Source organism: Microvirga sp., assembly GCF_014699075.1.
Classification (GTDB): Bacteria; Pseudomonadota; Alphaproteobacteria; order Rhizobiales; family Beijerinckiaceae; genus Microvirga.
On record NZ_JACXAB010000009.1, the window covers coordinates 1 to 56,136 of the forward strand.

Consider the following 56,136-nt stretch of genomic DNA (forward strand, 5'->3'; position numbering starts at 1 on the left):
ATGGGATCGAGGCTGAGGAATGCCGCAACTACTTCACCGCCGCAGGATATGGATTCATCTGAACCGCCGTTGCTCTAATTGGTCAGCTTTGGCAGTCCCTCGCAGAATTTCCACAAAGTACGCGTTCCCACCGACGACGAACTGTACGACTTTGTGGACGGGCTGAGGATTCTCCGGAGTTTCAGGGCTTGGGACGAACGTAGAGGCACCCCAGTCAGTATCCTGCTCTATCTCTCTGGGATCTCTGGGAGGACCTAAGAGGAGTGCGCCGATGACTAGGCCAATTCCACCTATTTGTGCACCGGCGACGGTACCACCGGCGATGAATCCTGGGATGCCCGTAGCTTCACCAAGTATGGTGAAAAACGCCAATCCTGCGAACGCTCCAGCAAATTCATCCTCATAATCACCAGGACCTGACTGTGCAGTTCCCCCTGATGTGCTTCCACCAGATGTACCGCTCGGTGGCGAACTGGTTGAAGCAGGCGCGGTGGTAGAACCTGAACCCCAGGAGCCCGAACTGCCTCCTCCAGTGGTACTAGCCGTTCCGTCGCCTCCAACAGTTGTACTTGTACTTGTTTGACTCTGTGTTCCTGGAGAGACGACATAGCCGCCATTGCCTACAGGACACAAAGAAATTGCTTTGCCGTGAGATTCCCACCAGTCAAGCCATGCTGATAACGAGTCCTGCGCCATCGTATTGCCCCTTAAATAAAACGTTTCTTAGTAACACTTTCTTTTGAGGGAAAAACTATCCATGCAGGTAGGAATATTAAGATTAAAACCCTTTAAAATATTGATTTATAGCGATAAGTTTTAATCTACCCATAAGATATGCAACCCCTGGTGCTTTGTCTCAGAAACGGCTCGCTGGCTGGAACTCAGTGCTTCGCTTACGCGACCATTCCCCCAGCTGTCGCGACACGCCCCCGCATCTCTCCCAGATGCTCCAGCAAAACCTTCGCACTCGGCAACCCGGCGACAGTGGCGAGGCGTTTGAGGATGACCGGCGGTACCCTTTCGGCATCGAATGTGCCTTCAATGGTCAGGCGCTGCCATTGGAAGATGTCGTTGAAGAGGCGGTGGGCTTCGGTGAGTGTCCTAGCGTCATCTGCAGGGAGCAGACCGAGCGACTGCGCCTCGGCGAAGGTGGCCTCGGTCGAAAGGCCGGCCAGCGACGGATGCTTGTGCGCATGGGCTAGCACCAGACCCTGCGCGATGAAGTCGAGATCCGTCAGGCCGCCGCGGGCGAGCTTCATGTCCCAAGGATCGCTGTCGCCCTTTTCCTGCGCGATCAGCTCGCGCATGGTGCGCACCTCCTTGAAGACGTGTTTCGGATCGCGCTTGGTGGTGAGGATGTCCTTCACGGCTTGCGAGACTTCAGCGCCGAAAGTCTCGTCACCCGCGAGCACGCGGGCGCGGGTGAGGGCCATGTGCTCCCACAAATCAGCTTCAGTCTTCTGGTAGCTGACGAAGCCCTTGAACTGCGAGGCGACAGGGCCCTTTCCGCCCTGGGGGCGCAGGCGCAGATCCACTTCGTAGAGCAGTCCACGTCGTGTCGGCACCGTGAGCGCCGAGACGAGCCGCTGCGTGAGGCGGGTGTAATAGACGACCGCATCGAGGCTGCGCGGGCCGGTGCTCTCGCGCTGGTTCTCGTCGAAATCGTAGATCACCACGAGGTCGAGATCGGAGCCTGCCGTCAGCTCTCGGCTGCCGAGGCGCCCGAGGCCGAGGATCCCAATCCTTGAGCCCGGCACGCTACCATGCTCAGCCTCGAAGGCGCGGCGCACCTCGTCGAAGGAAGCACGGATGACGGCGCGCGCAATGGCCGCGTAGGCCTCGCCCGTCTGTGTGGGAGAGATGACGCCGGAGAGCAGGCGCGCGCTTGTGACGAAGCGCATCTGCCGCGCGGCATCGCGCGCACGATCGAGAAAATCCTCGAAGTCGCGCGGCGGCCCGATGAGCTGACGCACCTGGGCTTCGATGGTCTCGTCGTCGGTGGTGGGCGTGCCGAAGGCGGGGTCGATGAGCGCATCGAGCACGTGGGGCGATTGGGCCACCGTATCGGCCAAGCGCGGCGCGGTGCCGAGCAGATCGGCGAAGAGGAGCCGCAGGCGGTCGTGGGATTGCAGGATGGTGAGGAGTTCGACGGCAGCCGGCATGCGGCCGAAAGCGCGGTCGAGGGCAGCCAGCGCTCCATCGGGATCGGCCGTGCCGCCGAGCGCCGCAAGCAGCGCCGGCGTGAGTTCGGTCAGCACCTCGCGGGCGCGGGCGCTCTGGATCGCGGGACGGCGGCCGAAATGCCAGCCACGCACGGTCTCAGCCACACGCTCGGGCTCGTGGAAGCCCATGCGCTGGAGGGTAGCCAACGTATCAGGATCGTCGTCCGAACCGGTGAAGACGAGGCTGCCCACATCGGAGGCGAGCTCCGGCCCTTCCTCGAACAGAAGCGCATAATGCCCCTGCACGATCTTCGCTTGCTCCGTGAGGGCTTTCGAGAAGGCTTTCAGGTTGGGATAGCCGCAGAACTTGGCGAAGCGCTTGAGCTGCTCCTCGTCGGACGGCAGACGCTGCGTCTGCTCGTCGGCCACCATCTGCAGCCGGTGCTCGATGGTGCGCAGGAAGCGGTAGGCGTCCGAGAGTTCGTGGCGCGCATGGGCGGTGATCCAGCCCTCGTCATGAAGCGCTTTGAGCATGTCGAGGGTACGGCGCCCGCGCAAACCGGGACGCCGACCGCCGAACACAAGCTGCTGCGTCTGCACGAAGAACTCGATCTCGCGGATACCGCCGCGCCCGAGTTTGATGTCGTGGCCGGCCACCGCGATCTGGTCATGACCACGCACCGCGTGGATCTGCCGCTTCATGGCGTGCACGTCGGCGATGGACGCGAAGTCGAAATACTTGCGCCAGATGAAGGGGCGCAGCTCCTTCAGGAAGTCTTCGCCAAGCGTCAGGTCCCCTGCGATGGGCCGCGCCTTGATGAAAGCCGCGCGCTCCCAGTTCTGCCCCACCGTTTCGTAATAGACATAAGCCGAGGACAGCGACACAGCCGTCGGCGTCGAGCCCGGATCGGGGCGCAGGCGATAATCGACCCGATGCACATAGCCGTCGGCCGTGCGCTCCTGCAGCAGCTTGGCGAGTTGCTGGGCGATGCGGGTGTAGACAGTCGCCGCCTCGGATGGATCGCGCAGAACTTGCGTTTCCGGATCGAAGAAGATCACGAGGTCGATGTCGCTCGAGTAGTTGAGCTCCCCTGCCCCGTGCTTGCCCAGCGCCAGCACGGTGAAGCCGGAGCCCTCGCCCGGGTTGTCCGGATTCACGAGATTGACCCGCCCGAGATCCGCCATCTCGGTGAGCACGAGATTGACGCCACCGGCAACAGACGCGTCGGCAAAATCCGAGAGCGCCTGCGTCACCTCTTCCGTACTCCAGAGGCCACCGATATCGGCCATGGCGACGAGGAGCGCGTGAGCGTTACGGTTCTGCCGAAAGGCCTGCACGGCACCGTCGCGGGTGATCGCGCCGGAGCGCAATTCACGAAAAAGGCCCGACTGATTGTCGATGATGGCGCGATGCGCCTCCTCCGGAGAGGAGAAGGCGAGCCTCGCCATGCGCGCGGGATCGTTGACGGTCAGCTGCCAGAGGAAAGGAGAATGATCAGCGAGCCCAAGCAGGAGTTCGCAGAAAAGTCCTTCGCTCAGATGCTCCAACAGGCCGGCGGCCTCAGGCTCGCCGCGCGCCCGATCGATGAAATCCTTCAACTGCGCCTTGGCGCGCTTCTGATCGGCCACAAGGGGAGCTTGGGACAAACGGCTGAGGAGGGTGTCTTTCACATCCGGCACGGCGCGCTCTTCGGGTTTTCCAAGATGACCCGAGTGTTCATGCCGGGCATCCGGAGGCAACCGAAAAGTGCCCCGGGGCTCTTATCCTTCAGGCTTAAGCGGCCGTCTGGAGGCTTGGCTGCGGCAGTTCCACGGCCTTGAGCGGTAGGGCCAGCACGACCCTCAGGCCCGGCTCATTGTCTTCGAGCCTGAGCGCGCCGCCATGGAGACGCGCCACCGCCGCGGCAAGGCTCAAGCCTAGCCCGAAGCCGGGACGGGACCGGGCCGTTTCCAGGCGAACGAAGCGCTCCAGCACCCGGCCCCGCTCCGCCTCCGGAATGCCCGGACCCCGGTCGGCCACCGCGATCCGCACCTCGCCATCGCGACGATGGGCCGACACGCTGATCGTCTTGCTGGGAGCGTCGGACGAGGCGCCGTATTTGAGTGCATTGTCGAGGAGGTTCGACATGGCCTGCCCGAGAAGCTCGCGGCTGCCGTGAACGGGCAGATCGTCATCGACCGACACCTCAAGGTCCACACCGGCCTCCTCGGCCAAGGCGTCGTAGAGCTCGGCCACGCCGCGCACCGCCTCGGCCGCGTCGAAGTCCGCAAGACCTTCGCGGGCGCTGCCGGCTTCAAGCCGCGCGATCATGAGCAGCGCGTTGAAGATGCGGATGAGGTTGTCGCTCTCGTCGATGGTGGCTTCCAGGGCCGTCTTCAGCTCGTCGGGGGTCCTGGCCGTGCGCAGGGCCTCGTCGGCCTTGTTGCGCAGGCGCGTCAGTGGTGTCTTTAGGTCGTGGGCGATGTTGTCCGAAACCTCCTGCATGCCGCGCATCAGCTCGCCGATCCGATCGAGCATGGCATTGAGGTTCTCCGCAAGCCGGTCGAGTTCGTCGCCGGTTCCCGCCACCTTCAGCCGGCCGCCGAGATCACCCGCCATGATGTGGCGCGTGATGTCCGTCATGTCGTCGACACGCTTGAGCACCCTCCTGGTGATGAACCATCCGCCCAGGCAGCCGAGGACGCCGATGAACAGGAGCGAATAGCCGAAGGCGCGTTGGATGATGTCGCGCAGGCGCCGGCGTTCCTCGATGTCGCGCCCCACGAGAAGCCTGAACCCACCGGGCAGAAGATACACGCGAACGATGGCCACATCGGGCCGCGTCTCCGTTTCGTCGGTGCGGTTGTAGAGCGTTTCGAACTGGCCTGTCCGGCCAAGCACATCGGGAGGCAGAGCGCCCACATTGCCGGCGACGCGTTCGCCCGTCTCGGTTGTGACGAGATAGATCAAGGCGCCCGGTGCCCGCGAGCGGCGCTCGACACTCGTGACGAGGCGGCGCAGCCCTCCGAACCTGTACAGGTTGGACAAGCTGTCGATCTCGCCCTCGATAGTGGAGACGAACTGCTCCGTGAGCAGCCGCTGGGCGTTCCAGGCCACATAGCCGAGGCCCACGAAAGCGAAGATCGTGAAGATGAGCAGATAGGCGAAAGACAGCTTGAAGGCTGTCGTGCGGACGAGCTTGCCGATGGCGCTCATGAAGACGCTCATGACCGCATCCTCACTCGTCCCCCTCCTCGGTACCGACACGGACCATATAGCCCGCACCGCGGATGGTGTGGATGAGCGGCTTGTCGAAACCCTTGTCGATCTTGGCGCGCAGGCGCGACACGTGAACGTCGATCACGTTGGTCTGGGGATCGAAGTGATAGTCCCATACATGTTCCAGCAGCATGGTGCGGGTGACCACCTGGTTGGCATTCTTCATCAGGTATTCGAGCAGCCGGAACTCGCGCGGCTGCAGCACAATCTCCTGGCCTGACCGCGTCACGCGATGGGACAGGCGGTCGAGTTCGAGATCGGCGATGCGGTAGACCGTCGGCTCCGCATGGGGCGCCGAGGCGCGGCGGCGCGAGAGAACCTCGACGCGGGCGAGAAGTTCGGAGAAGGCGTAAGGTTTCGGCAGGTAATCGTCGCCGCCCGCGCGCAGGCCCTTCACCCGGTCGTCCACTTGGCCCAGCGCCGAGAGGATGAGAACGGGCGTCTCCACCTTCTGCTCGCGGAGCGAGCGGATCAGGGAGAGGCCGTCGAGCTTGGGCAGCATGCGGTCGACCACGAGCACCTCGTAATCGCCGGCTTCCGCCATGGCGTAGCCGTCGAGGCCATCCGCGGCATGGTCCGCCACGTGGCCTGCTTCCCGGAACGCCTTGACCAGATAGGAGGCTGCCTCCCGGTCGTCCTCGATAATTAGAATCCGCATCGGCCTGCACGCCACACAAGAAAAAGCCCGTCGGCGGACCGGCCCTGGAGGGGAAAGACCGGTCCGCCGCGGGCAGAAGACACCAGGTGTCGGGGGCAATCAACTCAGAAAGCCTGGTGCCTATGCTTTATCCGAGGGCTATCAGACGCCCTTCGGCTGGCTCGCGACCTCGAGGGTCACGTTCCGCTCCTTGCCGTCACGCCAGAGCGTGAGCGACAGGCTCTTGCCCGGGGCGACATTGGCCACCTTGCGGGAGAGGTCCTTGGCTTCGTTGATCGGCTGCCCGTCGACGGCGACGATCGTATCGCCCGTCTTGACGCCGGCCTTGGCGGCAGGACCATCCTTCATGGCCTCGGCCACGAGGGCGCCCTTGGGCTCCTTCAGGCCAATGGCTTCGGCGATCTCCTTGGTTACCGGCTGCATCTGCACGCCGATGAAGCCGCGGGTCACGGAGCCGTTCTCCTTGAGTGATGCGACCACGGTCTCGACCGTGCTCGCCGGGATGGCAAACGCAATACCCACATTGCCGCCCGACGGCGAGAAGATCGCCGTGTTCACGCCCACCACCTCGCCTGCGAGGTTGAAGGTCGGGCCGCCCGAGTTGCCCCGGTTCACCGAAGCGTCGATCTGGATGAAGTCGTCGTAGGGGCCTGCGCCGATGTCGCGGTGCTGGGCCGACACGATACCGGCCGTCACCGTGCCGCCGAGACCGAACGGGTTGCCGATGGCCACCACCCAGTCGCCGATGCGGGCCTTCTGGCCTGCCAGGCGGACATAGGGGAAGTCGCTGCCCTCGACCTTCAGCAGGGCAAGATCGGTCTTCGGGTCGGTGCCGACCACCTTGGCGTCCAGGGTCTTGCCGTCGTCCATGGTGATCTCGACTTCGGAACCCTTGTCGACCACGTGGTTGTTGGTCACGATGTAGCCGTCAGCGGAGACGAAGAAGCCCGAACCCATGGACTGGCCAAACCGGCGGGGCTGCTCGCGGCGCTGGCCGCGATCGCCACGGTCACCGCGCTCGCCCTCGCGGAACTGGCGGAAGAAGCGCTCCATCGGATGGCCCGGAGGCAGGTCCGGCGCCGAGAAGCGCGGGCCGTCCTCGTCGTCACGGTCGGCCACGTTCTGCACCTTGACCTTCACGGAAACCACGGCGGGCTTCACGCGCTCGATCACGTCGGCAAAGGACGGGACATTCTGAACCGGCTGAGCCATGGAGCGCAGCTCGGCATGGGCGGCATTGGGGGCAACAAGACCGCTCTCGACGGCGCCGCCTGCGATCAACGCAGCCACGGCCGCTGCGCCGAGCCATGTCGCGGTGCGCTTGCGGGCGGGAGTGGAAACCTTGTCCAACATCTCTTGTCTCTCCTGGATGAACCCTTGTCGGTTCGTCATGGGAGCAAGATGGGGTGTAGCGCCTTACGGTACCCTCACCCCAAGATGAAATGTTGGTAAGGTTCGTCGACAGGCGGACCGAGCCGTCTCTTACTTGCTCCTGCGGGACGAGCGCCTGAGCTGCTTGAGGCCGGATTTCCTCGATTTAAAGGTTCTGGGCGAGGCTGTTTTCAATTTTCTTCGGTCGACACGTTCGGCAGTCTTTGCCGCCTCGCTCCAGACCGCGCTGGTAGCGGGTGCCCTCCTTGGCGGGAGCGGGGTGTCCTTGCGAGCGACGAAAGCACGGCTCATGCACTGACTCACATGAGCAGCACGCCGCTCCACAATCCGCCGGAAGCTGTCGACACCGATCTTCCCCTTCGGGGCAATTGCAAGCCTGGCCTCCTGACGGCAGGCCTCGCGCTTGGCGACGAGATTTTCGTCTGCTCGTGTAGCGAAAGGGAGAACGAGAAGGACAAAACTCAATCCAAAGGCCGCTGCTTTCACGACCGTCCCTTTCGCAGGAAATATCAGGAGATTGAGAGCCCGATATCACCAGCTCGGCGGTTTGGCCCAGTGACAAATTTGTATGTTTACTTAAAAAAGCGAAGCCACTTCCAACTGAGGAATAATGCCCCAATTTGAGCGGACTAATATCCCACAAACAAGGAAAATTTCACGCCCCAGCGTGATCTGAACGAGGCCAGGCGTGCTTGATGGCTCAAGCGCTCTGATCGCGCTTGAGCAGATTCTCCAGCGCCGTCCGCTCCTCGTCATCGAGGCTTGCGCTGGCAGGTTGTGGGCGACGCCTCAAGGCAGCATAGGCGCCGATGCCGCCGAGGATCAGGATCAGAGCCGGCGTCAGCCACAGCAGCAGGGTGTGAGAGCCGAAGGTGGGTTTCAGCAGCACGAACTCGCCGTAGCGCTGGACGAGGAAGTTCTCCACCTGATCGTCCGTGTCGCCGGCCACGAGGCGCTCGCGCACGAGGAGGCGCAGGTCCTTGGCGAGTTGCGCGTCGGAATCGTCGATGGACTGGTTCTGGCAGACGAGGCAGCGCAGGCCTGCCGAGATCTCGCGGGCACGCCTTTCCAGGGCCGGATCCTTCAGCACCTCGCCCGGCTGCACGGCAAAGGCGGAGGCGCTGAAGAGAAGGGCCGCGATGAGAGCGAGGACGACGCGCATGGCCTACTCCGCAGGAACCGCATGAGGCGGCATGGTCTTGGCGGGAACCGGAGCGCCGATGCGCAAGCGCCGATCAGTCAAGGATATCCCGCCGCCGATCGCCATCACAAGGGAGCCGATCCAGATCAGCAGGACGAGCGGCTTGTGGTAGAGCCTGACGCCGACGGATCCGTCCGGCTGCGCGTCGCCGATGCTGGCATAAACCTGACCGAGGCCAACGGTCAGGATTCCGGCCTCGGTGGTCGGCATGCCGCGCGTGAGGTAGAGGCGCTTCATGGTCTCGACGGTGCCAACCTCCCGGCCGGAACCGAACACGGTCAGGAGGGCCGCTTCCTCGCGGTAATTGGCCTCGACACGCGGAATGACGCGTTCGAGCCTCACCTCGTAATCGCCGCCCTTCAGGCGCTCGCCAGGCTTCAAGCTGCCGATGGCCTCGACGCCCCAAGCGGTTGCGGCAATGCCGATCACCGTGAGGCCGACGCCCGCATGGGCAATGGACGTGCCCCACGCGGAGCGCGGCAGGCCTCGCGCTTTTCGCCAGGCAACGGCCAGAGGCGTGCCCTTCGACCAGGAGCGGGTGACGATCTCGTTGATCGAGCCGAGCACCAGATAAAGCCCAAGCCCGACACCAAGAGGCGCCGCCACCGGGCCGCCATAGGTGAAGGCGAACATCACGATGGTGGCGAGGAGCGAGATGCCGAAAACCGCATAAAGCCGCTGGGCCGTGCCGAGGAAGTTGCCGCGCTTCCAGGCGAGCGTCTGCCCGAGGGGCAAGAGCAGCAGGAGCGGCACGATCAGCGGCAGGAAGGTGAAGTTGAAGAACGGCGCACCGACAGAGATCTTCTCGCCCGTGAGCACCTCAAGCGCCAGCGGGTAGAGCGTGCCGATGAACACGGTAGCGCAGGCGGTGGCGAGGAACAGGTTGTTGACCACGAGCGCGCCCTCGCGGGAAACCGGCGCGAACAGGCCGCCCTGCTTGAGCATCGGCGCGCGCCAGGCGAAGAGCGCGAGCGAGCCGCCGATGAACAGGATGAGAATGCCGAGAATGAAGGTGCCGCGCTCCGGGTCCACCGCGAAGGAATGGACGGAGGTGAGCACGCCGGAGCGCACCAGGAAGGTGCCGAGCAGAGAGAGCGAGAAGGTCAGGATCGCGAGCAGGATCGTCCACACCTTCAGGGCATCGCGCTTTTCCATCACCACGGTGGAATGCATGAGCGCCGTGCCGGCAAGCCACGGCATGAGCGAGGCGTTCTCCACCGGATCCCAGAACCACCAGCCGCCCCAGCCGAGTTCGTAGTAGGCCCAGTAGGACCCCATGGCGATGCCGAGCGTCAGGAACGCCCAGGCGCCGAGCGTCCAGGGCCGTACGATCCTGGCCCAGACCGCATCGATGCGCCCGTCGATGAGCGCCGCGCAGGCGAAGGCGAAGGAGATCGAGAAGCCCACATAACCGATGTAGAGAAGCGGCGGGTGGATCGCGAGACCGGGATCCTGAAGCAGCGGGTTGAGATCCTGTCCCTCAACCGCTGCCGGGACGACGCGCGTGAAGGGGTTGGACGTGGTGAGAATGAAGAGCAGGAACGCGATGGTGACGGCGGCCTGCACGGCCAGCGTATTCGCCTGCAGCCGCATGGGGACGCTGTTGCGCGACAGTGCCACGACGGCGCCGAACAGGGCGAGGATCAGCACCCAGAGCAGCATGGAGCCCTCATGGTTCCCCCACACGCCCGAGATCTTGTAGATCAGGGGCTTTGCCGAGTGCGAGTTCTGGACGACGTTCAGTACAGAGAAGTCGGAATTCAGGTACGCGAAGGTCAGGGCGAGAAACGAGAACGCGATGCAGGCGAAGACCGCCAGCGCGCTTGTCGGCGCCACGGCCATCAGCACGGGATCGTTGGCGCGCGCACCCCAGAGCGGCACGAGGAACTGGATCAGCGACAGGCCCAGGGCAAGCGCGAGTGCGAAATGTCCGGCCTCGACCAACACGAGGGTTCTCCCTTACTACTGCGTTTTGGGCGCGGCGTTGGCCTCGCCCTGCCAGTGGCCCTGTTTCTTCAGCGCATCGGCCACCTCACGTGGCATATAGTTCTCGTCGTGCTTGGCGAGAACCGAGTCGGCGCGGAAAGCGCTTGGGCTCTCCAGAATGCCCTCGGCCACGATCCCCTGCCCTTCGCGGAACAGGTCGGGCAGCAGCCCCTTGTAGTTCACCTTGATCACGGCCTCGGCATCCATGACCTCGAAGGTGATCTGCTGGTCGGCGCCTCGGTGCACGGAGCCCTCTTTCACCAGACCGCCGAGGCGGATGCGCGTACCGGGCTGCACGCTCTTCGCCTGGATGTCCGCCGGCGAGTTGAAGAACACGATCGTGTCGTTCATGGCATAGAGCACAAGCCCGAGTGCGACCGCGAGGACGCATCCGGCAACTCCGATGAGGGTCAGGCGGCGCTGTTTTCTCGTCATGGCTGAGCGTCGGTGAGTTTCAGTTCCTGGGCCATCGAGTCGATGGTCTTCAAGGCCTCGGCATCCTGCGCCAGGGCCTCCCGGGCGCGCTTGGCCGCATCGGTGGCCTTCTCGCGCTGGCCCAGCACGGCATAGGAGCGCATCAGCCGTGCCCATTCCTCGGCCGTGCCGCCCTGGGTTTCGAGACGGCTCGCCAGTCCCGTCACCATGCCGGCGACGGCCTCGGGGCCGATCTGCGCAGCCGCAGCTGCCTCGGGTTGAGGCGAGCCGAGCGCTGCCAGTTCCTGCTTCACCGGATCGACCCACGGCGCATCGGCCGGCGAGGAAGCGAGCAGGTTCTCGAGGATGGCCTTGGCCTTGTCGGCCTGTCCGTCCTGCACGGCCGCGCGGGCGAGATAGAACTGGGCCTTGGGCGCGCTCGGGTCGAGCTTGACCGCCTGCTCGAAGGCGGCTTGCGCCTCCGCAGAGATCAACCCGTCCTTGGCCAGCACAAGAGCCTCGCCGTAATTGGCGAGGCGAACGGCATCGGGCGCCTGATAGCGGATGGCCGATTCATAAGCCTTCACCGCATCCTCGATGCGGCCCATGCGCAGATAGACCGGAGCGATCACCTCCCAGCCGCGCCCGTCCTGCGGGTTCTTGGCGAGATGCGCCTCGATGTCGGCTACGGCGCCGAGCAGGTTCGTGCCGCCGGCCTGCTGCGGCTGCATCCGCGCGCCCGGCGGCTCGCTCAGCAATTGGGGCGAGCCATAGATTTCGTAAGTGGCGAGCGCCAGAAGCGGGATGATCGACAGGGCCAGCGTCGATGCGGCGCGGCGGCGGCGCAGAGCGGGCTCACCCACGGCAGCAAAAGCGTCTTCGGCCTGCAGACCCGTGGCCCGCAAAAGCCGGCGTCCGGCCTCGGCCTTGGCGGCTTCCGCCTCGCTCGGGAGAAGCACGCCACGGGCCAGATCCCGCTCGATCTCGGCAATCTGCTCGCGGTAGAACTGCGTATCCGGATTGGCCTGGCGCGCGACGGCATAATGGCGCGACAGCGGCCACAACACCGCCATCACGGCTGCCGCCGTCATTGCCAGGAGAATGATCCAGATCACCATAAAGTCCTATTTACTCCGTGTCCTCCTCAAGCACGACGGTGGCACGGTGTCACGCGCAAATCTCCTTAAGGGGAACTCCTGTCCCCTGGGAGTTCCAGGATGGCGCGCAGGCCGCCCATGGGCGACGCATCGAGTTGGAGCGAGCCCCGGTAGAGGGCCGCCAGATCGCTGACGATGGACAGGCCGAGGCCCGAACCCGGCTTCGTCTCGTCTAGCCGCCGGCCGCGCTTGAGCATCTCGGTTCGGGCGGCCTCGGGCAGTCCCGGCCCATCATCGTCGATGAGCAGGCGAAAGCGCGGCCGGTCGTCGTCACGGACGATCTCGGTGGATACCACGACCTTGCGCACAGCCCATTTGGCCGCGTTGTCGATGAGGTTGCCGGCCATCTCCTCCAGATCCTGCTTCTCGCCCCGGAAGCGCAGATCCGGCGGGATTGCGAGTTCCACCTCCAGATCCTTGTCGCGGTAGATCTTCGCGAAGGTGCGCGCCAAGCCGGCGATCACCGGCTCGGCCTCGGTCAGGGTTCCGAGCGTGCCCGCAAGCGCCGCCGCGCGGGCGCGGTCGAGATAGTAATTGACCTGATCGCGCATGAGCGCCGCCTGCTCGCGGATTCTGGCCGCCACATCCTCGGGGGCGTTCTCCGCCTCGTTCATGATGATGCTGAGCGGGGTCTTGAGGGCATGAGCGAGGTTGCCCACCTGGGTGCGGGCCCGCTCCAGGATCTCGCGGTTGGTGTCGAGGAGCAGGTTCAATTCGCTGGCGAGCGGAGAGATGTCGCGCGGGTACTCGCCCGCGATGCGCTCGGCCTCCCCCTGCCGGATGGCGCCGAGCGCGCTGCGCAGATTCGACAGGGGCCGGAGGCCGAAGCGGATCTGCAGCAGGGTGGTGAAGCCAAGGCCCATGCCGAGAAGCGCGAAGGTCACCGTCAGGGCGAAGATGAAGTCGCGCACGGCGATGTCGATCTCGTCGGCGGGCCCGGCGACGCGGATGATGTAACGTCCGTCCTCGCCGAGGTCGATGTCGCGTTCGATGACCCGCAGGTTGCGATCGTCCGGCGCCCGTCCGTAGCCGCGGCGGATCTGCCCGAACCGGTCGTCGCCGCTGGCCAGGTTCGGCAACTGCCCGCCGAAGAGCGATTTCGACGAGCGGATCTCGGCCGCCGCCGCGCTGGGCCGCGCCACCTGCCAGTACCAGCCCGACAGGGGCAGCTCGAATCGGGGATCGCCGATGGGGCCGAGATCCCGGTCGGGATCGCCCGGCCCGACGAGGTTGGAGGCCAGGGTGTTGGCATAGACGAGAAGCCGCTGGTCGAAGGCCCGCTCCGTGTTGTCCCGGTAGAGGGTCGACAGGATCAGCCCCGCGATCAGCAGGATCACGAAGCTCCAGAACACCGAGGAGACCGCCAGACGAACCGCGATGGGCCGGCCGGCGAACCGTTTCACGAGCGGTGACAGGCCGGTCACGTCTTGGTCTGGGCCTGGGTCGTCTGGGCCTGGGTGGCGTCGAGGAGATAGCCCAGCCCGCGGACGGTCTGGATGATGTCGACGCCGAGCTTCTTGCGAAGCCTGCCGATGAAGACCTCGATGGTGTTGGAATCCCGGTCGAAATCCTGGTCGTAGAGATGCTCGGTCAGCTCGCCCCGCGAGACGATGCGCCCCATGTGGTGCATGAGGTAGGACAGCAGCCGGTATTCGTGCGAGGTCAGCTTCACGGGGTTGCCGTCCACGGCCACGCGGCCGGAGCGGGTGTCGAGCTTCACGGGGCCGCAGGAGATTTCGCTGGTGGCATGGCCGGCGGAGCGCCGCAGCAGGGCGCGCACGCGAGCAAGCAACTCCTCCATGTGGAAGGGCTTCGTTACGTAATCGTCGGCGCCCGCATCGAAGCCCTGCACCTTGTCGCTCCAGCGGTCGCGGGCGGTCAGGATGATCACCGGGGTCTTGCGCCCCTCGCGGCGCCAGGCGGTCAGCACGGACACGCCGTCCACCTTCGGCAGGCCGAGATCGAGGATGATGGCGTCATAGGGCTCGGTGTCCCCGAGGAACTGCCCCTCCTCGCCGTCCATGGCGGTGTCCACCGCATAGCCTGCCTGTTCAAGGGCGGTCACGATCTGCTTATTGAGGGTTTTGTCGTCCTCGACAACGAGTAGGCGCACGGTTTTGGCTTCCCATAGCATCGGACCCAAAAGTGGAAGGCACTTTTGGGATCAATCCAATGCTTGATCCCTTAAGTGACGCATCGTTAGGCGCGGAAAACCGGTCCCCACTTTTCCGCACGATGCGTTATTTCACCGATCTTACGCGCCCGGAAGAGCCGTCGATCATCACTTGCACGATGCGACCGTCCTTTTGCAAGGCCATGATCACATAGACAAGGGCATCGCTGTTGCGGCAGAGGCTCGCCCGAACCACGTCGGCGCCCGGCACCTGGCGGCGCGCCGTCATCACGGCGGAGGCCGGCGTGACGACGCCCTTCGAGGCTACGGCTTCCTGCATCTCGCGGGGTGGAAGGCAGTTTCCGAGGGCTGCCGATACGCTTTGCGCATAGGCCGCCCCCATCGCCCCCCACAACGCTATGACCAGACAAACCAGACGCATGAGGTGACCATGCCTTTGCCGCACTGAACGAATTCTGAATGTAACTAGGGCCGGTTCGGGAAGGATAAACCGGCCCCAAGGCCTTAAAAATCCTTCAGTTCAGGATCTGTTTGGTGGCGACGATCCGGAAGGGGGTCGAGGCCATGAAGCTGCCGGCGGCGATGAGCTGGACGAGCGCCTCCTCGACCTCGCCGGTGGCGAGAGCCGAGCCGTCGAAACCGAACAGCCCGAGGATGAGGGCCGACAGGCCAATCAGGTTAGACCAGACCGTACGGCTGGCCAGAATGGTTTTGGTATCGAACATGTCAAACGCTCCTGGAGTGAAGGGGTGGAGAAGAAGCAAGCCGCAGAGCCCCCTGCTCGACGGCGAGAACCCGCCTGCGCCAGCCGCGCCCGAAGACGGGCCAGGCGGCAAGGCGCCCGAGAAAACCGAGGCGGGCCCGGGTCAGGCGGCGGATCGTTTCCGCGGGATCGGCCCCCCCCAAGGCCGCCTTCAGGGTCACGGGACCGATGATCCCATCCGCCGGAACCCTGAGGATGCTCTGGAGCATGCGTGCGGCCCTCTCAGGGCCGGAATTCACGGCAAGATCGAAGACGGCGAGATCGATCCCGGACGGCAGTTCATCGGCGCGCAGCACATCCCAGTAGAGCCTTCGATAGACCGCAACGGCTTCCGTCCGGGTCAGCTCCCGCACGTCATCGATTGAGACAGGACGCCCCCTTGCTCGGGACAGGGTTTCGCGGGTGATGCCGAACTTCGTCGCCCCGCCCGGATCCCTGGGGTGGTCCACGAACCCGCCCTCGTGCTGCAGCACCAGTTCGACCGCCCGATGAAAGCGCGATGCGCTCATGGGCGACCTCACAGTTCCGCCTCAAGCGCGATGAAGGCGTCGGGCCCAAGATGGAGGTTGCCGACGCCGCCTGCTGCCGCAGTGAACGTGGAACCGGCCCGAAACCGCAGAACGGGGCACGAGGCGCTTGGGGGCGTTGCGGTCGTCACCGTCAACGCACCGGTAAGAGCGGCCCAGACCGCGCTGCTGTTGCTGAAGAAGCCAGCTTGATTGCCCACAGGCGGTGCATTCACCCAGGCGAACCCGCTGGTGACGAGCGTGGGATCGGCCCGCATGGGCACCGGCAGGGTGCACACCGCATCGATGATGTTCATGCCGACGCGCTGCGCAACATAGCCGAGAATGCCGGGCGCCCCACCGGTTGTGGCGAGACGCTGGTAAGTGCGGCGGCAGCGATACTCCTCGATATCGAGAGGCGGCGCCCGCCAGGGCGTTGCCTGAGCGCCCACTTCCAGCTTCACATGCTTGAACGAGCAGGCGGCACTCGGTTGAAGGCGCAGCGTGATGTTGCCGCTCTCTCCGCCGTCGAGGGTCACGCTCGCGGCCTGACGCCCGGAGCCGGCCGGGATCGTGGCGGTCTTGGAGCCGATGACGACCGGCAGCGGCGCGGAGGGGTTCTCAACCGAGACGGTCAGCGTTGCGCCCGCAAGATTGGCCGCGCCGAACTCGGCCGCCGCCTGCGCGGCATCGATCACATGCTCGATGGCGCCCGCCAGCGTGATGGTGCCATCGGTCGCGCGCATGACGCTGCAGCCGCCCGGCCCACCCTTCCAGCGATCAAAGCCGAAAACGCCCTCTCCCAAAGCTCCGCCGGCGAACCGGCGCTGGTTCACCACGAGCGCGGCATTGATCAGCAGATTGGCGCGCGGCGCGTCGGACAGGCCGCACGGAAACGACGCGATGTCGGTCCGGCGGTCGATTACGAGCGCATCGCGCCACAGTCTTCCATCGAGGGAGACGCGTATTGAAAAATCGTCGCTGCCGATGAGGCCTGTTTCCGCGCGTCCGCTGAAGCCGCGCTGGCAGAGCTGCGAGAGAACGTTCGCCTCTGTGCTCTTGTTGAGCACGAAACGCAGGTCTCCGGTTCCTCCCTCGTCCGTTGCCAGTGCCGCAAACAGCGCCGCGTTGAGTTTCGCCGAGAGCCGGTTCAACCCATCGGCGGAGGTGCCGAGGCCGAGCCGCTGCAGGTTGTGGATCTCGTCGGGAATTGAGCCGAAGATCCTCCATTCGTTCCTGTTGAAGACGACAACCAGGTCCTCGTTCTCCACATAGGCCCGCCACCCGGGTTGCGGCGGGAAGAAGCGCCAGAGCCCAAGATCGAATAGGGCAACGTGATCCTCGTGGCCGGCGAAGGCGCCGGTGGCATTCGCCCCGATGAGGTAACGATCGCCCTCCTCGGGCGTGGCCGTAGGCGCGGTGCGGTTGCGCTCCTTCACTGCCAGCTGCACGAGGGCATCGAGGGCGGCGAGCGCCTCGTTATGGGTGACATGCTTTTGCGCCTGCGCGGCAGCGATGAGCGGCAGGGCGAGATGAGGCGTCGATGACATGAAAGAATGTGCTCTGGTTAAAGAGTGAAAGCGGTCGTGCGTCTCACACGTCATCACCGGCCCTGTGCCGGTGATCTCGATTTGAAGAGCGCGGCACGATCCTCATCGGGATGGCCGGCACAGGCCCGGCCATGACGAAGCGGATGTCATCCCCGGCGCACGAAGTGTGGGAAGGGGAGCCACCCGCACACGCAGTGCCATGGATACCCTTCCCCTCCGCTGCGCGTCCTCCCGGGAATGACACCCTCCCACGTCATCCCCGGACTCGTTCCGGGGATCCACGTCTTAGAGCTTCGAAAACGTGGATGGCTGGGACAAGCCCGGCCATGACGTAGTGGGTATCAGCGCACAGAGATCGTGACACGCCGCTCGAAGCCGCGGCCTGCGATGGCGCTCATCTGTGCGACGGCGAGTGCAAGTGAGGACTGAGCAGCGCCGAAATCGGCGATCTCCTGCACTTGTGTATAGAGGATGGATGGCTGCGTGCTCGTGATCCTCCTTGCCACCTGACCACCCTTGAGGATGTCGATCTCATAGGCCTCCGCGTCCTCGGAGAGCGGCACGTCCACGGCCTCCCAGCCGTCGCCGTTGCGGCGCGTGCGGCGGATCCAGGCGCCATATTCCGTCCAGTCGGCCGCATAGACGATTTTCGTCGAGGCACGCAGGATCGCGCGCACATCCTGCGCAAGCTCCCGCAGCCGCGCGACCGCCGGATAGACGCCCGAGGCGGAGTGCACGCGGGTGAGGCCGACGAGTTCGCTACCCAAAATGAAGCCGTGCACGCCACCCGCCTGTTCGGCCAGCGCTGCATAATGCAGGACCATGCGGTTGAAGCCGTCACTGCGCGTGAACCATCGGTTCACCTGCGTGGCAGCGGCGCTCGTTCCATCGGGGGATCCCGCCTCTCCCGGCGCAGGATGGCAGGTGATGCGTCCGCGCCAGGGATAGGCCGGCTGCCCGGTGCCGCCATACGGGTCAGGCAGATCATTGCCGGCAGGCACGTCCATCATCACGAAGGGATAGAGCACCACCTCAAGGCCGCGCTCCTTCAGGTTGCGGATCAGCCGGATCACGCTCTCGTCCGAGGGCGTGCCGCCATAGGCCGGTGCGCCCTTCACGAGCGAGACCGCCTTCGCATCCTCCCGCGTCAGCCCGGCTACCGACCAAGTTGCGCCGTCGGTGGTCTTGGTCTTCACATCCACACGCGGCTCGATGAGGCAGGAGCCGGCGCGCAGGTCGTCGCCGAACCAGCCCACCACGAGGGACACGCGCTTGAGGTTCGGGCACAAGGCTTCAAGAGCATCCAGCGATGCCGCGACATCGCTTGAACGCTGCAGCTGGTGGCGGTTCTCCGGCCGCGTCTTGCCGAGATCGAGCACCTGCATCACGGGCTGCGCGTCATAGCCGAACTCGCTTGCGCCAGGGATGAGGCACACGGCGCGCACCATGCGGTTGAGCCCGTCGACAGGGCGCACGACCTCGAAGGAGAATTGCGGCACGCGGTTGCCAAAATCGGCGAGCGGCAGGCGCTCGAACACCACATAAGCCAGTCCGCGATAGGCGGGCGCATGATCCGCGCCCTCCTTGGCGACGATGAGCGGATCGGCACTTTGCGTGTCGCTTCCCTTGTGCACCCGCATGGTGAGCGTGCTCAGATCGAGCTCGCGCCCGTCGGCCCAGACCCGGCGGATGAACCCGATGCGCCCCTCGCACAGCCCGACCGCAAGATTGGCGAAATAGGAATAGCTGGTGGTGACGGTCTTCGGGCCGCTCATGCCCTTGCCGCCCTGGCTGCCGCGGTCGGTAGCGGTGTTCACCACCTCCTCCAGACGCGTCGCCCAGATGAGTTGGCCGCCGATGCGCGCTCGGCCATAGACCCGCGGGATCGGCGCGCCCTCCGTGGAGGTGAGTCCGTCGATGTCCTTGAGGCGCGGGCCTTCCACATGTTTGGTGTCACTGCCGGAAAAGAGCGCGTTGTCGATGGCGCCCCCCGCCAGGGCGCCAAGCGCACGCCCCGCCATGGCGCCGATCGGTCCGCCGACCATGCCGCCCACGACGGAGCCGACGGTTTGAAGAACGATGGTGGCCATGAGGGTGCATCCGGAAAACGAAAGGCATGGGACAGGTGACGCCGCCACCAGGGACGGAACGCGACTTCCGCAACCGCCGCCCCGTCATGGGCGTGGATCATGGTGTCGGGCGATGTCGCGACGGCGCAGTGCTTAGCCGGCAGGTTGTCGCGCCAGCGGAAGAGCAGCACGTCGCCGGCCGTAGCCTGCGTGCAATCGATCTCGATGAGATGCTTTCGCGCGGCCGCGACAAGCGTATCGGCCCCGGCCTCCGCCCAATCGGGCGAGTACGGCGGCGGCAGCTCGGGCTCCGCCCCCATGACACCGCGCCAAACGCCGCGCAGCAGCCCGAGGCAGTCGCAGCCGACGCCTTTCAGCGAGGCCTGATGACGATAGGGTGTGCCGATCCAGGAGCGGGCTTCGGCGATGATGAGATGTGGTGAGGGCATGACCATAAAACGTGCGGCAGCACCCTCCCCTTGAGGGGGAGGGTCGGCTCGAAGAGCCGGGGTGGGGTGAATGGCGCGGGTGGTTTAATTGGCTGCTTGTTTGATCCGAGTCTGCTCGGGCAAGGTCGCGCTGCCACGCCACCCCGCCGCCCTGAAGGGCGTCGACCCTCCCCCTCAATGGGAGGATGAATACGGCATCACCGGAAGAAGCTCCCGCCATCCAATCCCGGCTCGCCCTGCTGCGGCATGCGGATGATGAAGTCGTTGCCGAGCATGTGCGGAAAGCCGCGGAAGTTTGCAGCGTTGTCGAACTTCCTCCGGCACATGCCATGGGTCTTGTCGCAGCCCGCCGTGACGCGGAACGTGTCACCGATGTTGATGGGCTGAGGCGCGCGCTGCCACAGGTCGAACTCGTCCGTGCCGTTGATCGCCCGGTGCACCTTGATCTCGACGGACACACCTGCGTTGTCGCCGACGATCCAGGTGAGCCTGCCCGCATTGCACCATCCGTCTGCAAAGCCGATGCCGGAGGCGGCGATGCTCAGCGCACCATCCGTGCGCGTGACCGTTCCGGTGTCGGAATAGATGGACGCGGTGAGGTTCACGCCGCATTGCGCATTGCCGAGATCAGCCGAGCAGGTGGCGCGGAAGAGCCGCCCGCGCTCCTCGTCGAAGCGGTGCGTGAGCCCCCGCACCTCGGCCACGAAGCTGCCGTCGGCCCGGCGGATCTCACCGATGGAGCCGATGTCCAGGAGCACGCGCTCCTCCACATTGCTCCAGTTGACGAGCCAGGTCTCCACGCTCGCATCGTCATAGAGGCCGGACGCGATGTCATCCTCGGTGAGCCCTGCGGAGATGAGCGCGCCCGCCACCTCGCCGCCGCCGACCGCGAAACCAAGTTCGGCGGTGGCTTCCGCTGCCTCCAACCCCGAGCGCGCCGCATAGGGGGTGCCGCTGAAGCTGATGTCGCGATCATGATCGGTAAACCCGAAGGCAACGCCGTCGCGCCGGATGAGCCGCCAGCAATGGCACAGCGTCGTCGTTCCCTCGGCCAGATGGGCAGAGAGGTTTTCAGGAATGGTGCGCATGGATGGCCTTGAAATGTGTTGAGATGTCCGTCGCCTCACCCTCTTCGTCATGGCCGGGCTCGTCCCGTCCATCCACGTCTTCAGATTGTTTCGTCCACCTCCAGCCTCATCCTGAGGAGGTCACGCAGTGGCCGTCTCGAAGGAGGCTCCAGAGAGCACTGGAGGATCCTTCGAGACGCAGCCTGCGTCTGCTCCTCAGGATGAGGCTGAAGAGGCGGATAAGAAGGCGTAGATCCCCAGAACAAGTCCAGGGATGACATAGGTGAACGTCAGGGCACGATCTCGATCAGCGGGATCTGCGGGATGCCGCCGGCGTCGAAGGTGGAGAGGTCGATGTCGAGCTCGTCCGTGTCGAAGCGAACCGGCACGTCGAAGGCGAAGCCCGCCGTGACGATGGCACTGGCGGGCGGCGCGGCCACGAAGGTCACGATGCCTGTTGCAGGGTCGCAGTTGAACTGCGCGCCTACCGCCTGCTCCACTCCGTTGAGCGCCACCCGCACCGTGCCGCCGACCGGCTTGGCGATGCTACGGCTGTAGGGCGCGAAGGCGGAGCCATAGGCCTTCACCAGCTGGAAATTCCGTTCCGCCCCGGTGCCGGTGCCGATGCGCTGGTCCAGCGGCGTCGGCTCCTTGGAGGGCGGGCCGGAGCGCCAGTCGGTGCGGTCGCGGAAGCGAAAGCCGTAGAGCCTGCCGCGCCGCTCCTCGAAGAAGGCGATCACCGTGTGCAGCGCATCGACGGTCCTGATCCCGAGCCCCGCATCGTAGCGGTGGCGCGAGCCGGCCCAGCGGCTGTTGCGGTGCTCGCGGCCGGAGGCGAGCGTGACGATATCGGTCCGCCGCACGGGCCCGCCCCGGCTGCCGAGGCTGACGTCGAGGGGAAAGCGGACCTCGTGGAAGTCTGAGGCCATAGGGACATCCTGAAGGTTGAAACGAAAGAACCGGGGTGGCGTTGACGAGGCGCAAGCCATTCAACACGGAGGCGGCCCGCGATGAGCAATGCTCCCAACGACCTGGCGCAGGATTTCCCGGACAAGGTCGACCGGATCCACCAGCTGAAGACGAGCAACGGCCGCTTCGCGCGGCTCTACGATGAATACGACGAGCTGAACCGCACCATCCACCGCGTCGAGACCCGGGTGGAGCCGACCACCGACGAAGCGGAGGAAGAGCTCAAGCGCCGCCGCCTGCAGATCAAGGACGAGATCATGGCGATGCTGGAGGTCAAAGAGGCTTGATCGAAGTTTTCAGCCACAATGCACAGCCCTCATCCTGAGGAGCAGCCGTAAGGCTGCGTCTCGAAGGATCGTCCAGTGGTCTCGGGATCCTCCTTCGAGACGGATTGCGCACGCAATTCTCCTCAGAGGCTGACTCATCAAACCCTTTTGGCATTGGGCATGGGCACCCCCTCCCCCTTGTGGGGAGGGGGTGCCGCGGCAGCGGCCGGGGTGGGGGTGCTGGCGCCAGACCTTCATTGGCTATCGCTCACACCCTACCTCCAACTCCTCCCCACAAGGGGGGAGGAGGGCTTGTCGGCACTTTATGAGCCAGCCACTCAGGATGAGGCTGTGCTTGCGGAAAGCACCCGCTTCACATCCCGCGCTGGCCCCGCGCAACCGCCCGAGCCAGCGCAGCCGACACCTGCGCCTCGGAGCGGCGGAAGCTGTCCGCATCCGGGGTCGTGACATTCACGGTCACCGAGACCGGCCGGCCTCCCGCGCCGCCCCGCACGCCGAGGCGCCCGTCCGGCCCGCGGGCCAGCGGCATCACGGCCTCCGCCCCTTGCTCGCCCATCAGGCCGAGCCCGCGTCCGAGCGGAAAATAGGTTGGCGCGCCGACAACCCCGCCCTTGGCGAAGGGCATCAGCATGCCGCGGGAGCGCACGCCACCCTTGGCCAGCGCAGGGCCGCCGGCGCCGAATAGGGAGCCTAGGATTGAGCTCAACCCCTTAGCCAATCCGCCAAGAAGCCCGCCGCCATCCATCGGCAGCGAGCCATGAAGAGCGCCCGTCATCATGCCCTTCACGCTCTGGCTTAAGGCGAGCTGCAGCGGCGCCAGTGCCAGCCGAAGCCCCGTTTCCACAAGTGATTGGCGCACGGATTTCAGAACGTCATAAAATTTTTTGCCTTCCGAGACATTCTTGGCGAATGCATTGGACAGAGAGTCACCGAACTTTTCGGAGAGGCCGATGAGAGTGTTGAGCTAGCGAGCGCGATCTTTCTCCGTCTCATCATTCGGGCTTACCTTAGGTGGGCCGATTGGTTCTGTTGACATCTTACGTTATTTCCTGATTGCTCTGGCTGTTGCAGCACTTATTGGATGTGTCGAAAAGAGAGACAGACCTCAGCTTCTCTTCAAGATCGGATCGCTGAAGCAAACTGAGTGGGTACAGGTCGATAAAACTTGCGAGTACGAAGCTGCGAAAGCAGTCGCACCAATCAAGATCGGCATCATTGCGACTGAGCAATATCGAAAGCTGTATATTCTCCGTGCAGAGGCGAAAGGTGCTATCTTCCTTGGGAGCACCGACACCATGAGAATCCCGGACCACAGAGTCATTGCGGTCCAGCCTTACTACTGGAACTAGATTATGAGAGCGTTGAGCTGGCGTTCTCTATCTTTATCGATCTCTGATTTCGGAGATTTGTCTTTGGAAGCTTGGTTATCATCAGCCAAGATGTATCCCCTTATATCTTTTGTATTTCTGCTTGCCCTCCTTACCGGCTGCAACACAACGGCAAGGCCAGATTTTGTTTTCAAGCGACAAGGCTTGTCTCAACAACAGTATTCGCAAGCCGAAGCAGAGTGCGAATTGGAGGCTGAAAAGACTGCGATCCAGGCCAAAAACAGCGTCACGGCCGGAGAAAACTGGCGGAAAATCTTTGTGCTCTGCATGGAAGCGAAGGGCGCCCATTACCTTGGGACAACTGACCAAATCAATCGGCTGGGATCATGAGTGTCTAATGACCTCACGCTCATCTTTTTCATTGAAGCTCACCTGATCCTTGCTGCGCTCCCGCTATGCGCACAGGGCGCCTGTGTCAGCGCCCCACCAACGAGGTCGATCTACAAGACACCCGGCATCAGCTCCGCTCAAGTGAACCGGATGTACGATGAATGCCTCTAAGAAGCGAAAAAGGCGACGGCATCGGCAAGCCTCAAGACTCCAACTGAGTACAGGCGGTTCCGGCTCTTCAACATGTGTGCGAAGCTGAAAGGTGCGACATTCGTCGGTAAGGTCACAATGCCAGATGCAGAGTGGGAGCGCATTTCGATGCGATGCAAAGCAGAGGCCCGAACAGCCGTTGCCAAGCAACCCGCCTCACGTAGGCGAGACGAATTGCAGGAGGATCTCGAGATTGATTGCGCCAAGCGGAATGGTGCGGTGTTTCGCCAAGACTACTATCCTTTAACCTGAGTTTTCTCACGACGATTGAGGCTTACCCGTCTGGAAAGGCTTCCATCAACCGTCTGAGATCGCCGCTCAGCGCAGGCTCGATCATTCGCCCGCCGCTCAATCCGTTCCAAGCCGCCAGCAATTCTCGCGGCGTTGCGCGCCTGAAGATTTCCGGGCTCCACCGCAGGATGCTCAAGCCCAGCATCAGCGCGTCATCCCAGGGAAAGGCGTGAGGCTCGCGCTCAAGTCCTGCAGCAGGAGCATCAGTCCCGAAAGTGCAAGACGCTTTTGGGGCTGACCCAACGTCCCCCCTGCTCGAACAGCGCACCGTGCGAAACCGCACGATGCACTACCGAGGGTTTGGCGATGCCTCTCCTCCGCCGAAGGTCATGACGAGGAGGTCGGCCAGCGCCGCTGCCACGGGCTCGATGCCCTCGTGCAGTGGCAGGCTCGCCACCTCCGCATCGCTTAACGTTTGACCGCCGCGCAGGGCAACGCCGAGCAACGTGAGGAGATCGCGGCTCGACAGGCACCCGGTGCCGAAGCGTTCCGTAAGCGCATTGAGATCCTGCACGCCGAAGGCATCCTCCAGCTCCGCGAGCGCGCCGAGCGTGAGGCAAAGAGTGTAGCGCGTGCTGCCGAGCTGCAGCGCCACCTCGCCCCGTCGTCTGTTGGGCATGTGTTTCTTCTTTCTCATTGGGAAATCCTCCGCCGTCATGGCCGGACTTGTTCCGGCCATCCACGTCTTAGGAACCGCAACGGTGCAAAGACGTGGATCCCCGGAACAAGCCCGGGGATGACGAAGAGGGTGTGTTTTCAGGATGATCGCGACGATGCTGCGTTCACAACGCCACGAAAGCCAATGCGCCCGCAGACTCGAACGCCATCTCGAAGGTCACCTCACCCGCATGGTCGCCGCGATATTCCAGGCTCGTGATCTGGAACGGGCCCTCGATGCGACCGAAATCCGGGATGACGATTTGATAAGTGAGAATGTCGCCGTCGAAGAAGACCTGGCGCATGCGCGCGTCGGACACCTCGTCCTTGAACACGCCCGAGCCGGAGATGCTGGCGCGGCGCACACCGACGCCGGCGAGCAACTCGCGCCAGCGTCCGGCGGATTCAGCATGCGTCACGTCGACGGTCTCGGCATTGAAGGCGATCTGGCGCGTACGCAGGCCCGCCACGGTGACGAAGGCGTTGCTGCCGTCGCTGATCTTGATGAGCAGATCCTTGCCCTTCTGAGCAGGCATGGGATGTCCTATGTTTGGCTGATGAAATTGTTCACAGGGGTGCCCGAGGTGCCGTGTCATTCCCGGCCGGAGCGCAGCGGAGGGGAAGGGAATCCACTCTCACGCGCCATGTTATGGATCCCCTTCCCTCGCCTGCGGCTCGCCGGGGATGACACCGGGCTGCATATGGGCTCCTCACACCACCTCGGTCACCGCGCGCAGGCGCAGGGTGACGCGGGCGAGGCCGGAATCCTTGTCGCGGGCGGAGGTGAGTTCGGTGACGCGCAGGTTGACGAGGCGGTGGCCCTCAACGGTGAGCGGCGCATCGTCGAGGATCGCGAAGAAGCGGTCTGCGACCATGAGCGCCGTGCGTGCTCCCCCCTTCTCCGACCAGACCACGAGATCGATGCTCTGCGCATGACCGCGATCGAGATCGGTGGACCAATCCTCGGCCTTCACGTCGCCGAAGAGCGCATAGACCGGCTCGGCCCCGCGCGGCGGCTCGTCGTAGAGGCGCAAGGATCCGCCCATGAGCGCGCGCAGCTCCGCGTCGCCTGAGGCCGCATCGATGATCGCGCGGCGCAAGGAGAGAACCGGGCTCGTCATGCCCTCACCTCTTCGACGAGGCAGACGAGGTCGCGCTTCGATCCGTCCGGATCGGAGGCCGCGCGAATGGCGAAACGGCGCAGGCCCGAGGTGAGCCGCATGGCGCCCGTCACGCCCTCGCGGTAGCGCAGGGTGATGCGATGCGTCAGGCTCTGCTCGGGCCGGTCGGCCCACACACGCTCATGGCCTGAGAGCATCTCGATGGCACCCCAGATTTGAGGCCCCGGTGCATAGGAGCGAATAACGCCACCGAAGCCGTCGGGCCGCTCCAGCGGCAGCTCAAGCACGAACCGGCGCGAGCGCGCGCCGATGGGAATTGATTTGGTTTTCATGGAATGGTCTTTGAAAGGAAGAGTGCAAGCGCTTGATGCAGTTCTCACTGTCATTCCGGGGCTGCGTAGCGGAGCCCGGAATCCATAAATACTAGGTCTCAGGAAAGAGCGAGCGGCGGTGCGCCTCGGTCTGCACCGTTAGCGGTTATGGATTCCGGGCTCGCCTTCGGCACCCCGGAATGACGGTGAGAGCGATATTCACAACCGCGCCCTCTGAAACGGCGCCACAAGCGCAAGAGCCTCGGGCGGCAGGATCTGCTCGCCTATGACGTCGCCGCGGTTCTCGAACCAGTGCGCCACGAGGATGCGGATGGCGAGCTTCAGGGTTGCAGGCACTGCCTCGAGCGTGGCCCCATAGCCGGCCCGCAGCGCGATGGAGATGCCGTAGCGGGGTCTGCCCGGTTCCGGCGCATCCTTGACGATGATGCGCGGCGGTTCGCTCAACCCATCTGCCTCGAACGAATCGTCCGGCAGTTCCGCCGTGGCCCCCGAAGCATCCGTGATCCGGATCGCATCCACCGCAATCAGCGGCGAGAGCGGCAGCAGGATCACGCGATCGCGGGGCCAGCGGTCGAGCACCACGCGCCAGCTTTGCTCGATGAGGATCCGCCGGGATGCCGCCTCGATCATGAGCCTGGCTGCCTTGATGAGGCCTGAAATCAGGTCATCCTGCGCGGCATCGTCCTCATCGACGCGCAGGTAGGCCTTCATCTCGGCGAGCGTAATGGGCTCGACGGCGGGGCCGCTGACGAATATGGGAATCATCGGAAACAAGGATCCTTGTGCTGTCATGAAACGTCTGATCACGTTCTGTTTTGCGCTGGCGCTGCCTGCTGCGGGCGCCCACGCCATCGTCGGCGGCCAGCCCGATGAGGGACCGCTGTCGCGCCAGAGCGTGATGGTGCTGAGTTCGAACGGCGGCGTGTGCAGCGCCGTGGTGCTGGCCCCCGACGTGGTGCTCACCGCCGCCCATTGCGTCACGGGCGCGGCCGAGCACCGGGTGCATTTTCGCGACGAGGCCGGCGAGCCCGTGCTGATCGTGCCGGCCGCGAAGGCCGTGCATCCCGGCTACAACGCCAAGGCCATCGAGACGCGCCAGCGCTCTATCGATCTCGCGCTCGTTCGTATTCCCGAGACGCTGCCCACGCGCTTCGAGCAGGCGACGCTCGGCGCTTCGAGGGTCCCCGAGAACACGTTCGTCACCGTGGGCGGCTATGGGCTTGCCCGCGAGGGCGACGCCAAGAGCACCGGCACCTTCCGCACCGCGTCGCTGACAGCCGTCGAACCCTATGGATCAAGCAGGATTCTGCTCTGGGCCGAAGGGTCCGGTTCAGCCAGCGCCTGCCAGGGCGATTCCGGCGGGCCGATGGCGTCCGGAGCGACGGTTGCTGCCATCACGAGTTGGGCTGCGCCGGCCAAGGGCCGCAGCTGCGGAGGCCTCACGCAGGGTATCCTCGTCGGCCCGCAGCGGGAGTGGATCGACCGGACTTTGAAGGGCTGGAACCGTGCTGCGTTGTGGAGCGGCAACGGGTTTTAGAAATTTACGATGTAACGGAACTATCCTCGTCGCAGAGGTCTTGCCTTACAAAGTCCCTCCTTTACGGCATCATCAATCCATGCGCGCATTGCCGATTCTTGCCCTCGCTGCCTTTACCCTCATCGCAAGCCCGGCCTGGGCCATCCTGGAGGGTGCGACCTCGCGCGACCCCAACGGGTTGCGCCGCTCCGTGGTCTCCATTGAAAACTCGCTGGGCGAGCTCTGCTCGGGCGTGGTCGTCGGGCCCGATCTCGTGCTGACGGCGGCCCATTGCGTGATCGATCGCGCCGCCTATCGCGTCACTGCCCTCACGCGCGCGTTCCGGCCACAGCGCTTCAACGTCGCCGCGCTCGCCATTCACCCGACCTTCGTGCCCGGCACCACGCCGCGCACGCAGCCCGGCATCGATCTCGCCGTAGTCAAACTCGACCGGCCCCTCGGCCCCGATTTCCTCCCCCTCGATCCGACCCAGGCGGGCCGCATCGATGTGGGCGACGGCGTGACCATCGCAGGCTACGGCGTGCTCTCGGAGCGCGCCCGCGGCACGGCCAGGACGCTGCGCCAGACCAACCTCGTGTCGCTCGGTCCCATCGAGGTCGCAAACCGCGTGCTCATCGTCGCCGACCGCAACCGGCTCGCGGAGACTGCAGGCGCCGGCGCCTGCCGGGGCGATTCCGGCGGGCCGATCCTGGCTGCAACCCAGAGAGGCTACCAGCTCTACGGCATCACGAGCTGGTCGAGCGGCGCCCTGCGCTCGCCCCGGCCGACCGCCTGCGGCGGTCTCACGGCCGTGACGCCGGTGGTGGAGCACCTGCGCTGGATCACGGGCAGCATGCAGAGCCTCAACGCCGCCTGGGCGGGGAACTAAATAAATCCTCCACGTCATCACCGGCCTTGTGCCGGTGATCCCGGTCCTGTTGTTCCTCTGACCTCATCCTGAGGAGCAGCCGTCAGGCTGCGTCTCGAAGGAGGTCAGTGTTTCCTAAGACGTGGATGGCCGGGACAAGCCCGGCCATGACGATGTAGGTGTCATTCCCGGCCGGAGCGACAGCGGCGGGGAAGGGAATCCATAGTGCTGAGCGTGCGGGTGGATCCCCTTCCCTCGCCTAAAGGCTCGCCGGGGATGACACCGGATCTTACGCCGCGAACTTCAGCAGCTTGATCGCCGCGTAGTCCTGCACGCCGCCGCCCACGCGCTTGGTGGTGTAGAACAGCACATAGGGCTTGGCGGAATACGGATCGCGCAGCACGCGCATGCCGGCGCGGTCCACCACGAGATAACCGCGCTTGAAGTCGCCGAACGCGATGGCGCAGGCGTTCAGCGCGATGTCCGGCATGTCCTCTGCCTCCACCACGGGGAAGCCCATGAGCGTCGCGGCCTGGCCGATGCTCGCGGGCGGTGCCCAGAGGTACTGACCGTTGTCGTCCTTGAAGCGGCGGATCGCGCTCTGCGTCTTGCGGTTCATCACGAAGGCGGCGTTCTGGCGATAGCCGGATTTCAGCGTGTAGATCAGATCCACCAGCACGTCGGACGGATTTTCCGCCGGGAAGGTCGCCCCGCCCGTGTTCACCGTGCCGAGGCGGCCCTATTCCCAGATTTCGTTCTCGACCGTGTCGGTGGTGAGAAAGCCCTTGGGCTTGTTCAGGCCGTCGCCGTTGACGAAGGCGGCGCTTTCCTGCTCGGCGAAGGCGGATTCCACCTCCTCGGCGATCCAGCTCTCGATATCGACCACCGCATCGTCGAGCAGGGTCTGGGTCGCGGCCGGCATGGCGTAGAGCTCCATGGCCGGAAAGCTCATCTCGGAGAGCGTGGGGCTCGCCGTCTGCGGACGCGCGGCCGTCTCGCCGACCCAGCCGGTGGCCGGGCCCGTGGTGGAGAAGGCGCGCTTGTACTGGCCACCGGAGATCACCCGCACCGACGAGATGGCGCGGATCGGCGACACATTGGCGAGGCGGCGCAGCACCTCGCGCTCAACCGTGTCGGGCACGAGATAGCCGCCGTCGGGGCCGGAGCCCGCCGAGAGCGCCTTCTCCTCCAGCCGCTTGAGGCCCGTGGCCTCGCCGCTGCGGACATACGCATGGAACGCACTCTTGTGCTTGGCCTGAACCGGATCGCGTGGAGCGTCCGTGCCGCCGAGCGGCGGGCGGGAGCGGTCGAGGGCGAGACGGTCGAGGCGGCGCTTGGCGTCGTCGAGGGCAGTGTCGATGCGGGCGAGCTTCTCGTCCGTCACCACATCGCCGGTGAGCCTGGTCTCGATCTCGGACAGGCGCGTGTCGTTGGCATCCTTGAACGCCTCGAAGGCGCGGGCAAAATCCTCGAAGGCCGAGGCGACATCGTCGGACACGGCTTTGGTTTCAACAACGGGAATCATCACAATCCATAGGTTTGAAAGGAACAGCTTAGGAAATGAGCATCGGATGGATCCGAAAAGCGGAATCCCCTTTTTGGCCCGATGCTCCAAAGAAAAAGGCCCGCCGGAGGGCGGGCCCGTTGTTTCCCCTGTGAGGCCGGCTCATCAAGCTCCGACCTCATCCTGAGGAGGATTGCATCAGCAATCCGTCTCGAAGGAGGTTCCAGTGCGCGCTGGAACCTCCTTCGACACGCCGCTTTCGCGGCTCCTCAGGATGAGGGCTCAGGAGTCGAACACAGTGATAAGCCAGTCTACGTGAGGGAAAGGGTTCAGCGGCGGCGGGTCGTGCGGCGAACCGGGCGCGTGTTGGCCTGGACCGTATCGGACACGGCCGGACCGGCCGCCGCACCGACGCCGGCGCCAACCACGGCGCCCACAGGACCGGCCACCGCACCGACACCGGCGCCGACAGCCGCACCGCCCACCCGCTCTTCCGTGGTCGTGCAGGCCGCCGCCGCAAGGCCGATCAACGCAACGAAAGCTAGCTTCTTCATCAGAACCTCCCGAGACAAGCGAAGAACAGACACCTCTCGCGTGAGGAAAGGGCCCGCAGCCTCCGCGCTCTTGCGGGCTTTCAGCTAACGCGCTCCAACGGACAAGGTTCAGGAAAACAGTCTGGCGGCGGTGCTACGAATATGGGTAGCGAGCTTCGGGGCCGTTTGCTTGACGGCTTCGACCCGCGCGCCGGGCAGCATCGGAAAGGTCACAACCGAGATCTCCCACAGGTCGAGCCGCTCCAGGCGACGCAAACCGGTCGGCCTCTCGGCCCTGGCCCGCTCGACGCGAAAGCCGATGGAGAGCCCGTCCACGGCTCCGTCGCGCATGAGGGCAAGGATGTCCCGTGCCCGTTCGACCGCAAGGTTGAGCTTGCTGCGCACGCGCAATCCGCGCAGATCCTCCGCGATGGAGAGCCAGCGCCCGATGGGCTGCGCCGGGTCGTGCTGCCAGAGCAGGCGCACCTGCGCGGCGCTGCGTTTCTTAAGGAGTCGCGGAAGGCGCCGGGCATCACCACGTCCTTGCCGAGATCGGCGTCGCCGAACAGGCTGGAATAGCCCTCGAACACGCCATCCGTGTCGACGCCGCTCAGGGGCTCGGGCAGGAACTTGCGCTCGCGGACAGTCGTTGCGGCCGCCATCATCGCGCGGCCCCGCGGGCGGTTTTCGGCGGCTTCACATCAAGCTTTTCGAGCTGGCGCACGAAGTCGCGGAACACGAGCGTGGCGCGGGTCTGGCTCTCCCGCGCCGCCTTTGGCTTGCGCGGAGTGCGGGATGAAAGGCGGGTCACGAGGGATCTCCCGAGTGGCGGCGGTTGAACATGGACAGCTCGCGCACGAACGCATCGAACCGGCGGTTGGCCGCGAACAGGTCGCGCAGGGTCATGGCAAGCAAGGCGGACGCCCCGCTGGCCCAGACGAACAGGGCTAGATGGGCAAGATCCCCGCGCCGAATGACGGCCTCGGTGATCTGGTCAAGTGAGTTCATGATTTGTTCTCGTGAAAAGCTCCGTTGGGCGTGGTTTGGGCAATACGCGTAGTCCTTGTTGTCATTCCCGGCCGGAGCGTAGCGGAGGGAAAGGGGATCCACTCACACGCGCAGCGCTATGGATCCCCTTCCCTCGCCTTCGGCTCGCCGGGGATGACACGGGGTTCTAGGCATGTGCTATGAAGTTGCACCTCAAGGCGTCTCTCATGGGCAAGCACTACGCTGTCTACATTCTAGCCAGCGGGAAGAACGGCACGCTGTATATCGGCGTTACAAGCAGCCTCCTGCAGCGCATAGTTCAGCATAAATCCCTCGCCGTTCCAGGGTTCACAAAGCGCTATCGCATCACAAGACTTGTGTACGTCGAGGTCTTTGCAAACGTGAATGAAGCAATTGCTCGCGAGAAGCAGCTCAAGGGCTGGAACAGAGCATGGAAGATCAAGCTTATCGAGCAATCGAATCCAAACTGGGATGATCTGGATCCGACTGCCTGCTGACAACGCTGTCATCCCCGGCGGCCGCAGGCCGGGAAGGGAATCCACTGGCACCCTCAGCGCCATGGATTCCCTTCCCCTCCGCTGCGCTCCGGCCGGGAATGACACCATCCTGTCAGGGGGTCCGCATACTGAGAGGCTCTACGCCCGCCTCCCCTTGCCACCCTCAACACGCCCATACCCCACCGCCTCGCGCTTCTCGTCATCGCTGAGGAACGCCGCCGCCGACACGCGCCGCCAGAGGCTTTCGCGTTCATCCGCCAGCGCTTCGATGGCATCGAGATCAGGCTCGAGGGCAAGCGTCTCGCGATAAGCGGGTGTGAGCCAGTGCGCCAGCGCCTCGGCCGTGCGTTTCACCAGCGGGATCACCGTCTGGCGGTAGAAGGCACGGTTGGCCTCCGCGTAGTTCGCATGCGTGCTGTCGCCGGGCAGGCCGAGCAGCAGGGGTGGCACCCCGAAGGCGAGCGCGATCTCCCGCGCGGCGGCGGCTTTCGCTTCCACGAAGTCCATGTCCTTCGGCGAGAGCGACAGCGGCTTCCAGTCGAGGCCGCCTTCCAGCAGCAGCGGACGGCCCGCATTGCCGGCGCCCTGATAATTGGTTTCCAGCTCTCCTTTCAGCCTGTCGAACTGCGCATCGGTGAGCGTCGCACCGCCGACCACCAGTGCGCCGGAGGGCCGCGCCGCATTGTCGAGAAGCGCCTTGTTCCAGGCACCTGCCGCGTTGTGGATGTCGAGCGCGGTGGCGGCTGCTTCCATCGGCGACAATCCGTAATGATCGTCCGCCGGATGGAACAGCGTCAGATGCAGGATCGGCGCCAGGATCTCGTCGCGGATCGGGAAGCGCACGGATTGTGTGCCGACCGCATATTCATAAGCCGCCGGCCAACCATCGGCATCGGGCACCACGCGCATGCGGTCGGGGCGCAGCGCGTCTATCTCGTGCGGCGCGCCGTCGAGGCTCACCGCCTCCACATAGGCGTTGCCCGATACCATCAGGTGTCCGTAAAGACTCTCGAGAAAGCGCTGCCCGCCCTCCCGCGCATTCGGCCACGCGAGCAGCGACAGCAACGGATGCGACGGCAATTCCCTGCCCTGGCTCATGAGCACCAGCGGCAGGGACGCCGCCGCCTCGCTCATCAGGCGCACCGCGCGGTGCACGACGGCGTTCTTCTGGAAGCCCTCGCGGGAGAGCGCCGCATAATCGCGCGGCGTCCACACGGGCCGTCCGGCGACATAGAGCGCAATGGCGCCCTGCGCCCGCGAGGCCTTGGCCTCCAGCGGAACTTGGAGCCAGCGGGTCAATCGATTCAGCATGAAGTGGTCCTGCCTTGGTGAAGCGTGAGGGATGAAGGGTGTCGCGGTGCGAGAGCGATGCGATCCCGCGCCATCCCAAAACGTGTTCGGGGGAACCACGTCTTCGCCGTCCACCTCTCCATCCTCATCATGAGGAGCAGCCGTCAGGCTGCGTCTCGAAGGATCGTCCAGTGCTCTCTGGAACCTCCTTCGAGACGGCGCTTGCGCGCCTCCTCAGGATGAGGATGGAGGGAGATAAAAGGTTCATAGACGCGGGTTGGCGGCACAAGGCCAGGGACGACGCGAGGTGCCCACCGCGGCTTCAGCATGCCGCTAACTTCCGCAGCCTATGACCGTAAAGCAGGCACATCCGCAGCGTTCGTCATTGGCGCGTCACATACCCCAGAGTAATTTTGAGATGTTGCAGGGGCACCCGGCGACATTCACGCGCCAGCCGGGCTGGTTTCCCCGGACCGGCTGGCGCGACCATCGGTTTCTCGAGCTCTGTCGTCGACGCCGGCGGCATGAGGCAGATGGCGGGGCGGATCGGCACGGATGGACTGCCATCCGCCCCGGCCCTGCAGCCATGATCCCCGCAACGACCTCCTATCCTTCCGAGACCATGCTGGCGCGAAAGGTTCACCCCATCAGGAGCCTTGAGGATTTTTTTCAACCGCTTAGCTTATGCCGGGTGGCTTCACTTGTTGCCCCTACGGGAGCCACGGCGCCCCGGCTGGAGATGTGCGTGAACACCACCCTTCGGCTGGGGCGTTCTTTTTGATCGCGTCACATCCGCTTTGTCATTCCCGGCCGGAGCGCAGCGGAGGGGAAGGGAATCCATTAGGTCGCGCGTGTGACTGGATCCCCTTCCCTCGCCTTCGGCTCGCCGGGGATGACACGGCGCATTGCAAGGCAATTGATCACAATACCCGCACCCTGGGCTCGCGGCGCTCGCGCAGCATCAGCTCGGTGAGGGCCCAGACCAGCGCATCCATGCGGTCGGGCGAGCGGCCGGAGGTGAGGCCGCCGGGGCCGAAATCGCAGAGCTCATCCTCCAGCTCCGGCAGCGCGCCCACATGGCGCACGCGGTTCTGCGCATAGAGCACGGAGACCGGCTCGGCGCGAAGATATTTGCCCCGCGTGGCGCGCACGCTCACCACCGGCACGGACGGGTCGACCTCGCGGATCACGTTGCCCACCATCTCGCCGCCCTGGTTCGTCTCGACCACGAGCGCATCGGCCTGCAGCCGTCGATACAGCGCCACGGCCTTCGCGGCCCATTCGGGCGGCTTCAAGCTAGATGCCGTCGCATCCTCCAGCACATAAGCCATGCCGCCTTCGTCCACCCCGGCCGCGACGATCCCGCAGGCGTTCGCCCGCTTCGACGATGAGGCCGGCGGATCGACCGCCACGACGATGCGCATGAGAGAGGGCGCCGCGTCGATGCGGTTGCGCTCGATCACCTCGCGCGTCCACAACGCATCGGGGCGATCCTCGATGATGTCGCCGTCGAGTTCCTGTCGTCCGAGCCGCGTGCCCACATAGCGGCGCACCACGGTGTCGAGAAAGGCAGGCGCGAGGTTGTCTGCATTCTCGGCGGTGCGCATGCGCGACACCGCCACCGAAGGGTCGCTAAGAAACCGTTTCAGGATCGGAATCGGCCGCGGCGTGGTCGTCACCATCTGGCGCGGATGCGCGCCGAGGCGCAGGCCGAACTGCAGCATGTCCCAGGTCTCTTCCACGTGCCGCCACTTGGCGAGCTCGTCCGCCCAGGCGGCTTCGAATTGCGGGCCGCGCAAGGAGTCCGGATCTTCCGCTGAGAACACCTGCGCGACCGCGCCGTTCGCCCATTCGAGCTTGCGCAGCGACGGCGACCAGGTGGGGCGTTCATGGCGCGCATGGGCGGCCAAGATACCGGCCGGCCCCTCCACCATCACGTTGCGGGCATCAGCAAATGTTTCGCCCACGAGCGCGATGCGCCGCGAAGCGCCTGCCCCGAACTCGGGATCGCCCAGCGCGATGCCGCGCACCCATTCGGCGCCGGTGCGGGTCTTGCCCGCGCCGCGTCCGCCGAGGATGAGCCAGGTCGTCCAGGGGTCGTGGTGCCGGGCCAGACCCGGCAGGCGCTGCTCGGGCCGGCAGCGCATCGGCCAGAAGCGGAGAACAGTCTCGAAATCGCGCTCAGACCAGGAGGCCGCCGCGTCCGCGAGACTCCTCCTCCGCGATAACCCGGTCAAGGTGGCGAGCAAGCTCCTCGCGGAGTTCGTGCAGGCTGCGCCGGGGTCTGTTGTCATGGGGCTCGGTGTCATCGAGCGGTGAACTTTCCTGTTCCAGAAGCGCCCGCGCGGCTGCCAGCGTCTTCGCATAAGACGCGAGCCTGCGGGCGGTCTTGTCGTGATCCTTGGCGCGGCCCGTGCGCTGCTCGTCCATGAGCGCGTCGATCTGCACCCGCGTGGCCTGGGCGAGGGGGCGCGCCGCATCGTTGACCGAAGCGGCGGCGGCCTTCGCCAACCCGGCCACGCCGCCTTCGTTCTTTGCGGCCTTGCTCAAGGCGTTCTCGTTGGGAGCCGCCTGACGCGCCGGCCAGCCCCAGCGCTGGCGCATCCGAACGAAGGTACCGGCACTCACGCCGAGAAAGGCCTGGATGTCGGTCAGGAGCTTGTCCGGCTGGCAGGCGTAGATCTCCCAGCCCTGCTGCCTCTGCTCGTCCGTAACTTCGATTCTTTGGGGCATGGGACACGCCAACAAAAAACCGCCCGAGCGGAGGCGCCGGGGCGGTGGAGGTTTTGCTGATGCAGTGAATGCGGCGGGGCGCTTCATTCACACTTCGTCAGTGTTCACGTTTTGTACTCTAAGAGCGTGACGCTGTCAAGGCACTTGTGAGGTACCCACAGGCTCGTTCCTGCACGGTATTTATAAGCTCGTCCACAGATGTTCCGAAAAACCCAGGAATGAATGGACAATATCTCAGTTCCATGAGGTCAGACATAGAACAATAAGGCAATAAATAAGGAAAGTTTTCTCCGGCATCCAGAGCCAGGCTTATAGAGCAGCGTTCTAAGAATGAGATTCGGAAAGACGCCCTGCCCGGACCAAGCCTGGGAGTGACAAGATCGGAGTGAACATTGATGCGCTCATTCGGCAGAGCGACGCGGAACTGCAACGGATTTACGTAGCGCCAGCACGACTGTTGGCATATATACCCATTGAACGCGAACGCTCACGACGGACCAGCCTCTTAGGCCTTAAGATTGCTGGGCGAGCGCTACGCTTCAAAGGGGGAAGCCATGACAGCATCGATCGTTCGTGTCGGAGACCAGCAGCGCGTCACCGCAGACACGCCCTATTATGAACAATCCTCGAGCGTGATCGTGCTGAAGGATGGCGGCTGGCTCGTCACCTGGACCTCCTTCGACCAAGGCATCCCCAGCATCCACCAGCAGCGTTACGATAAATTTGGCGTTGCGGTCGAGGCGCCAACCCGGCTCGATATCGGGACCCCGGACCCCAATTATCAAAGTGTGGCAGCTTTGGCGGATGGCGGATGGGTCGTCACATGGGCTTCGAATGCCACCTGGGACGTTCATCAGCAGCGCTACGACCTCAACGGGACGGCGGTCGGGCCCGAGACTGTGGTCAACACCTACAGGACCTATATTCAGACCACTCCGAGCGTGACGGCCCTCCCCGAGCCGGATGGCGGCTGGGTCGTCACGTGGGTCTCAGACGGTCAGGACAGCAGCTACGGGGGCATCTACCAGCAGCGTTACGACAAGAACGGCGGCGTGGTCGGGCCGGAGACCCAGGTCAACACCACTACGAACGATTCCCAAAGCAATCCGAACGTGACGACGCTGGCCGATGGCGGATGGGTGATCGCCTGGTATTCGGATGACACTACGGACATCGACCAGCAGCGTTATGACAAGAATGGAGCTACGGTCGGGCCGGAGACTACGGTCAATACTGGTCGGCAAGGCACTCAACGGCATCCGAGCGTGACGGCATTGGCCGATGGGGGTTGGGTCGTCACATGGGATGCGGTGGGTAGAAGAGGCATCTACCAGCAGCGTTACGACGAGACCGGAGCGGCGATCGGGCCGGAAACCTGGATCAGCCCTCCGAGCTTCGACGAGGCGAGAACCCCGATCGTGACGGCTCTGAAGGATGGGGGGTGGCTCGTCACCTGGACTTTCGTGGAGGGAGCTTATATCTACGCTGAAATCCATCAGCAGCGCTATGGGGCGGACGGCCATCCTGTCGGAGGGGCGCAGCAGGTCAACATCGATGGGCCCGACCTTCAGACAGGCCAGAAGGTGACGACGCTGCCGGACGGCAGCTGGCTCGTCACCTGGACCTCCAGTTCTCGGGAGGATAACAGCAGCGAAATCTATCAGCGGCGGTTCACGTCGGTCGCCGCGTTCGGCGAAGGACGGGAAATGGGCACAGGCACCGCCGGTGACGATCTCTTCCAGGTGCGGGCCGGCGGCCTCACCGCCGGCGACAGCATCGACGGCGGCGAGGGCGATGGCAACGACACGCTCGCCATAATTGAGGCCGGCATCCTCGATCTCACCGCGCCCGATGTGTTCACCAGCATCGAGACCGTCCAGGGCTCCGGCGGCAACGAGATCATCGTCGCCGACGGGAATCGTCTGTCGGGCATCGCGCAAGTCCTCGGCGGCAATAGAACGGACGCCCTGCACCTGAAGGCCGGCAGCTACGATCTCTCCGATATGGTCTTCTCCGGCCTGGAGGCGATCACGCTGCTGGGCACCGGCTCGCTCACCTTCGACGACAAGGCCACCGCCCTTCTCGCCCGCAGCTAGAGCCAGAACGACACCGTCACACTCACCGGCGCCTCCTTCACCGTGGCCGAACGCACGCAGCTCTACAGCCAGGGCATTCGCGAGGTGACCGATGCGAGCGGCTTGCATGTTCTTCAGCAGGCACAAGCCTCCTTAAGCAAGCAGGCCGTTACGGAAAAGGCCGGCAACGGCACCGTCATCGGCACCCTCTCGGCCACCGATCCCAATCCTGGCGACGGGCTGCACTTCGAATTATTGGACAGCGTCGGCGGCCGCTTTGCCCTCTCGGGCAATCAGCTCGTCGTCGCCAACGGCGCCGGGCTCGATTACGAGAGCGGCGCCTCGCATCGCATCGTCGTGCGCATCATCGACGAGGGCGGCATCAACACCGACGCGGCGTTCACGATCACGCTCGACAATATCCCCGTCGAGACGATCAAAGGCACCACCCGGGCCGACAGGCTCACGGGTGGGACAGGCATGGATGTGCTCTGGGGCGGATTGGGCAAGGACACGCTCACCGGTGATAAGGGGCAGGACATCTTCGTGTTCGACACCAAGCCGAACAAGAAGAGCAACCTTGATAAGATCGCCGACTTCAACGTGAAGGACGACACGATCTGGCTCGACAACAAGGTGTTCACCAAGCTCGGCAAAGCCGGCACAGAGGCAAAGCCTGCGCCGCTGAAGAAGGACTTCTTCGTGACGGGCGCCTAGGCCAAGGACAAGAACGACTACGTGATCTACGACAAGGCCAAGGGCGTGCTGCTCTACGATGTCGACGGATCAGGTCAAGGCAAGGCCGCGGAGATCGCGACCCTGTCGAAGAAGCTTGCGGTGACCTACAAGGACTTCTTCGTCATCTGACGCTCTCACAGGGCGATGTCGACCGCGATTATCTCGTGGTCCGACACCGCCCTGCCCTCCTCGTCCACCGCCGGAATCACCTGCGGGTTGCGGGCCTCGCAACCGCGCACCACGATCCAATCGAGCTTGCCGAAGGGAGGCGTGTGCTTGTTCGTCGCGCCGGGCGTCTGGGTCGGCAACGCGAGGTTGGAGTGCCGCCACGCGAAGCCGGCCTCGTGTAGATCGGCAAAGAGCGGCTCATAGCGCTCAGGCGCCTCCAGCAGGAGATGACGTTCATCCTCGCCGCGTGGCAGGACCTTTGTGTTGAAGTCGCCGCCGATCACGCAGGCCTCATCGAGAGCGATCTCATCGAGGGCCAGCAGCAGGGCCCGGATCTGCGCCTGCCGGTCGGCCGGGTCGGTCTTGCTCTCCAGATGGGTGCTCACGATCCAAAGCGGCCGAGGCGCCTGCGCGATCCGTGCCGCGAGCGCCATCCGCCCGCCGATGCGCCTCTGGAGGCCGTTGATGCCGGGAAACCAAAGGCCGTTCTCCTCGAGCGGGATCAGGCACGGTTGCTCCAGGGCAAGGCCCGACACGATGGCATTGCCATGCAGGCTGCGCGTATTGTTTTGACCGGTGCATCGTTCGAACTCGTCCGCGCTGCCGAGGTCGAGCTCCATGAACTCGACCCCGTAGAGATAGCCCTGCCCGGTTCCGGCAGTCAGCTCGCGGATGGTGTGCGCATTGCCGGACCGCGCCATGCCAACATCGACTTCGCTGAGAAGCGTCACCTGCGCTCTGGCCTGCCCCATTAGATGCCGGGCCGCCCGCCTGTCCCCGAGGCGCTGCGCATTGAACGCCGCGACCCTGAGGAAGCCGGGCCACGGCAGCGGGCTGGCGGGTGGCACCCCCTCGACGGCGTGAAGGGCGGGAATGCGTTCGAGCAGGCTCTTGTGAGTGGCTTGCTCCTGTTGCGCGGAGGCCTGCCGGGCCTCCTCCAGCACGGCCCTGTTGGGGGTCTCGAGATCAGGCACGATCCGGTCGATCAGGGGGCGCATGGACTGACCTTTAAAAAACCGTCATGGAACGTATCCATGGTAGGGCATCGCCTCTTGCCGAAAACCGACGGCCAAGGAATCTTTTAGCTTGGCTTTAGGAACTTTTGGTTTAGTTGGTCGTTGTGTTGCCGCAATAAGCTTAGCCGGGGAGAAGGCCCATGATGTTTTGGGCTGTCGTTGTCGCGCTCATTTCGGGCGCGTTTGCCTATGCAGGCGATCTGTCTTCCACCCTTGTCAGCTTCGCCGAGATTGTGGGCGTCATCGCCCTATTCACCGTGATCTGCGCCGCCGAGGCCTTCAGCATTCCCAAGAGCGCCTCGTTCGACAAGAACTCCGTTCAGACCGAGTCCTGATCGACCTGACCGGCTCCGGCGTGCGGATTCGCACCATGGGCTCCAAAACTTGACCGCATAGGCCGGGGGCACATTGCTCCCGATGTGAAACCGTGATTATGTTTCATATCATGACCCTGTCCAACCCGGCCCTGGCTGCATCCATCGATCTGGAGCAGCTCACAAGCGATCTTGTGGCTTCGATCTCCGCCTCTCCTCGGGGAGCGTTGAACGATGCCTTGCAGCAGGCTCTTGCCCGCACGGTCGAGGCCAAGGTCAATGCCCAGCTCGCCGTGGTCCTGGAGGGCATCGGGGATGCCTTCTACTCCCTCGATGCACATTGGCGGTTCGGCTACATCAACCGGGCGGCCGAAACCTATTTCGGCCTTCCCCGCCAGGCGATGCTCCACAAGGTCATCTGGAGCATGTTTCCCGAATCCGAGGGCACGGACCTGCGCTGCCGCTACGAGGAGGTCTTCCTCACCGGCCAGCCCCTGTCCTTCGAGGCGGAGGCGGTCGGACGGCCCGGGCGCCACCTGGAATTCCACGTGTTTCCGTATAACGGCGGCATCGGCGTCAGCTTCCGCGATTGGACGGAGCGGCGGCGGGCCGAGGAGGAGCTGCGCGCCAGCGAGGCGCGCCTGAGCGCGCTGGCCAACAATGCGCCCGCCTGCATGTTCTATCAGACGAGCCATGCCCCAGCCTACCACGCGCGCAAGGTGCTCTACGTCTCGAAGACCTGCGAGACCCTCACGGGGATTCCCGCAGAGGAAGCGCAGGCCAATCCGGATCTGCTCTACAGCCTCGTGCTGCCGCAGCACCGGGAGCGCATGCTCGCGCGGCGGCTGGAGAGCCTGCGCACCCTCACCGAGTGTGAGGAAGAGGTCGAGATGCGGCACGCGAAGACCGGCGAGACGCGCTGGCACCGCATCATCACCACGCCCAGACGGCTCGACAACGGCGGCATCGTCTGGGACGGCATCCAGATCGACATCACCGACCACAAGCGCTCGGAGGAGCACCTGCGGCTCCTGCTCAACGAGCTGAACCACCGGGTGAAGAACACCCTGGCGACCGTCCAGTCCCTGGCGTCCCAGAGCTTTCGGGTGCGAGGCGCGGGCGGCGCGCGGGAGCTGCCCGCCCTCTACGCCACCTTCGAGGCCCGTCTCCACGCTCTCGCCCGGGGCCACGACATCCTCACCCGGGAGAACTGGGAAGGCGCTGGCCTCGTCGAAATCGTCGCCCAGGCCTTCGCGCCCTATCGGGACCTGTCGGAGGAGGGAAGCCGGATCCGGCTCGAAGGGCCGGACCTTCGCGTCAGCCCCTCCATGGCCCTGAGCCTCTCGATGGCCATGCACGAGTTGTGCACCAATGCGGCCAAGTACGGCGCCCTGGGGGCTCCGGAGGGCTGGGTCCGGGTGTCCTGGTCAACTGTCGAGATCGCATCCGGGCCGCGCCTCGCCATGCGCTGGGAGGAGCATGGCGGACCGCCGGTCTCCCCGCCTTCGCGCAAGGGGTTCGGCTCGCGCCTGATCCAGGACGGCCTCGCGCGCGAGCTCAACGGCGAGGTGCGCCTGGTCTACCAGCCCGAAGGGGTGGTCTGCACGATCGACGTGCCGCTTTCCTAGAGCATCGGACCAAAAAGTGGATTGCACTTTTGGGATCCATCCGATGCTCAGTCCTTTTAGTTACGCATCGTGTGGTCCGGACTACACGATGCTCTAGGCAGACTCGATGGGTTTTCAAGAACCGCATTGGTCATTAGTCGATACCGGCTCCAGGGTTCTTGCGGAGGGAACCCGATTTAGTGTCAATAGGGCGCAAGTGACGAAGTCACGACCCCAGAGGGAGGAGTTTGTTTTATGAAACGTCGTCAGTTTTTGCAGGCCACGGCGGTCGGCGCCGCCTCGACGGCAGTCGCCGCTCCGGCGATCGCCCAGTCCGCTCCGGAAGTGAAGTGGCGCCTGCAGTCCGGCTTCCCGAAGTCGCTCGACACCATCTACGGCGCGGCAGAGACCATCGCCAAGTACGTGTCGGAAGCCACCGACGGCAAGTTCCAGATCCAGCCCTTCGCGGCCGGTGAAATCGTCGGCACGCCCCAGATCGCCGATGCGGTCGGCGGCGGCACCGTCGAGCTGGGCCACACCTGCTCCTACTACTATTTCGGCAAGGATCCGACCTTCGCCATCGGCACCGCCCTTCCCTTCGGCCTCAATGGCCGCCAGCAGAACGCATGGCTTTATCACGGCGGCGGCAACGACCTGCTGAACGAGTTCTACGCCAAGCACAACCTGTACGGCATGCCCGCGGGCAACACCGGCGTGCAGATGGGCGGCTGGTTCCGCAAGGAAATCAAGACCGTTCAGGACCTCCAGGGCCTGAAGATGCGCATCGCCGGCCTTGCCGGTCAGGTGATGGCGAAGCTCGGCGTCGTGCCGCAGCAGATCCCGGGCGGCGACATCTATCCGTCGCTCGAGCGCGGCACCATCGACGCCGCCGAGTGGGTCGGTCCCTACGACGACGAGAAGCTCGGCTTCTCAAAGGTCGCGCCGTACTACTACTATCCCGGCTTCTGGGAAGGCGGCCCGTCGATCCACCTGTTCATCAATCAGGCCAAGTGGAAAGAACTCCCGAAGGCGTATCAGGCCATCCTGACCACGGCTTCGAGCTACGCCAACAACGACATGCTGGCCAAGTACGACGCCCGCAACCCGGCGGCCCTGCGCCGTCTGCTCGGCGCCGGCACGCAGCTGCGTCCGTTCTCGCAGGAGATCCTCGAAGCCGCCTACAAGGCCGCCAATGAGGTCTATGACGAGGTCTCAGGCAAGAATGCCGACTTCAAGAAGATCTACGAGAGCGTCCGCGGCTTCCGCAACGAGGAATACCTCTGGTTCCAAGTGGCCGAATACGCCTTCGACACCTTCATGATCCGCGCCCGCGCCCGCGGCTGATCTTTAAGTCCAGCGACTATGAAGAAAGGGCGATCGCACGATCGCCCTTTTTATTGCCGGAAGCATCACCACCTGATGCGGCTCACCGGTCGTCTTGCCCCATGCGGCCAACTCCTGACCCTCTCACCCCCAAGAGACGATGCGCTGGACCTCCCGCATCAGCTTCCTGCTTCTTGTCGCGTGGGCCATCTTCATGGTCTCGCCCTTCGTTGCGCTCTACGACTTGTCCAAGGCCGTCGAGGTCAAGGACGTTGCGCGCATTACCGAGCGCGTGAACTTCAACGCCCTGCGCGTCTCCCTCGCACGCCAGATCCTCGACGAATATCTGAAGACCCAGGAAGTCAGCGAACGCGACCGGCAGTTGGCCGCCCAAGCCGGAGCAGCCGCCCTCAATCCATTTCTGGAGCAACTCCTCACGCCTCAGGCCGTGATCGACCTGCTTGAGGACGGGCAGCTGCAGCAGATCCAGCAAGCGGGTACGGGCGCCCCGGCAATCCGCTTCGATCCCGGCTCCCTGCAGCAGGCCTGGCGGATCTTCATCCTGTCTGAATCGCAGGGCTTTCGGGCCATCACGATCCCGCTCACCCCGGACGAGCCCCGAGACCGGCAGCTCAGGGTCACCTTGCGCCTGAGCGGCACCACCTGGCGTCTGACAGGGATCGACCTGCCCTCCTCGCTTCAGAAAGAGTTGCGCAAACGGGCCGCTGTTGCGTCGAAGTAGACGCGTCAGACCATCCTGCCCTCAGAAGGAACATCGAGAGCAAGCTCAGCGTTCTTCATCAGAAGTATTCTGATGTAGGGTTGAGTTATGCGTAAACTTGCTATCGGACTTTCCGCATCTGCTCTCTTTATCATGCCTCATCTCGCCCTCGCCCAGGAAGGCACGGCGGCAGGCGTCGCGACCGGCGCCGTTACCGGTGCGATCGTGGGCGGCCCCGTAGGCGCGGTGATCGGTGCAGGCGTCGGCGGCATCGCGGGCGGCGTTGCCGAGCAGAATGCCAGGGCTCAACCAACGCCGGACGTGATTGTCGTTCCGGACCCCGCCACCACCGGCTCCATTCGCCAGCGAACCTGCAGCGTAGACATCCGGGGCAATCAGTCCTGCACGGACGTTATTCGTTAGCCAGGATCAACAGTAAAAGCATGCAAAACCCGCCTGACAGGTTCAGGCGGGTTTTGCATGGGCATCGATTGGAACGCGTTGCACAGAATACCTAACCCGAGATAGATGGCCTTATTCCGTTCAATGAACGAAAAGCCAGCCCACTGTCGCAAGCGGAAATACCGCACCGAGAATAAAACAGATGACATTCGATGTCATTTAACTTCCTTCCATGTCAGAACAACCATGAGTTTCTCATAACGTTCCACAATGTTGGGAATACATTTCGCTCTATACGGTCAAGTTATGACTGATTAGCCCGTAATTGCTAGATGAATACGCTCAGGCAACAACTCGGAACCGAGCTTCGCCGTTTCCATTGTCAATGCGCAAGTGGAGAGGGCGTTAACGATGGATGACCAGGACCGTTCCCGACTGGGGATCATGAGAGATGCGGAATTCATCCGTAAGTTCCTCATCGGGCTCGGCCTCGGGCTGTTCGCTCTCCTCCTGTGGAAGCTGTCGGACGTTCTGTTGCTGGCCTTCGGGGCGATCCTCGTCGCCCTCCTCCTGCATGCCGCCGCCGAAGCCCTGGAGCGCTACCTGCGGGTGCCCAGCCTGTGGAGCCTCACGGTTGCGACCCTTGTCATCTTCGTAGCGCTTCTCGCCATGATGGCCTTGTTCGGAACGCAGGTTCGGGCGCAGTTCTCCAACGTGGTGGAGCGACTGCCCTTCGCGGTCGACAACTTCGCCAAGAATCTCGGCCTCGGCGCCGTCAGCGATGATCTTTCCGAGATGATGAACAACGCGCCGAACGGGAGCATGGCAGCGCGCATTGCCGGTGTCGGCGGCGCCATTCTCGACGGCTTGGCGGACTTCATCCTCGTGGTGATTGCCGGCATCTATATCGCGGCGGCTCCGCGCCTCTACCGGCAAGGCTTCGTCAAGCTGTTCCCGATCCGCCATCATGAGCGGGTCGAGGATTCACTGCATGCGTCCGGGCAGGCCCTGCGCCTGTGGCTGACGTCTCAGCTGATCGCCATGGCATGCGTGGCTGTTCTCTCAACCATCGCCTATTGGATCATCGGCCTGCCCTCGGCCCTGGCTCTCGGGCTCATCGCAGGCCTTGCGGATTTCATCCCCTTCCTCGGCCCTATTCTCGGCGCGCTTCCAGCGGTGCTGATCGCCTTCAGCGTCAGCGGAGAGGCCGCGCTGTGGACCGTTCTCGCCATGCTGGCCATCCAGCAGATCGAGGGCAACGTGATCTTCCCCCTGGTGGCCAGAAGCATGATCAGCATACCGCCGGCCCTGGCGCTCTTCGCGATCCTGATCGGCAGCGTTCTGTTCGGGACCCTCGGCCTGATCTTCGGCTTCCCCCTCGCAGTGGTCACCTACGTTCTGGTGAAGAAGCTCTACGTCCGGGAGACCCTCGGCGAGCACACGGATATTCCGGGCGAGGATGCAAGCAACAAGGCGCAGGAAGCCGGTTCGTAACGGGGCAATCCGCGTCTGATCGTCGGCAAGTGCCGGGCTGTGCGGCGGACGCGTCCTGGAACCCTCGATCCAATTGCACATTAGACCGCTGTGCTTTCACGGCCGTCCGATCATGTGCTGCGCTGACAATCTTCAGAGCGGCTGAGAGGCTGCGCCCTGGTTCGGAGGAGACCTCATGTCCGATATCGTCGTCAAAACGCCCCTGCAATATCTCGACAAGGCGACATCCGCCCTGCGGGAGCTTGGGATCATCCCACCCCAGGCCATGGACGCGCCCATCAACGGACTGTTGGAGAAGATCTCGGACCTGGATCAAGACAGGATCGTGGTCATCGCCCGCACCCTGGGCCAGACCAGCGTGTTCAACGAGGTGGTGCGCGAGCAGACGCAGGCCATGGAGATCGGTGAGCGCTACCGTGAGATCACGGAATCCTTCAACTCCATCCGTGACGATACCAAGAAGATGGTCGACCAGCTGGACGACCAGAAGATCGATTTCTTCGAGCGCATCAACAACGTCTGGATGAAGGTGTCCCGGGGCGATGTCGCCGACCGCTTCGACAGGATCAAGGAGGTCTATCTCGATGTGACCCGGTCGACCAAGGACCAGATCGAGCGCGAGCAGATCATTCTCGATGCCTATCGCGATTTTCGCGGCGCTCTCAAGCATGCCGAGGTGATGGCCCTCGAGGTCCTGCGGACCGCCGAGCAGAAGCTCGAAGCCGCCAAGGCGGATCTGCAGAAGGCCTCCGATACGGTTGTCAACTTCAAGGGCACGGAAGTGGCGGAGCGCGCCCGCCTCGAGCTCACCCGCGACGAGCAGCTCCGGCGCACCCAGGACGAGGAGAAGCGCTATCAGATCGCCAAGGACCTCTCGGACAACCTGACGATCGGCTATAACACCTCCGAAGTGATCATGGCGCGCCTGATGCAGATGACGAACGCCAAGGAGCGCGTCTATGCCCAGGCGGTCTCGTTCTTCTCCACCAACGACTCGGTCTTCACGGCGCTCAAGGCCTCGTTCACCGGCATGTTCGGCCTGAACGAGTCGACACAGACCCTGAACGAGATGAAGGAGGGCGTCTCCCGCAGCCTGGAGGTGCTGGCCGAGATCGGCGACCAGGTGGGCGAGGCCGCCGTGAAGGCGGGCTATGGCCCGACCATTCGCGCCGACGCGGTGAAGAAGCTCGTGGATTCGGTGATCACGTTCCAGGAACGCTCGCAGGAGATCATCGGCGAGATGCGCCGGCTCTCGACGCAGAACTCGGCCGAGATCCGCGACGCGGTCGAGGACGGCAAGCGGCGCATTGCGCGCCTCGTAGCGGAAGGACAGGCGCTGCCGGCCAATGGCTGAGATGGTTGCCACACCGCCCGCGAGCCCGCCCGCCGGCACGCCCCGGAACCTCGACGAGGTGATGCTCGCCATGGACGTGGTGGACACGCTCCGCCACCAGGAGAATCTCGTCAGCCGCGAGCTCAGCGAGGGCGATCGCGACGCCCAGCTGCTGCAGCGCCTGCGCGAGATTTACCGGGGTCAGGGGATCGAAGTCCCTGACCGGATCCTTCAGGAGGGCGTGCAGGCCCTGAAGGAACAGCGGTTCGTCTATACGCCGCCCGGCCCCAGCTTCTCCCGCACCGTGGCGCGGGCCTGGGTCAACCGGGGGCGGGTCGGGCGGCGCCTGCTGGCCCTGCTGGCCCTGCTGGCCTTCGGCTGGGGCGCCTACCAGTTCGGCGTGGTCGAGCCTGCTCGTCAGCGGGTGGCGCAGGAGCAGGCTCAGGCCGAGCGGAACCGGATCGAACTGGCCGAGAGGCTGCCGGTTGCCCTGACGCAGGGCCACGAGGACGTGCTGCGGGAAACCCAGGTGCCGGCTGCGAAGGAAAGGGCCGCCCGGCTGCTCGCGGATGGGCAAGCCGCCGTCGCCCGCGGTGATGCCGACGGGGCGCGGCAGGCCCTCAATGACCTGGAGGTCCTGCGCGCGGAGCTGCGGCGCGAATACGTGCTGCGCATCGTCTCCCGCCCCGGCGAGCCCTCGGGCGTCTGGCGGGTGCCGGAACGCAATCCGTCCGGCCGGAACTATTATCTGATCGTTGAGCCGGTCACCCCCGATGGACGAATCTTGAGCCTGCCCGTCACGAGCGAAGAGGATGGCCGAACCGTCACCGCCTCCAAATGGGGCGTGCGCGTGAGCGAGGCCACGGCCATGCAGGTGCAGCGGGACAAGAGCGACGACGGCATAGTGCAGCGCAACCGCCTCGGCGAGAAGCGCCGGGGCCAGCTCGACGTGGACTATCAGATGCCGGTCCTCAACGGCGCGATCACACAATGGTAGAGCGATGATTTCGGGACGTCAGGCAATCGCGCAGATCGAGCAGACCATCGACAAGGCTCGCCAGCAGGAGGCGAAGTGCGAGCTTGCCTATACGCGCGCCACCGAGGAGGTCGGCCGCCTCCGGATCCAGCGCACGGAAGCGTTTCGCGAACTGGCACGGATGAAGCTCGACGCAATCCGGCAGGACCAAGTCGTCGGACAATTGGATGCCGCCGAGCGGCAGGCGCTGAGCGTGCTCAACAGCCGCCAGGAAGCTCTACGCCAGCTCACCGAGCGGCGGCGCCAGGCCGAGGAGCAGGTGAGACAGGCGGAAGGACAGCGGCAGGCCGCCGTGGATGCCCTGGAGCAGGCCCTTGCCCAAGTCGAAGCCCTGCGGCGGGACGTGGAGGCCAAGGTCAGCACCGACCCCGAATGGATCGCATCCCGTGCCAGGGTGGCCGAGATCACCGGGCAGGCCCAGCAGGCTGAGAAGAAGGCTGTACAGGCCGAAACCGACCGGGACGAGAAGCGCCGCCCTTACGAGGCCGATCCGCTGTTCATGTACCTGTGGAAGCGCAAATTCGGCACGGCCGCCTACCGGGCTGGTCCCTTCACCCGCTACATGGACCGGCTCGTGGCGCGCGTGGTTGGCTACGACAAAGCGCGGGCCAACTATGCCCTCCTCAACGAAATCCCGGAAAGGCTGCGGGAGCACGCCCGCCGTATCATCGATGACCTCAGGACCGTCCGGAGCCGGCTGACCGCTCTCGAGCGCCAAGCGCTTGTCGCTGCCGGCATTCCGCCCCTGGAGGAAAAGGCCGCGCAGAACAAGGAAGCCGTCGAAGAGGCCGACAGGAGGCTTGCGGAGGCCCGTTCAGCTCTCGTCGAACTGGACCGCACTCACGATGCCTCGGTTCTGGAGGGCGACGCGCCCTACCGGGAGGCTGTCGCGCTGCTGGCCGCCGCCGACGAGCGCGAGGACCTCAACCAGCTCTATGAGGAGGCCCTGCGCACCCCCACGCCCCAGGACGAGGAACTCGTGCGCCGCATCCAGGCCACCGACGTGATGATCAACCGGGCGCTGCGCCAGGCGGTGGACGCTCACCGCCAGCTCAAGGAAACGGCCCAGCGGCGGGCCATGATCGAGCAGGAATGGGAGGAATTGCGCAGCCAGGGCTACGACACCCCCTACGGCACCTTCGGCAACGAGGCCGCCCTCGGCAACGTGCTCGGTGGGGTTCTCACCGGAGCCATCGGCGGAGCGATCCTGGGGCAGGTGCTGCGCGGCGGCTTCCACCATGGCCCGAGCCCGTGGGATTCCGGCTTCGGCGGCGGCATCCCCTTCCCTCAGCCGGGCGGCTTCGGAACGGGAGGATCTTTCGGCGGAGGCGGCTTCAGGACCGGCGGGTCCTTCTGACGAAGCAACCCGCCCTTAATCCTCGGGATGCTCCATCGGCCAATCGGTGATGCGCTCCAGGAGTTCGGCAATGGTGAAGTTTTCCTCGGGGCCCGCCACCCGGTCGCGGACGGAGATGCCTGCTGCATGCACGGTCTCCGGGTCGCCGGAGACGAGCGGGTGCCACCAGTAGAGGTCCTGCCCCTCAGCCAGAAGGCGATAGGCGCAGGTCTGGGGCAGCCAGGACAGGCTGCGCACGGCCTGCGGCGTCAGGCGCACGCAATCGGCCACCTTGGCCTGACGGTTCGGGTAGTCCCGGCAGCGGCAGGTCTGATCGTCCAGGAGGGTGCAGCCCACATTGGTGTACATCACCTCCGCCGTGTCCTCGTCCTCCAGCTTGACGAGGCAGCAGCGGCCGCAGCCGTCGCACAGGCTCTCCCATTCCTCGAGGCTCATGGCCTCAAGAGGCTTCAGGCGCCAGAAGGGTTGCTCCTCCGGCTGGGAGCGGACGATGGGTGCGGCATTTGGCATGTGGGCGCTTTGACGTCTCTTTGAGGCGGTTTGAAGGAAAGTGCTAAACCGCACGTCCGGCAGCCTTTTAGCCCCTAAGAGGTAAATCTCCGTGAACCTACAAACAAGGTTCGGAGTTATATATATCAGCCTCGCCGCGCTTCAGCGTTGCCGCTAGGATACCCAACGACCATAATATGAGCGTGGTCAGCCCGCCTGACCCGCCCCGAAGGACCGCCGTGAGCCAGCAGCCTCCCCTCCCTTTCTCGACACGGATCAAACGTGCCGCGCTCGCGTTCGATGCCTGGCTCAACTCTGCCCTGTTCCAGGGCCGCAGCGGCCTAGGGGACGCATGGGAGTGGTATTCGGAAAAGATGAAGTGCCTGCGGTTCCGCGGCGCTCCCCGTGTTCTCCTCGACCTGACGAGCGAGGCGACCACCCTCGGTGCGGGCGGCGCCGTGGTCATGCTGGCCCTCGCTCTTCCGGCCTTCCGGGAAACCGAGAGCGACTGGCTCAAAACCCAGGACCTCGCCGTCACATTCCTCGACCGTTACGGCCAGGAGGTCGGACGCCGCGGCCTGAACCTCGACGATTCCTACAAGCTTGAGGATTTCCCGGACCACCTGGTCAAGGCCGCGTTGGCGACCGAGGACCGGCGCTTCTACGATCACTGGGGCATCGATCCCATCGGCACCTTCCGCGCCCTCGTGGTCAACGCACAGGGCGGCGGCGTGGTCCAGGGCGGCTCCTCCATCACCCAGCAGCTGGCGAAGAACCTCTTCCTGACGAACGAGCGCTCCCTCGAGCGCAAGATCAAGGAAGCGTTTCTGGCGCTCTGGCTCGAATTCCACCTCACCAAGGACGAGATCCTCAAGCTTTATCTCGACCGTGCCTACATGGGCGGCGGCGCTCATGGTGCCGTGGCGGCAGCGGAGTATTATTTCAGCAAACCGGCCAAGGACCTGACCCTGGCGGAATCCGCCATGCTGGCCGGCCTGTTCAAGGCGCCGACCAAGTATGCTCCGCACATTAACCTGCCGGCCGCCCGCGCCCGGGCGAACGAGGTGCTGCGCAACATGGTCGAGGCCGGCTTCCTCACCGAGGGCCAGATCCAGATCGCTCGGCGCAATCCGGCCGTTCCTGTGAACCGGGAACGCGAGACGACGCCGGACTTCTATCTCGATTGGGCCTTCGAGCAGGTGAAGCTCCAGGCCGCACAGAAGAAGTTCGGCAACGAGCGCGTGCTGATCGTCAAGACGCCCCTCGACACGACCCTTCAGCGCCACGCGGAGCAGACCCTCGAGAACATGCTGCGTCAGCACGGACGCCAGTACAAGGTGGGCCAAGGGGGCCTTGTGGTCATGGATGTCGACGGCGCAGTACGCGCCATCGTGGGCGGGCGCGATTACGGCCAGAGTCAGTTCAACCGCGCCACCGGCGGCCTTCGCCAGCCGGGCTCGTCATTCAAACCGTTCGTCTATGCGGCGGCTCTCACCACCAATCCCAAGCTGCGGCCCAACTCGGTCGTTCAGGATCAGCCGATCTGCCTCGGCAACTGGTGCCCACAGAACTACAACCGTTCCTTCTCCGGCGCCATGCCCCTGACCTCGGCTCTGGCGCGCTCCATCAACTCAATCCCTGTGCGCATGTCGCTGGAGATCGGCAAGGGCAACGCCAAGGCAGGCCGCGCCGTGATTGTCGATACCGCCAAGCGCATGGGTCTGACGCATCCGCTCACGGATTCCAGCTCCCTGCCCATCGGCGCCGCCGAAGTCACCGTCATCGACATGGCGGCCGCCTATGCGGTCTTTGCAAATGGCGGCAAGCGCGCGGATCCTTATGCCGCCTGGGAGGTGCGCAACTCCTCGGGCGAGGTCATCTTCAGTCGTGACCGGGACATCCAGCCCAAGCAGGTGCTCGACACCCGCGTGGTGCAGGATATGAACTTCATGCTGAACAAAGTGGTCGAGGAAGGCACCGGCAAGCGCGCCATGCTGGAAGGAATCCCGGTCGCGGGCAAGACCGGCACCACGAACGGCTACAAGGACGCGTGGTTCGTGGGCTATACGGGCAACCTCGTGGCCAGCGTCTGGTACGGCAACGACGACTCCACCCCCATGAACGATATGACCGGCGGCACGCTCCCTGCCATGACCTGGCACGAGGTGATGAACGTGGCTCACCAGAACCTGGAGATCCGCCCGATCCCCGGTGCAAGCCCGGCCAATGCCAACCGCGTCGCCTCCGCGAATCGTCCGGCAGCGGATCAGGCCCAATCGCCCTCGCAGGCCTTCCTCGCCGGCACCCTGTCGCGCAAGTCTTTTGAGGTCCTCGGCGGGATCGGCACCCTGTTCCAGTCGGTCGACCGCTCCGTCACGACGGGCAAGGCTCCGGAAGCGCCGCGCAGCTCTGCGGCGGTGAATACCCCCCGCCAAGTTGCCATGCCCTGACCATGCAGAGTGAGGCTCTCTTGACGAACGCCCCTGCGGCCGCTTCGATGCGCGCGCCATCGAGGCCATCCCTGTCCGTGTCCATCCGCCGAGTTCCCACAGCCATTCTGGTCGTCTACACGCTTCTACTGGCGTTGGGCCTCGGCCTGGGCTCGGCCTACTGGGCCATCAATGGCAGCCCGCCCTTCGGCAGCCTCCGGCTCGGTCCATGGCAGGCGTGGCCCAAGCTCGGCGCCCCTGAGGCCGATCCCTACATGCGCGCCATCATCGCCCGCAGGGGCGACGTTCCCCTCGCCACGGGCGAAGGGATGGGGTTCACCGCCAGCCTGGACAATGACGGCAGACCTCTCGATTCGGCCTGCTCCTACACCATCGGCCCGGTGGCGCCCATTGCCCGTGTCTGGACCTTCACCCTGTATGACCAGGCCGGGCGTCTGCCCAGCACTGAGCTCAGGCGCGGGAGCTTCACGTCCGCCGAGGTGCTGCGCGACGGGCAGGACCGTTTCTCCATCGCCCTGTCGCGGAACGTGCAACCGGGCAACTGGCTCCAGCTTCCCGCGGGAGGCCCCTTCACGGTCGCGCTGCGGCTCTACGACCCTCCAGGCGCAGCGGGTGCTAATCTCGAGGAGAGCGACATGCCCGTCATCCAGCGGCTGGAGTGCGGCGCATGAGAGGGTTCGGCCGTTTCGTCATTGCCACCTTGTGCGGCCTCGTGCTCGCCGTCGGGATCCATATCGCGGCTATCCTGGGGAGCCCTTACCTCGCCGATCAGGATGCCTTCTCCAAGGTGCAGTCGACCCTGACCGCCGACAAGGCCCAGATCATCAGCGCTCCCGGCGGCGAGAACACATGGCTGCCCAATCCCGATCCCGCTGCGGCAGTCGCCACCTGCGCGTTCGACCTGCGCAACGGGCCGATGCGGGTCGCCACACGCACAGGCCCGCTCCCGCTGTCCTTCTCCTTCCACAAGGAGACAGGCGGCGTGTTCTTTGCGGTGACGGATCGTGCCGCCGTGCGCGGCGAACTCGACATCGTGGCCATGACCGGACGCCAGCTCGATGAGGCCCGGGCCGCCGAGGACGAGAACGCCCCCTCCCGCGACGTGCGGATCGTTGCGCCCGAGTTGCAGGGCTTCGTGATCGTGCGCGTCCTCGCGCCTGTTCCCAGCCTGAGGCCACAGGCGGAAGAGCTGGCAAAGGCAGTTTCCTGCACGGCCGAGCAGGACGCCTGAATGGCATGACCTGGCGGCCGATGACCCCGCAGGATCTGACTCAGGTTCAGGCTCTGGCGGATGCGATCCATGTCAGCCACCCGGAGGACCCTGAGGTCCTGGCGGAGCGGCTACGCCTCTACCCGCAGGGCTGCTTCCTGCTGGTCGAGGATGGATCCGCCATCGGCTATGCGCTGACCCATCCCTGGCGTTTCGCGGAGCCGCCGCCTCTGAACCGGCTTCTCGGCGCAATTCCACCCTCAGCCACAACCTATTACATCCACGATGTTGCGCTGCTGCCTATAGCTCGAGGCAAGGGCTATGCGGCACAGATGACGGACCGCTTGTTGGACCATGCGCGCGAGGCAGGCTTCAGCAGCCTGTCACTGGTCGCCGTCAACAAGTCTCAAGGCTTCTGGGAGAAGGCCGGCTTTCGCGTGATCGCTGTTCCGGGCCTGGGGGCAAAGCTCGCGAGCTATGGACCGGATGCAGCACTGATGGTGCGCGACTTAGGCCAACCTTTGAACGACGCCTAACGGCGCCACTTCGGCAATGAAAAATTCGAACGATCAGGAACGGCGACGGCCGCGGCCGTTGGAGACCAACGGATGGGAAGGTTCGGGATTGGGAGCCGGTCGCTCGTAACGAACGCCCGTGAAGAGAAGGATCTCGCCCCTGGGTTCATTCGTCGACAGATGCGGACGCGGCGGCCGCTCCGAAATATCCGGGAATGCGATCACCACTCCTGGCGACCTCGTCCAGACGTCTTGCATCTTGCCCTCCTCTTCTATGGTGCCACTGGCTGCCTCGACAACTGACTCACAAAAAGATGCCTATGGTTAACAGATGGTTTCCGCCGGGCTCCGCCATGTCGAAAAAGGCCCGGCCTGACATGAAAACAACAGTCACGGCCGCGCTTATGTTCCGGTTCTGATCGCCCATATTCCGTGCAGCGGGAGCCCGTTAAAGATGCGCTAAGATGCACACCCTAGCCTCCGCGCAGTTGCGTTGAAGCGAGTTCCCGTATGGCGTCCTCTTCGAACCCGGACCTATGGTCGGGCCTGTCGGGCTTCGGATCCTCCGAGAGCGCGACGCCGGACATGCGCGCTGCTCTCCTGAAAGTGAACGCGGAGATGTTCGTCGCAGCGCCAGCCCGTGACAGGGAGAGCATCGAAACGTTTGAGACGCTCATGCTCGGCTCCCTGCCGCGCGCGGATGCAGCCACTCTCCTGGCGCTCGCCCGCATCCTCGCGCCATGTGCCGATGCGCCGGCATCCGTTCTCGACTATCTCGTTCAGCACGCGCCGGATGCACGCGCCCTCGTGCTCCAGCACGCCGCGCATTTGCCCGAGACGGTGAACCGCCGGCAGCTCGCAACGCCTGCAGGGCGCCTGCGCCTCGCTGCCCGGCTCGATCTCGACCCCGCAACAATCCGGAGGCTGCTGCTTCTCGGCGAGGAGCCCGTCGCGGAAGCCCTTGCAGCTAACCCCGCCGTTGCTCCCGACACGGGCTTGTTCAAGCTCCTGGTGCAGCGCGCACGCTTCCGGCCTGCTCTCGCCCGCGTCCTTCTCGGGCGCAGCGATCTTGCGCCAAGCGACGCAGCAAACCTCTATCTGGCGGCCGCCGCCACGCAACGCGCTGCAATCCGCGACCATGTCGCAGCCACTCTGGCCCGGCGGCGCATGACGCTCTCCTGCGCGCTCACCGAAGAGGACATCGCAGAACTGCTGGCGGTCAGCCGCAGGGGCGATGTCGAGCGGCTGGAAGCCCTCCTCTCCACTATCCTCGGCTTTCCCACATCGACGGAGTGGCGGGTGCTCGAACTCGGCCGCCATCGTCTTCTCGCGCTCGCATTGAAGGCGCTCGGCCTGGGCAGGAGGGATGCAACGCGGATCTTCCTCTGCCTCCACCCTGCCCTGTCCTATCCGCTCTCGGCGATCAAGGAACTGGTGCGTGAAGTGCGGGACGTTCCCGGCCCAGTTGCCCTTGCACTCGTCGAAGCGATCTTGAACGTGAAAGCACTGTCGGGAGAGAACGCGAAGGGCTAATCGCCTTCGGCCAGATCGAGGAGGTGGCGGCCCTGCCGGTCGTCGACCTCGACG

Annotated in this window: 56 protein-coding genes and 3 pseudogenes (1 of these 59 only partly in view); 22 read left to right on the plus strand and 37 right to left on the minus strand. The window is 64.6% G+C overall.

Annotated features, from left to right (window positions below; genetic code table 11):
• Window positions 1-893: 893 nt before the first annotated feature.
• The 18 genes and pseudogenes from IC232_RS15100 to IC232_RS15185 form a co-directional block, all read right to left on the minus strand.
• Window positions 894-3,833 carry a bifunctional [glutamine synthetase] adenylyltransferase/[glutamine synthetase]-adenylyl-L-tyrosine phosphorylase gene (locus IC232_RS15100; protein WP_190845933.1) on the minus strand — a complete coding sequence of 980 codons (2,940 nt, stop codon included), beginning with the start codon at window positions 3,831-3,833 and terminating at the stop codon, window positions 894-896.
• 103 nt (window positions 3,834-3,936) lie between these two features.
• A complete protein-coding gene (locus tag IC232_RS15105) occupies window positions 3,937-5,370 on the minus strand; it encodes an ATP-binding protein (RefSeq protein ID WP_190845817.1) in 1,434 nt (477 codons plus the stop codon).
• Between the two features lie 10 nt (window positions 5,371-5,380).
• Window positions 5,381-6,079: a response regulator transcription factor gene (locus IC232_RS15110; protein ID WP_190845818.1), complete on the minus strand. Its 699-nt coding sequence runs from the start codon at window positions 6,077-6,079 to the stop codon at window positions 5,381-5,383.
• 141 nt (window positions 6,080-6,220) lie between these two features.
• On the minus strand, window positions 6,221-7,432 hold the full coding sequence (locus IC232_RS15115) for a trypsin-like peptidase domain-containing protein (protein WP_190845819.1): 1,212 nt from the start codon (window positions 7,430-7,432) through the stop codon (window positions 6,221-6,223).
• Window positions 7,433-8,171: 739 nt separating this feature from the next.
• Entirely contained in the window at window positions 8,172-8,633 is a 462-nt protein-coding gene (locus tag IC232_RS15120; RefSeq protein ID WP_190845820.1) for a cytochrome c-type biogenesis protein CcmH, read from the minus strand.
• A 3-nt stretch (window positions 8,634-8,636) separates the two neighbouring features.
• Window positions 8,637-10,619, minus strand: coding sequence for a heme lyase CcmF/NrfE family subunit (locus tag IC232_RS15125; RefSeq protein WP_190845821.1), 1,983 nt, complete (start codon window positions 10,617-10,619; stop codon window positions 8,637-8,639).
• Window positions 10,620-10,634: 15 nt separating this feature from the next.
• Window positions 10,635-11,093 carry a cytochrome c maturation protein CcmE gene (gene ccmE / locus IC232_RS15130; protein WP_190845822.1) on the minus strand — a complete coding sequence of 153 codons (459 nt, stop codon included), beginning with the start codon at window positions 11,091-11,093 and terminating at the stop codon, window positions 10,635-10,637.
• Complete coding sequence (gene ccmI / locus IC232_RS15135; protein ID WP_190845823.1) at window positions 11,090-12,190, minus strand: c-type cytochrome biogenesis protein CcmI; 1,101 nt, start codon at window positions 12,188-12,190, stop codon at window positions 11,090-11,092. The genes ccmE and ccmI overlap by 4 nt, the downstream gene beginning before the upstream one ends.
• A gap of 65 nt (window positions 12,191-12,255) precedes the next feature.
• Window positions 12,256-13,653, minus strand: coding sequence for a sensor histidine kinase (locus IC232_RS15140; RefSeq protein WP_409564930.1), 1,398 nt, complete (start codon window positions 13,651-13,653; stop codon window positions 12,256-12,258).
• Entirely contained in the window at window positions 13,650-14,342 is a 693-nt protein-coding gene (locus tag IC232_RS15145; protein ID WP_190845824.1) for a response regulator transcription factor, read from the minus strand. The genes IC232_RS15140 and IC232_RS15145 overlap by 4 nt, the downstream gene beginning before the upstream one ends.
• A gap of 127 nt (window positions 14,343-14,469) precedes the next feature.
• Window positions 14,470-14,784 carry a PepSY domain-containing protein gene (locus IC232_RS15150; protein ID WP_190845825.1) on the minus strand — a complete coding sequence of 105 codons (315 nt, stop codon included), beginning with the start codon at window positions 14,782-14,784 and terminating at the stop codon, window positions 14,470-14,472.
• Between the two features lie 94 nt (window positions 14,785-14,878).
• Window positions 14,879-15,088 (minus strand): hypothetical protein, encoded by a 210-nt coding sequence (locus IC232_RS15155; protein WP_190845826.1) that lies wholly within the window; start codon window positions 15,086-15,088, stop codon window positions 14,879-14,881.
• Window position 15,089: 1 nt separating this feature from the next.
• Entirely contained in the window at window positions 15,090-15,635 is a 546-nt protein-coding gene (locus tag IC232_RS15160) for a glycoside hydrolase family 108 protein (protein ID WP_190845827.1), read from the minus strand.
• Window positions 15,636-15,643: 8 nt separating this feature from the next.
• Window positions 15,644-17,182: a DUF2793 domain-containing protein gene (locus IC232_RS15165; RefSeq protein WP_190845828.1), complete on the minus strand. Its 1,539-nt coding sequence runs from the start codon at window positions 17,180-17,182 to the stop codon at window positions 15,644-15,646.
• A gap of 611 nt (window positions 17,183-17,793) precedes the next feature.
• Window positions 17,794-19,272: pseudogene (locus IC232_RS15170) on the minus strand (glycoside hydrolase TIM-barrel-like domain-containing protein); the annotation flags it as partial.
• Window positions 19,273-19,277: 5 nt separating this feature from the next.
• Window positions 19,278-19,706, minus strand: a pseudogene (locus tag IC232_RS15175) (NlpC/P60 family protein); the annotation flags it as partial.
• A 191-nt stretch (window positions 19,707-19,897) separates the two neighbouring features.
• Window positions 19,898-20,788: a DUF2163 domain-containing protein gene (locus IC232_RS15180; RefSeq protein WP_190845829.1), complete on the minus strand. Its 891-nt coding sequence runs from the start codon at window positions 20,786-20,788 to the stop codon at window positions 19,898-19,900.
• Window positions 20,789-21,057: 269 nt separating this feature from the next.
• Complete coding sequence (locus IC232_RS15185) at window positions 21,058-21,696, minus strand: DUF2460 domain-containing protein (RefSeq protein ID WP_190845830.1); 639 nt, start codon at window positions 21,694-21,696, stop codon at window positions 21,058-21,060.
• A gap of 81 nt (window positions 21,697-21,777) precedes the next feature.
• On the opposite strand from IC232_RS15185, the gene IC232_RS15190 reads away from it, so the two are divergent.
• Window positions 21,778-22,023, plus strand: coding sequence for a YdcH family protein (locus tag IC232_RS15190; protein ID WP_190845831.1), 246 nt, complete (start codon window positions 21,778-21,780; stop codon window positions 22,021-22,023).
• Window positions 22,024-22,375: 352 nt separating this feature from the next.
• Here the strand turns inward: IC232_RS15190 and IC232_RS15195 are convergent, their stop codons facing one another.
• Window positions 22,376-22,882, minus strand: coding sequence for a phage tail tape measure protein (locus IC232_RS15195; RefSeq protein ID WP_312895174.1), 507 nt, complete (start codon window positions 22,880-22,882; stop codon window positions 22,376-22,378).
• Window positions 22,883-23,375: 493 nt separating this feature from the next.
• On the opposite strand from IC232_RS15195, the gene IC232_RS15200 reads away from it, so the two are divergent.
• Window positions 23,376-23,741, plus strand: coding sequence for a hypothetical protein (locus tag IC232_RS15200; protein WP_190845832.1), 366 nt, complete (start codon window positions 23,376-23,378; stop codon window positions 23,739-23,741).
• 484 nt (window positions 23,742-24,225) lie between these two features.
• Here IC232_RS15200 and IC232_RS33085 read toward each other — a convergent pair whose 3' ends face one another.
• The 6 genes from IC232_RS33085 to IC232_RS15230 all read right to left on the minus strand — a co-directional run bounded on the left by IC232_RS33085 (window position 24,226) and on the right by IC232_RS15230 (window position 27,117).
• On the minus strand, window positions 24,226-24,525 hold the full coding sequence (locus IC232_RS33085) for a phage tail assembly chaperone (RefSeq protein WP_312895175.1): 300 nt from the start codon (window positions 24,523-24,525) through the stop codon (window positions 24,226-24,228).
• A 6-nt stretch (window positions 24,526-24,531) separates the two neighbouring features.
• Complete coding sequence (locus tag IC232_RS15210) at window positions 24,532-24,861, minus strand: gene transfer agent family protein (RefSeq protein ID WP_190845935.1); 330 nt, start codon at window positions 24,859-24,861, stop codon at window positions 24,532-24,534.
• Window positions 24,862-25,024: 163 nt separating this feature from the next.
• Window positions 25,025-25,435: a phage major tail protein, TP901-1 family gene (locus IC232_RS15215; protein ID WP_190845834.1), complete on the minus strand. Its 411-nt coding sequence runs from the start codon at window positions 25,433-25,435 to the stop codon at window positions 25,025-25,027.
• Between the two features lie 174 nt (window positions 25,436-25,609).
• On the minus strand, window positions 25,610-26,020 hold the full coding sequence (locus IC232_RS15220; RefSeq protein WP_190845835.1) for a DUF3168 domain-containing protein: 411 nt from the start codon (window positions 26,018-26,020) through the stop codon (window positions 25,610-25,612).
• On the minus strand, window positions 26,017-26,352 hold the full coding sequence (locus IC232_RS15225; RefSeq protein ID WP_190845836.1) for a phage head closure protein: 336 nt from the start codon (window positions 26,350-26,352) through the stop codon (window positions 26,017-26,019). The genes IC232_RS15220 and IC232_RS15225 overlap by 4 nt, the downstream gene beginning before the upstream one ends.
• 198 nt (window positions 26,353-26,550) lie before the next feature.
• Window positions 26,551-27,117 carry a head-tail connector protein gene (locus IC232_RS15230; protein WP_190845837.1) on the minus strand — a complete coding sequence of 189 codons (567 nt, stop codon included), beginning with the start codon at window positions 27,115-27,117 and terminating at the stop codon, window positions 26,551-26,553.
• A 25-nt stretch (window positions 27,118-27,142) separates the two neighbouring features.
• On the opposite strand from IC232_RS15230, the gene IC232_RS15235 reads away from it, so the two are divergent.
• Complete coding sequence (locus IC232_RS15235) at window positions 27,143-27,889, plus strand: S1 family peptidase (RefSeq protein WP_190845838.1); 747 nt, start codon at window positions 27,143-27,145, stop codon at window positions 27,887-27,889.
• Window positions 27,890-27,968: 79 nt separating this feature from the next.
• A complete protein-coding gene (locus IC232_RS15240) occupies window positions 27,969-28,757 on the plus strand; it encodes a S1 family peptidase (RefSeq protein WP_190845839.1) in 789 nt (262 codons plus the stop codon).
• Between the two features lie 268 nt (window positions 28,758-29,025).
• On the opposite strand, the pseudogene IC232_RS15245 reads toward IC232_RS15240, so the two are convergent.
• The 5 genes and pseudogenes from IC232_RS15245 to IC232_RS15265 all read right to left on the minus strand — a co-directional run bounded on the left by IC232_RS15245 (window position 29,026) and on the right by IC232_RS15265 (window position 31,781).
• Window positions 29,026-30,261, minus strand: a pseudogene (locus IC232_RS15245) (phage major capsid protein).
• A 308-nt stretch (window positions 30,262-30,569) separates the two neighbouring features.
• Complete coding sequence (locus tag IC232_RS15250; protein ID WP_190845840.1) at window positions 30,570-30,794, minus strand: hypothetical protein; 225 nt, start codon at window positions 30,792-30,794, stop codon at window positions 30,570-30,572.
• Between the two features lie 108 nt (window positions 30,795-30,902).
• On the minus strand, window positions 30,903-31,259 hold the full coding sequence (locus IC232_RS33270; protein ID WP_409564931.1) for an HK97 family phage prohead protease: 357 nt from the start codon (window positions 31,257-31,259) through the stop codon (window positions 30,903-30,905).
• A gap of 175 nt (window positions 31,260-31,434) precedes the next feature.
• Window positions 31,435-31,584 (minus strand): hypothetical protein, encoded by a 150-nt coding sequence (locus tag IC232_RS15260; protein WP_190845841.1) that lies wholly within the window; start codon window positions 31,582-31,584, stop codon window positions 31,435-31,437.
• The gene (locus IC232_RS15265; protein WP_190845842.1) at window positions 31,581-31,781 is read right to left on the minus strand and encodes a hypothetical protein; all 201 of its coding nucleotides are present in this window, start codon (window positions 31,779-31,781) and stop codon (window positions 31,581-31,583) included. The genes IC232_RS15260 and IC232_RS15265 overlap by 4 nt, the downstream gene beginning before the upstream one ends.
• A gap of 206 nt (window positions 31,782-31,987) precedes the next feature.
• Between IC232_RS15265 and IC232_RS15270 the strand changes: the two genes are divergently transcribed.
• On the plus strand, window positions 31,988-32,278 hold the full coding sequence (locus IC232_RS15270) for a GIY-YIG nuclease family protein (RefSeq protein ID WP_190845843.1): 291 nt from the start codon (window positions 31,988-31,990) through the stop codon (window positions 32,276-32,278).
• A 138-nt stretch (window positions 32,279-32,416) separates the two neighbouring features.
• On the opposite strand, the gene IC232_RS15275 is transcribed toward IC232_RS15270, so the two are convergent.
• From IC232_RS15275 to IC232_RS15285, 3 genes are all read right to left on the minus strand, one after another.
• Window positions 32,417-33,589, minus strand: coding sequence for a phage portal protein (locus IC232_RS15275; protein ID WP_190845844.1), 1,173 nt, complete (start codon window positions 33,587-33,589; stop codon window positions 32,417-32,419).
• 899 nt (window positions 33,590-34,488) lie between these two features.
• On the minus strand, window positions 34,489-35,715 hold the full coding sequence (locus IC232_RS15280) for a DNA-packaging protein (protein ID WP_190845936.1): 1,227 nt from the start codon (window positions 35,713-35,715) through the stop codon (window positions 34,489-34,491).
• A 34-nt stretch (window positions 35,716-35,749) separates the two neighbouring features.
• Window positions 35,750-36,301 (minus strand): hypothetical protein, encoded by a 552-nt coding sequence (locus tag IC232_RS15285; RefSeq protein ID WP_190845845.1) that lies wholly within the window; start codon window positions 36,299-36,301, stop codon window positions 35,750-35,752.
• A gap of 554 nt (window positions 36,302-36,855) precedes the next feature.
• On the opposite strand from IC232_RS15285, the gene IC232_RS15290 reads away from it, so the two are divergent.
• The 3 genes from IC232_RS15290 to IC232_RS32900 are packed head-to-tail and all read left to right on the plus strand — an operon-like array spanning window position 36,856 to window position 39,243.
• On the plus strand, window positions 36,856-38,397 hold the full coding sequence (locus tag IC232_RS15290; protein ID WP_190845846.1) for a hypothetical protein: 1,542 nt from the start codon (window positions 36,856-36,858) through the stop codon (window positions 38,395-38,397).
• Between the two features lie 42 nt (window positions 38,398-38,439).
• A complete protein-coding gene (locus IC232_RS32895) occupies window positions 38,440-39,093 on the plus strand; it encodes a hypothetical protein (protein WP_190845847.1) in 654 nt (217 codons plus the stop codon).
• Between the two features lie 21 nt (window positions 39,094-39,114).
• The gene (locus IC232_RS32900) at window positions 39,115-39,243 is read left to right on the plus strand and encodes a hypothetical protein (RefSeq protein ID WP_281413393.1); all 129 of its coding nucleotides are present in this window, start codon (window positions 39,115-39,117) and stop codon (window positions 39,241-39,243) included.
• A gap of 5 nt (window positions 39,244-39,248) precedes the next feature.
• Here IC232_RS32900 and IC232_RS15300 read toward each other — a convergent pair whose 3' ends face one another.
• A complete protein-coding gene (locus tag IC232_RS15300; RefSeq protein WP_190845848.1) occupies window positions 39,249-40,280 on the minus strand; it encodes an endonuclease/exonuclease/phosphatase family protein in 1,032 nt (343 codons plus the stop codon).
• Window positions 40,281-40,438: 158 nt separating this feature from the next.
• On the opposite strand from IC232_RS15300, the gene IC232_RS15305 reads away from it, so the two are divergent.
• The 9 genes from IC232_RS15305 (at window position 40,439) to IC232_RS15345 (ending at window position 49,885) form a co-directional block, all read left to right on the plus strand.
• Window positions 40,439-40,633 (plus strand): hypothetical protein, encoded by a 195-nt coding sequence (locus IC232_RS15305; protein WP_190845849.1) that lies wholly within the window; start codon window positions 40,439-40,441, stop codon window positions 40,631-40,633.
• Window positions 40,634-40,743: 110 nt separating this feature from the next.
• The gene (locus tag IC232_RS15310) at window positions 40,744-42,240 is read left to right on the plus strand and encodes a sensor histidine kinase (RefSeq protein WP_190845850.1); all 1,497 of its coding nucleotides are present in this window, start codon (window positions 40,744-40,746) and stop codon (window positions 42,238-42,240) included.
• Between the two features lie 234 nt (window positions 42,241-42,474).
• Window positions 42,475-43,563, plus strand: coding sequence for a TRAP transporter substrate-binding protein (locus IC232_RS15315; RefSeq protein ID WP_190845851.1), 1,089 nt, complete (start codon window positions 42,475-42,477; stop codon window positions 43,561-43,563).
• Window positions 43,564-43,702: 139 nt separating this feature from the next.
• Entirely contained in the window at window positions 43,703-44,284 is a 582-nt protein-coding gene (locus IC232_RS15320) for a DUF2939 domain-containing protein (protein ID WP_190845852.1), read from the plus strand.
• Window positions 44,285-44,371: 87 nt separating this feature from the next.
• Window positions 44,372-44,686 carry a glycine zipper domain-containing protein gene (locus IC232_RS15325; RefSeq protein WP_190845853.1) on the plus strand — a complete coding sequence of 105 codons (315 nt, stop codon included), beginning with the start codon at window positions 44,372-44,374 and terminating at the stop codon, window positions 44,684-44,686.
• Between the two features lie 390 nt (window positions 44,687-45,076).
• Window positions 45,077-46,159, plus strand: coding sequence for an AI-2E family transporter (locus IC232_RS15330; RefSeq protein WP_190845854.1), 1,083 nt, complete (start codon window positions 45,077-45,079; stop codon window positions 46,157-46,159).
• A 175-nt stretch (window positions 46,160-46,334) separates the two neighbouring features.
• On the plus strand, window positions 46,335-47,513 hold the full coding sequence (locus tag IC232_RS15335; RefSeq protein ID WP_190845855.1) for a cell surface protein: 1,179 nt from the start codon (window positions 46,335-46,337) through the stop codon (window positions 47,511-47,513).
• Complete coding sequence (locus tag IC232_RS15340; protein ID WP_246812227.1) at window positions 47,506-48,489, plus strand: DUF6384 family protein; 984 nt, start codon at window positions 47,506-47,508, stop codon at window positions 48,487-48,489. The genes IC232_RS15335 and IC232_RS15340 overlap by 8 nt, the downstream gene beginning before the upstream one ends.
• Before the next feature lie 4 nt (window positions 48,490-48,493).
• Entirely contained in the window at window positions 48,494-49,885 is a 1,392-nt protein-coding gene (locus IC232_RS15345) for a hypothetical protein (protein WP_190845856.1), read from the plus strand.
• Between the two features lie 15 nt (window positions 49,886-49,900).
• On the opposite strand, the gene IC232_RS15350 is transcribed toward IC232_RS15345, so the two are convergent.
• The gene (locus IC232_RS15350) at window positions 49,901-50,395 is read right to left on the minus strand and encodes a YcgN family cysteine cluster protein (RefSeq protein ID WP_190845857.1); all 495 of its coding nucleotides are present in this window, start codon (window positions 50,393-50,395) and stop codon (window positions 49,901-49,903) included.
• Between the two features lie 218 nt (window positions 50,396-50,613).
• Between IC232_RS15350 and IC232_RS15355 the strand changes: the two genes are divergently transcribed.
• From IC232_RS15355 to IC232_RS15370, 4 genes are read left to right on the plus strand one after another with little or no spacing between them, the layout of a single operon-like run.
• Window positions 50,614-52,824, plus strand: coding sequence for a PBP1A family penicillin-binding protein (locus IC232_RS15355; RefSeq protein ID WP_312895176.1), 2,211 nt, complete (start codon window positions 50,614-50,616; stop codon window positions 52,822-52,824).
• Window positions 52,825-52,844: 20 nt separating this feature from the next.
• A complete protein-coding gene (locus tag IC232_RS15360; protein ID WP_246812228.1) occupies window positions 52,845-53,495 on the plus strand; it encodes a DUF1214 domain-containing protein in 651 nt (216 codons plus the stop codon).
• Window positions 53,492-54,055, plus strand: coding sequence for a hypothetical protein (locus IC232_RS15365; RefSeq protein WP_190845860.1), 564 nt, complete (start codon window positions 53,492-53,494; stop codon window positions 54,053-54,055). The genes IC232_RS15360 and IC232_RS15365 overlap by 4 nt, the downstream gene beginning before the upstream one ends.
• A gap of 5 nt (window positions 54,056-54,060) precedes the next feature.
• Window positions 54,061-54,570 carry a GNAT family N-acetyltransferase gene (locus tag IC232_RS15370; RefSeq protein ID WP_190845861.1) on the plus strand — a complete coding sequence of 170 codons (510 nt, stop codon included), beginning with the start codon at window positions 54,061-54,063 and terminating at the stop codon, window positions 54,568-54,570.
• A 33-nt stretch (window positions 54,571-54,603) separates the two neighbouring features.
• Here IC232_RS15370 and IC232_RS15375 read toward each other — a convergent pair whose 3' ends face one another.
• On the minus strand, window positions 54,604-54,807 hold the full coding sequence (locus IC232_RS15375) for a hypothetical protein (RefSeq protein ID WP_190845862.1): 204 nt from the start codon (window positions 54,805-54,807) through the stop codon (window positions 54,604-54,606).
• A gap of 252 nt (window positions 54,808-55,059) precedes the next feature.
• Here IC232_RS15375 and IC232_RS15380 point away from each other — a divergent pair, with 252 nt between their 5' ends.
• Window positions 55,060-56,082, plus strand: a complete 1,023-nt coding sequence (locus IC232_RS15380) for a DUF2336 domain-containing protein (RefSeq protein ID WP_190845863.1) — start codon at window positions 55,060-55,062, stop codon at window positions 56,080-56,082.
• On the opposite strand, the gene IC232_RS15385 is transcribed toward IC232_RS15380, so the two are convergent.
• On the minus strand, window positions 56,079-56,136 hold the end of the coding sequence (locus IC232_RS15385; RefSeq protein ID WP_190845864.1) for a DUF1491 family protein. It continues 284 nt past the right edge of the window; 58 of the gene's 342 nt are visible here — the last part of the coding sequence; the start codon falls outside the window, past its right edge — the gene reads right to left on this strand; the stop codon is at window positions 56,079-56,081. The genes IC232_RS15380 and IC232_RS15385 overlap by 4 nt on opposite strands.

Coding starts and splice junctions, on each gene's coding strand:
- IC232_RS15105 (WP_190845817.1), bottom strand. CDS start 5,370: ATGAGCGTCTTCATGAGCGCCATCGGCAAGCTCGTCCGCACGACAGCC.
- IC232_RS15110 (WP_190845818.1), bottom strand. CDS start 6,079: ATGCGGATTCTAATTATCGAGGACGACCGGGAGGCAGCCTCCTATCTG.
- IC232_RS15115 (WP_190845819.1), bottom strand. CDS start 7,432: ATGTTGGACAAGGTTTCCACTCCCGCCCGCAAGCGCACCGCGACATGG.
- IC232_RS15120 (WP_190845820.1), bottom strand. CDS start 8,633: ATGCGCGTCGTCCTCGCTCTCATCGCGGCCCTTCTCTTCAGCGCCTCC.
- ccmE (WP_190845822.1), bottom strand. CDS start 11,093: ATGACGAGAAAACAGCGCCGCCTGACCCTCATCGGAGTTGCCGGATGC.
- ccmI (WP_190845823.1), bottom strand. CDS start 12,190: ATGGTGATCTGGATCATTCTCCTGGCAATGACGGCGGCAGCCGTGATG.
- IC232_RS15150 (WP_190845825.1), bottom strand. CDS start 14,784: ATGCGTCTGGTTTGTCTGGTCATAGCGTTGTGGGGGGCGATGGGGGCG.
- IC232_RS15155 (WP_190845826.1), bottom strand. CDS start 15,088: ATGTTCGATACCAAAACCATTCTGGCCAGCCGTACGGTCTGGTCTAAC.
- IC232_RS15160 (WP_190845827.1), bottom strand. CDS start 15,635: ATGAGCGCATCGCGCTTTCATCGGGCGGTCGAACTGGTGCTGCAGCAC.
- IC232_RS15165 (WP_190845828.1), bottom strand. CDS start 17,182: ATGTCATCGACGCCTCATCTCGCCCTGCCGCTCATCGCTGCCGCGCAG.
- IC232_RS15180 (WP_190845829.1), bottom strand. CDS start 20,788: ATGCGCACCATTCCTGAAAACCTCTCTGCCCATCTGGCCGAGGGAACG.
- IC232_RS15185 (WP_190845830.1), bottom strand. CDS start 21,696: ATGGCCTCAGACTTCCACGAGGTCCGCTTTCCCCTCGACGTCAGCCTC.
- IC232_RS15190 (WP_190845831.1), top strand. CDS start 21,778: ATGAGCAATGCTCCCAACGACCTGGCGCAGGATTTCCCGGACAAGGTC.
- IC232_RS15200 (WP_190845832.1), top strand. CDS start 23,376: ATGAGAGCGTTGAGCTGGCGTTCTCTATCTTTATCGATCTCTGATTTC.
- IC232_RS15210 (WP_190845935.1), bottom strand. CDS start 24,861: ATGCCCAACAGACGACGGGGCGAGGTGGCGCTGCAGCTCGGCAGCACG.
- IC232_RS15215 (WP_190845834.1), bottom strand. CDS start 25,435: ATGCCTGCTCAGAAGGGCAAGGATCTGCTCATCAAGATCAGCGACGGC.
- IC232_RS15220 (WP_190845835.1), bottom strand. CDS start 26,020: ATGACGAGCCCGGTTCTCTCCTTGCGCCGCGCGATCATCGATGCGGCC.
- IC232_RS15225 (WP_190845836.1), bottom strand. CDS start 26,352: ATGAAAACCAAATCAATTCCCATCGGCGCGCGCTCGCGCCGGTTCGTG.
- IC232_RS15230 (WP_190845837.1), bottom strand. CDS start 27,117: ATGATTCCCATATTCGTCAGCGGCCCCGCCGTCGAGCCCATTACGCTC.
- IC232_RS15235 (WP_190845838.1), top strand. CDS start 27,143: ATGAAACGTCTGATCACGTTCTGTTTTGCGCTGGCGCTGCCTGCTGCG.
- IC232_RS15240 (WP_190845839.1), top strand. CDS start 27,969: ATGCGCGCATTGCCGATTCTTGCCCTCGCTGCCTTTACCCTCATCGCA.
- IC232_RS15250 (WP_190845840.1), bottom strand. CDS start 30,794: ATGAAGAAGCTAGCTTTCGTTGCGTTGATCGGCCTTGCGGCGGCGGCC.
- IC232_RS15265 (WP_190845842.1), bottom strand. CDS start 31,781: ATGAACTCACTTGACCAGATCACCGAGGCCGTCATTCGGCGCGGGGAT.
- IC232_RS15270 (WP_190845843.1), top strand. CDS start 31,988: ATGGGCAAGCACTACGCTGTCTACATTCTAGCCAGCGGGAAGAACGGC.
- IC232_RS15275 (WP_190845844.1), bottom strand. CDS start 33,589: ATGCTGAATCGATTGACCCGCTGGCTCCAAGTTCCGCTGGAGGCCAAG.
- IC232_RS15280 (WP_190845936.1), bottom strand. CDS start 35,715: ATGCGCTGCCGGCCCGAGCAGCGCCTGCCGGGTCTGGCCCGGCACCAC.
- IC232_RS15285 (WP_190845845.1), bottom strand. CDS start 36,301: ATGCCCCAAAGAATCGAAGTTACGGACGAGCAGAGGCAGCAGGGCTGG.
- IC232_RS15290 (WP_190845846.1), top strand. CDS start 36,856: ATGACAGCATCGATCGTTCGTGTCGGAGACCAGCAGCGCGTCACCGCA.
- IC232_RS15300 (WP_190845848.1), bottom strand. CDS start 40,280: ATGCGCCCCCTGATCGACCGGATCGTGCCTGATCTCGAGACCCCCAAC.
- IC232_RS15305 (WP_190845849.1), top strand. CDS start 40,439: ATGATGTTTTGGGCTGTCGTTGTCGCGCTCATTTCGGGCGCGTTTGCC.
- IC232_RS15310 (WP_190845850.1), top strand. CDS start 40,744: ATGACCCTGTCCAACCCGGCCCTGGCTGCATCCATCGATCTGGAGCAG.
- IC232_RS15315 (WP_190845851.1), top strand. CDS start 42,475: ATGAAACGTCGTCAGTTTTTGCAGGCCACGGCGGTCGGCGCCGCCTCG.
- IC232_RS15320 (WP_190845852.1), top strand. CDS start 43,703: ATGCGCTGGACCTCCCGCATCAGCTTCCTGCTTCTTGTCGCGTGGGCC.
- IC232_RS15325 (WP_190845853.1), top strand. CDS start 44,372: ATGCGTAAACTTGCTATCGGACTTTCCGCATCTGCTCTCTTTATCATG.
- IC232_RS15330 (WP_190845854.1), top strand. CDS start 45,077: ATGGATGACCAGGACCGTTCCCGACTGGGGATCATGAGAGATGCGGAA.
- IC232_RS15335 (WP_190845855.1), top strand. CDS start 46,335: ATGTCCGATATCGTCGTCAAAACGCCCCTGCAATATCTCGACAAGGCG.
- IC232_RS15340 (WP_246812227.1), top strand. CDS start 47,506: ATGGCTGAGATGGTTGCCACACCGCCCGCGAGCCCGCCCGCCGGCACG.
- IC232_RS15345 (WP_190845856.1), top strand. CDS start 48,494: ATGATTTCGGGACGTCAGGCAATCGCGCAGATCGAGCAGACCATCGAC.
- IC232_RS15350 (WP_190845857.1), bottom strand. CDS start 50,395: ATGCCAAATGCCGCACCCATCGTCCGCTCCCAGCCGGAGGAGCAACCC.
- IC232_RS15365 (WP_190845860.1), top strand. CDS start 53,492: ATGAGAGGGTTCGGCCGTTTCGTCATTGCCACCTTGTGCGGCCTCGTG.
- IC232_RS15370 (WP_190845861.1), top strand. CDS start 54,061: ATGACCTGGCGGCCGATGACCCCGCAGGATCTGACTCAGGTTCAGGCT.
- IC232_RS15375 (WP_190845862.1), bottom strand. CDS start 54,807: ATGCAAGACGTCTGGACGAGGTCGCCAGGAGTGGTGATCGCATTCCCG.
- IC232_RS15380 (WP_190845863.1), top strand. CDS start 55,060: ATGGCGTCCTCTTCGAACCCGGACCTATGGTCGGGCCTGTCGGGCTTC.